This window comes from Methanolobus mangrovi, from assembly GCF_031312535.1.
In the GTDB taxonomy this organism is placed as follows: Archaea; Halobacteriota; Methanosarcinia; order Methanosarcinales; family Methanosarcinaceae; genus Methanolobus; species Methanolobus mangrovi.
Genome location: NZ_CP133594.1, coordinates 345764 through 403434 on the forward strand (window position 1 = coordinate 345764; position 57671 = coordinate 403434).

Genomic DNA, 57671 nt, shown 5'->3' on the forward strand with positions numbered 1-57671 from the left:
TGGTTACAAATGGGCCAAGTGGATAACCTCAATAGAGGTCACTGATGAACCTTACAAAGGATATTGGGAAAGCGTGGGTTACAGCAATAATGCGGATGTTGACGGACCTGCTTTTGAGAGATAATACTTTAATCATCTTTTTCGTTCTCTTTTCAAAGGTCAGTTTTGGACAAAACGTTAATCTATATAAGCCGTAAATATAGCTCCAATGGACAGTATCATATCAATAAATGGTCTTTCAAAAATTTTTGGCCACAGGAGGGCGCTGAACAATATAAACCTTGAAATAGGAAAAGGTGAGTTCGTTGCGATTTTTGGTCCCAATGGAGCCGGGAAGACCACTCTTCTTAAGGTAATGTCCACCATAATCGAGCCAACCAGGGGAACTGTGCTTATCAATAGCATTGAAAGCAAAAAAGATCCTTCTAAAATAAGAGGTATGATAGGTGCCATCTCCCATGAGACGTACCTCTATGATGAGCTTACTGCAAGGGAGAACCTGGTTTTTTTCTCACGCATGTACGGTATTGGAAAGAACGAAATTGATGAAAGGGTGGAAGATATACTGAAAAGTGTCGACCTCTTTCAGCGTGCCGATGACAGGACTGCTTCGTTCTCAAGAGGAATGAAACAGAGACTTTCCATTGCAAGAGCCATGTTGCATCATCCTTCAATTTTGCTGATGGATGAACCCTATACAGGACTTGACCAGCATGCGGCTGAAAATTTTGAACGTGTCCTCATGAATACTGGTAACTCCGGTATGACCCGGATAATGATAACACATAACATTGAGCGGGCTTTTGAGCTATGTGACCGCATGCTCATAATGGACAGGGGAGAGATACGCTTCGATAGATCCAAAAAGGACATTGGCACTGTTGAGAATTTGAAGGAAAAGTATCTTTCTATTATGGCGAAGGATACGGATGCAGAGGGTCTGAGCAATTTGTAGGGTGGTGTGATATCAATGATAAAAAGCCTCTACATTGCAGCAAAGGACCTGAAAGCGGAGTTTCGCACAAAGCAGATGCTCAATTCCATGCTTATATTTTCATTAATAGTCATTGTTATATTCAGCATCTCATTCGGGGATTTGCTCAGCCAGCCCGACATGGTTGCAAAACTTGCCCCGGGTGTGTTATGGATAGCTTTCACTTTTGCAGGAACTCTGGGATTATCCCGTTCCTTTGCAGGAGAGATTGAGAACGGATGTCTTGAAGGATTGAAACTCTCACCAATTGACAGGGGTTCTATCTACACAGGAAAGACAATATCAGGTGCAGTACTGATGTTCACTGTTGAGATTCTTACAATCCCCATCTTCATTGTACTTTTCAATTACAACATAACCGGGATTATCGGACTTGCAATCGTAATTTTCCTCGGAACCGTCGGGTTCATGAGTGTGGGAACATTGCTCTCGGCACTTTCAGCAAGCACAAGAACAAGGGAGATCATGCTTCCGGTACTTTTGCTTCCGCTTATCATCCCTGTCATAATTCCGGCGGTTATGGCAACCGGAAAGATACTCGTGGATGGCAACATTGGAAATATACTTTCGGAACTGCGATTGCTTCTGGTCTATGATATGATATTCTTCATAATCGGACAACTTGTCTTTGAATATACTATCATGGACTGAAAATGTCAGATTGGGAATGGGAATTGGAGACTGGTGGCTGGAACCGCGGGATGTATGAAAAAGATTTAAACCAGGAGCTTTAATTAGGCAGAGGAATCAGCATGCTTATTGACAGGAAAAAAGAGATAATAATTTCAGCTATTACAGTCCCTGTTATGCTAATTGCCATGTGGATGGTCTTTTTTTACCTGCCTCCTATGAAGGGAAATGCAGGTGAGGTACTTGACAGCAGTTTCAATATCTTCTATTTTCATCTGCCAATCGCAATAGTATCTTATCTGGCATTCACAGTGGTCTTCATTGCAAGCATAATGCAGCTTAAGGGGAACAACAGAAAATGGGATATCGTTGCTCACTCTGCTGCTGAAGTAGGGGTTGTATTTGCTTTCCTCGTACTTGTGACAGGGTCTATATGGGCAAAAGCCACATGGGGATGGTACTGGGTATGGGAGCCTCGGCTCACGACTTCTCTTGCACTCTTCCTTGTTTATCTTGCTTACCTGATGCTTCGGCAGGCACTTGAGGAGCCGGAGAAGAGAGCACGTCTTGCGGCTGTTTTCGGAATTGTCGGCTTCATGTCCGTTCCACTTAGTTTCTTTTCAATACGTTTGTGGCGTTCAGCCCATCCTCTGATGTTCGGTGGCTCTTCCTATGGAGGCAGTGGTGGAGGGCTTGAAGGTAGTTCACTTCAGCTGACGCTTATGATCAATATGCTGGCCTTTGCACTGCTATTTGCATCAATGCTTATTTACAGGGTAAACAACGAAGCCTTGAAGGAAGAGATAGAAGAAGCAAAGTATAATTCTGCATGAGGATAAGAAAAACATATAAGCCACTGATATCATTATTCCTGCATGTTGTTTGAACCTATAAGACTTGGAAATATGGAAGTTCCAAACCGTTTTGTGCGCTCAGCCACCCATGAGTGGATGGCAGAGCCTGATGGCACGCCGACTGACAGGTTAGGTGACCTTTATGAAGAGCTTGCACGCAATGACGTGGGACTCATTATCACAGGGTATGCATACGTCAACCCTAAAGGTAAAAGTGACCGCCTACAGCAGGGGATCTATGACGATAAGTTCGTAGAACCTTATAGGAAGATGGTTTCCAGGGTCCATGAACATGGAAGCAAGATCGTTATTCAAATCGTACACGGCGGCAGGCAAACAATGCTGAGTGCTGAGAATCCCATTATGCTTGCTCCTTCTGCTGTGACAAATAAAAGGAACGGTGTCACTCCTGAGGAAATGACTGAAGAGGAAGTTCTTGAGACGATAGAGGACTTTGCCAATGCTGCAAGAAGAGCAAAGGAAGCAGGTTTTGATGGTGTGCAGCTTCACTGTGCCCATGGTTTTTTGCTCAGCAATTTCATTTCTCCCTATACCAACAGGCGCAAGGACAGGTGGGGTGGTTCTACTGAGAAGAGGACACAGGTCATTGTAGATATCATCGAAAGGATACATGAGATGATCGGGGATGACTTCCCTATACTTGTCAAGCTGAATGCTACCGATGGTTTCCCGAAGGGCACGAAGAATGTCCTTGATGCCCCTGAATGCGTTGAGATAGCAAAGATACTTGCTGCAAATGGGGTATGTGCAATAGAGGTCAGCGGTGGCATTGTTGAAGCAGGACAGCAGATGTTCAGAACAAAGATCAATGACGCGGATGATGAAGCATATTACAGGGAATATTCCTGGATGATAAAAGAAGCCGTGAACGTGCCAATCATACTGGTGGGTGGCATACGTTCTAAAGCTGTTATGGAAAAGATGCTTGCTGAAGAGTATGCTGATATGATTTCCCTTTGCAGACCGCTAATATGCGAACCTGACCTTGTTCCGAAAATAAGGAATGGTGAAACAGAGATTGTAAAATGTGTATCGTGCAACCTGTGTTCCGATGAGAGTGGAATAAAGTGCAATTATAATTTTGATTGAAGACAGTTATACGAGGGTTCAAGTTTCCTGAGGAACTCAACCAGGTGGATGTGGTCTTCAATAATCATGTCTGCCTGATGGAATTTTTTCGGATCAAGGTATGTTGGTATTGCTACACAGTACAAACCTGCCTTTTTTGCAGACTCCACCCCCATGGGTGCATTCTCTATCACTATGGCCTCATGACTTGAGATGCCAAGCATTTCCATAGCCTTTAGATATGGGTCTGGCTCAGGTTTTCCATGCTGCACATCGTCAGCTGTGACAATCTCCCTGAATATTCCGGGATATTGGGATTGTACTATGTCGTAGACTATCGGCCTGTCAGAGCCCGATACAACAGCCAGGTCGAATCTCTGCTTCAGGTTGCTCAGGCATTCCTGCATTCCGTCAAAGACCTTAAGTTCTACTATCCTGTTGAACTCGGCAATATATCTCTCAACAATATCCGGGATGTCATAATTTGATGCATCTCCCGTACCTTTTTCAAGCAGGAATGCAACGATGTCCACGGTCCTTTCACCTTCTCTTTCGAAGATGTCCTGTTTATCCATTTCCACGCCTATCTCATCAAAGATGTGCTGGACCGCTTCTGCATGATATGACATCGAATCAACAAGAACGCCATCCATATCGAATATTACTGCCTTTAACAAATCATCACCGTTAGGTGGAAGCATCAGTCAGCATTCTATAAACCTGTTTTGTCTTCATTGGATGACCAGTATGCAGCCAGAGCAGAGCCCATGATGTTGTGCCATATGCTGAACAAAGCACCAGGCAGCGCGGCCAGAGGTGAGAAATACTTTACAGCAAGAGCCACACTCAATCCGGAATTCTGCATTCCTACTTCGATTGCCAGGGTCCTTGCATCCTTTTCATCAAGTCCCAGTGTTTTTGAAATGAGATATCCACTGGCAAATCCGAATCCGTTGTGGAGGATGACTGCTACTATCACCATTTTTCCGGCAATGAGGATGTTATCCTTGTTCAGTGCAATGATTATGGCAATGATGAGAACGATAGTAGCTACGGATAATGCCGGAAATGCGTGCCTGAATCTTTCGATATGAGTGTCGAAAAGTGTGTTTATGATTATTCCAAGTGCTACCGGTACGAGAACTATCTTTACAATGCTTATCATCATGCTGCCGATTTCCACAGGCACTGCCTGTCCGATATATAGCCATGTGAGTGCAGGGGTCAGGATGAAAGCCAGCAATGTGGAAACAGATGTAAGTGTGATCGAAAGGGCTACATCTCCTTTTGCAAGATAGCAGATGACGTTTGAAGCTGTCCCTCCTGGGCAGGAACCCAACAGTACCATTCCTGCCATGATCTCAACGGGAAGGTTGAGAATATATGACAGGATGAAGGCAATAAGTGGCATCAATATGTACTGCATTGCAGTTCCAAGGACTATCACACCCGGTCTTTTGAGGACAAGCAGGAAATCATTTGCTGAAAGGGTGATTCCCATGCCAAACATCACAACTCCAAGTAGCGGGGTAATTGCATCCTTATAAGGGGAAAAGGCAGCAGGATAAGCGAAGGCTATGATCGAGAAAATGATTGCCCAGAGTGGGAACAGGGAGGTGAATTTTCTTATCATGATCTTGTCCTGAAATCGACTTACGTGATGTATGTGATGTTCACAACTATTCCATATAGTTTGGAAGTTATAATATAAATAGTACAGTTCCTTATTAGTTGAATCATGAGACTGGATGCATACCTTGTTGAAATGGGTTATTTTAAATCTAGGGGAAGGGCAAAGACAGCCATACTTAATGGTAATGTCAAGGTTAGCGGTACCATTGTCAAAAAGCCTTCTAAAGATGTCAGTGGGGATGCTGAGGTTGATGTAGAGGAGGGACTTGATATGCCCCGTGGCTACTTCAAACTCAAGAACATACAGGATGCTACCGGCATAATTGCCGAAAATGACAGGGTCCTTGACCTCGGATCAAGCGCTGGTGGATTCATGCTGATGGCATCTGAGATCGCTTCTTCTGTCAGGGGTGTGGAGTACAGCAGGGACTTTAAAGCAGAACTTGGAAAGATAGCTCATGAGAAAGAAAATGTATCTTTCATGTTTGGTGATGTCTTCCAGATACCATTAAAGGAAATGTCCCCGGAACAGGTTGATGTGATACTCAGCGATATGACCGTTGAGCCTATGGCTTCTCTTTCTGCTCTTCAGAGAGTTTTACCACTACTGCGGGATAATGGGAAATTACTTCAGGTAATCAAGATTGAGAAACAAGAGAATCGCAAACCTATACTCGCGAAGGTTGAATCAATGGGTCTGACAATCCTTAATGTTCTTGAATCGGAAAAGCAGGAGATATATATCATTGCACAAAAAGTTGTATCGGATGATTCCAATCAGCAATTCTAAAAATTAAGATTCGTATGTCATATAGGATACTCGGAGAGGGAAAGCCCGTCAGGTTGTTTGTAGCAGGCCTGCATGGCGAGGAATGGAAGGATACGTCTGACATACTTGAGGGCATAGAAGCACCTCAGAAAGGTACCCTTGCAATTATTCCACTTGTGAACAAGGGGAACTATATCTCCACACTTGATGATAATTATTTTACAGATATCGGCACCCCTATAATAGAGGCAGTGGAAGAACTCAGGCCGGATATTTATATAGAAATTCATTCTTATTCTGCGGAAAACCTCATCAAGCTGACAGAACCTGAAAGACTAGATCGCATAGGTGTTCCGGCATTCAGCAGGCTTGATCATGATGTGCTTCTGGGTTCTGTTGCACCATATATTCGCAGGAAGTATTTTCCACAGGATGCACTCTGCCTGACCTTTGAGATACAAAAAGAGAATGCGCTTTCCAAGCAATATGCTGCGAAGATCATAGACCAGATGAAGGAATTCGTATCTAAAGAAGATTTTCTCAAGTGCATGCTTAAAAGATATCCTAAACAGGCAAAAAAGGCTATTGAGGACTACAGGAATTTTTATGGCTTATCGAATGATGATACTCCAACTTTATAAATTAGCTATGAAAGATAACACTAATAAATAGAAAAAGATTGGAGGAAAAAAGGTGCCAGTGTGCCTAATAATAAAAATTAATATTAGGCATACTAGCTGAGAAGGGTATAGTATGCAATGATTGCAACGGTAAGTGTGGTCAGAGTCGTGGCAAATTTTGTGAAATTGATATTGTTGTTGTAGTAGTGTTCTGTCATGATTTATCATGATATACTACAGATTGATAGTATATATACATTGCGCTAATCTATCATGATTAATCATATCTATTTAAAATTTTATTTTAGTTTCCTGCTCAATGGACGAAGCAAGATGTGCAAAGTCAATCCCTAGCGGGGCGGCTTAATTAGAAAAGAATTTAAAAAAAAGTTTGAATGAAAAGAGGTTTTACCCTCTTTACATCATTTATGCCATATCGTAATTATGAGGGTTGTGCTCAGGAGCTACATCCATCATTGACTGTTCTCTTGCACGAAGCATGTCATCGACACGCAGAACTAATATTGCTGATTCTGAGGCTGATTTAATGGCCTGTGTTTTTACTCTAAGTGGGTCTACAATTCCTCTTTCGAGCATATCTACAACATCACCGGTATCAATATCGAGACCTGCATTCTTTACAGTGTTGTGTTTTGCACGCAGGTTGATAAGAGTGTCAATGACATCAAAACCACAGTTCTCGGCAATAACTCTTGGAAGTTCTTCAATAGCTTCTGCGAACGCAATTATTGCGAGTTGTTCACGGCCTTCAATAGATGATGCATAGTTCCTCAGAGCCTGAGCAACTTCTATCTCGGATGCACCGCCACCTGGTACGATCTTTCCATCTTCATAGACTGCTTTTACGACATGCAATGCATCATCGAAAACACGTTCTATATTGTCAGTGACATGTTCAGAACCGCCCTTTATGAGAATGGTCATGGTCCTTGCATCTTTGAATCCCTTAATGTAGGTCTTCTCCTCATGCTCATCTTCCTGTTCTATAAGTTCAGCAAATCCAAGGTCATCAGATGTAATTTCATTGATATTCCTTATAAGGGCTGCACCGGTAGAGTGTGAAAGAACATTCATGTCCTCATCCTTTACACGCCTTGTAGCGTACATGTTTGCTTCCTTAAAGAAATGAAGTGCGTAATCATCCATTTTCTTAGAACAGAATACTGCATTTGCTCCGGTGTCAATGATCTTCTGGATCATCACTCTGAAGTTTGCCTTTTCCTGCTCTTTGAAACTAGCTAACTGGTCAGCACTGTCAACCTGGAGCTTGGAGTTTGTGCTTGTCTGGGAAAATGTGATCTCAGCATCAATAAGGGCTATCTTTGCATTTTCAATGCGGCGTGGCATTTCGTTGTGTAGTGCTTCTTTCCTGATTGATATGCCGTTTATGAGCTTAGTATCATGGATTGTGCCGCCTACTTCCTTTGCTATGACAATGTCATCATCAACGTTGACCTGGCCTTCGTATTCGATAGCGTAGATAGCATCTACACAGATCTTTGCAAGGTGGTCGCCTGCCATCTCTGATGCTTTTCCTGTGATGGAAGTGTTTGCTATCTTCTCAAGCATTTCATTGTCATTTTTATCCACTGTTATAGCGTAATCATTGAGGACACTCAGGGCCTTCTCGGTTGCCATTGCGTAACCTTTTACGAGAACCGTAGGGTGGACACCAGTCTCAATGAGTTTCTGTGCCTTGTCAAGCAGGGCGCCCGCCATGACCACAGCGCTGGTTGTTCCGTCACCTGCCATCTTCTCCTGAGTTTTTGCAATCTCTACTATCATCTTTGCAGTAGGATGCTCGATATCCATTTCATCAAGGATCGTTGCACCATCGTTAGTAAGTGTTATGTCACCCATGATGTTAACAAGCATCTTGTCCATACCTTTTGGACCAAGAGTGGTTTTCACAATACTTGCAACTGCTTTTGCAGAAGCAATATTCATTGACAATGCATCTTTTCCTGTAGTGCGCTGTTTGCTTGGATCAACGATGATTAAGGGTTGATTTCCATATCCTGCCATGACTTTGAACCTCCAATAGTATAGTAATGTAATTTGTCAGTATAATATATGAGTGAAACTAACTGTATGTGGTTCTATAAAAACATTACGAGTCTAATCTTCGCTTTGTATCACTCTGTTATCATTCTCAAAGCATTTAAGCCATAAAGACATATGTGCGGACTATGCTCACTTTCATAGGACTTGGCCTTTTTGATGAGAAAGATATCTCCCTCAAAGGACTTGAAGCTATAAAAAATGCTGATATGGTATTTGCCGAATTCTACACATCCCGATTAATGGGTAGTACTATAGAAGAACTTGAAAAGCTCTATGGCAAGACAGTTCACATACTTTCCAGGGAAGATGTGGAAATATCTCCGGAATGGCTTGCCGAAGCAAAGGAAAAGAATGTAGTCTTCCTTACTGGCGGGGATACTATGGTTTCCACAACCCACGTTGACCTGCGGCTTCGTGCAAAGAACCTGGGCATTGGGACAAAGCTCATACATGGTTCTTCAATTGCTTCAGCCATTTGCGGACTTTCAGGACTGCAGAACTATCGCTTCGGAAAAGCTTCCACCATACCTCATCCATACACAAGTATCCGTGGGAAAACCATAATCTCCGAAACACCTTACGATACTATTAAACTCAACAAGGAACACAATATGCATACTCTGGTCTTCCTGGATATAGACAAGGACAAGGGTTACATGACCGTTAATCAGGCACTCAGTCTGCTCCTTGAGATAGAAGAGAGACGCGGGGAAGGCGTTATGGAAAATGCCATCGTTGTCGGTATCGCCCGGGCAGGCTCTGATGAACCTGTTGTAAAGGCCGGGTATGCACATTATTTGAGGGAGGCAGACTTTGGTGACCCACTGCACATACTTGTAGTTCCTGCATCCCTGCATTTCATAGAAGCAGAGGCTTTGGTCAAACTCCTGGGCGCACCGCAGGAAATACTGGATGAACTTGATGACTAAGGGAAGATATAATATTACATAATAAACATAAAAGCAAAGACCATGAATTTGAGGGATGAAAAATGGTAAGAGGTTCAGTAGGCGTAATTTTTGGAGAAACAGGAACCTTTGAGTTCAAAGTAATGGTTCTTGACAGCTCAAAAGTGTACAGGGGCGCATACATTAAGGTCTGGCATGACGCTTCTTCCAATGAGAAAGATCACACCTGGGTGCTTGGTCAGGTAATGGCCATTAAAAGGTCCAGTGATTCATTTTCCATTGAAGAGGCAATGAAAGGGCAACGCGCGGACAAAAGTGATGACAAGATAGTTGCCGAGATCATGATAATAGGTTCAAGGGACGAAAACGGTATGCTCAGGTCACCTGTCATACCCTTCAGTCCTGGCAGTCCAATATTTGCATCCGATGAAGGATTGACAAGAGCTGTGCTTGGACTCACGGGTAACGAGATGGATATCGGTCTGCTTGAAGGCACGAATATCAAGGTGCAGCTTAGTGTTAATAGTCTTGTGCAGAAACACTGCAGTATACTGGCAAAGACCGGTAGCGGTAAATCCTACACTGCCTCGGTTTTGCTTGAAGAACTACTTGATCAGAATATTCCGCTTCTTATTATAGACCCGCACAGCGAATACTCTTCCTTAAAAGTTCCCGGAGAAGGGAATGAAGAGGATTTTTCACGCTTTGGTGTGGTTCCCAAAGGGTATGGTTCCAAGATAACGGTATACACACCTGCAAGCAAATCATTGAATCCTGATGCAGATGAGCTTTTCAGGCTGAACGGGATGAACCTTACGGTCAAGGACCTTACATCGATCTTCCCTGATAATTTCTCGACCACGCATACCGGGATACTCTATGAGGCTATACAGAAAGTGCGTGCTGAAATGGAAACGTATACCATTGAAGACCTGATATTCGAAGTGGGCAATGATAAGAGCAAGGCCAAGTGGAATGTTATAAGTGTACTTGAGCAAATAAGGGATACAGGCATACTATCGCCTAATCCAACGTCCATAGAGGAGCTGTTCCAGAAAGGAAAAGCATCTGTTATTGACTTTAAGGGAGTTACACCTGACCTGCAGAGTATGATTGTGGCGAGTTTGTGTACCAGCCTCTTTGAGGCACGCAAGCTGAATCATATTCCTCCGGGAATGCTTGTTGTAGAGGAAGCCCACAACTATGCACCCGAAAAAGGGTTCAGTAAGACTACAAGTACTGATATTCTCAGGACCATAGCGTCCGAGGGAAGAAAATTCGGTCTTGGTATGATGGTCATTTCCCAGAGACCTGCAAGGATAGACAAGAACGTACTTTCACAGTGCGGCACTCAGGTCATCATGAAAGTCACAAATCCTAATGATCTCAAGGCGATAAGCAAGGGTCTGGAAGGCGTTACATCCTATGTAGAAGAAGAACTCATGCGTCTGCCACCGGGAGTCGCCATGCTGGTAAGCAACGAGATAGAAAGGCCGGTGCTTGTGGATATCAGGATAAGGAAATCAAAACACGGCGGTGAGTCTGTAAACGTGCTCAAGGCCGCAAGAACGGTCACACCTCCACCTCCATCTGCGATGATTGTTGAGAATCACGAAACATCGAGACCTGCTCCTGTTCGCAGACCGATGCCAGAGCTTCATCCATCAGTGAGCGAACCTGAATCAGATATGATAATCAATATACCGGTTGTAGATATACCTGAAACGGCTTCTGGTATCACTCCTCCTCCGAAGAGGCAGCCTTCAAGAGCACCGAGGGCTGAGAATGGAGCTGAAGGAGGAGGAAAGTTGTTCAAAAAGTTGTTTGGGGCGAACAGGTAATTAACCATGAGCACCGTTGAGGCAAGTGAATATGGCTGCTGACCTGAATGAAAAAGTTAAGAGATATGAACGACTATTAAGGGAAGCACTTGAAAAGGCGAAATTTGCCCCGATACCTCAATCCCACATGTATAAAGCTGCCAGCGACTATCATAACATGGCAAGTTCATACTACAAGGATGGTCTTCACTTTGTTGAGTGTGATGATCCTGTCAATGCGCTTGTTTGTTTCAGTTATGGGCACGCGTGGCTTGATGCAGGGGCAAGGATGGGCCTTTTTGATGTTGATGACGATGTGTTATTTACTATATGAAGGTCATTTTATTTGAAGAAGAAATGAAGTATAAACTGGAGATATCTAATGTCAAATTATCATGTTACACTTGAAGCTGCCTGGTTGGTAAGAGATGTAAAATCAACGGATGACGCAATAGGCGTTGCAATTTCAGAGGCTGGAAAGCGCCTCAATCCTAAACTTGACTACGTTGAAGTAGACGTCGGAACGACATTCTGCCCGGCCTGTGAAGAACCTTTCAGCAGTGTATTTGTAGCTGCAAACACCGCAATTGTCGGTCTTGTTCTTGAAATGAAAGTGTTTGATGCAGAAAGCCCTGAGCATGCCGCAAGAATTGCAAAATCAGTAATTGGAAAAGCATTGAGAGATGTTCCTCTTGATGTAGTGGATGTCGGGGAATTCGAGTAAGGGCGTATCGGACATGGACAGGACGATCACTGTTGTAGGACATGCTGCCATAGACCTGCTCTTTGATGTTGAGAATATCGCGGTTCACAATGAATCGCACCCCATAATCAATTATGATCAGTATTATGGGGGCGGAGCTGCCAATATTGCCATTGCCATTGCTATCCTTGGTGGTAATGCCCAGTTGATCTCGGCAGTTGGCGGGGATTTTGCATCATCAGGCTATGAGGCTGAACTTGAAAAGCACGGTGTTGACCTATCCCTGTTATACAGATTCCCTGATGAGAAGAGCACCCGGGCTTTTGTGTTCACCGACAGGGACCACCACCAGAGTACATATTTTCACTGGGGTGCATCTGTAAAGCTCAAGGAATTAGACCCTCATGAAGTTGATTTTGTACATCTTGCAACTTCTGATTCCGCATATAATGCAAAGATAGCCAAAAAAGCCAGCTTTGTTTCCTTTGATCCTGGACAGGATCTGGTTACGTATTCAAAAGAAAATCTTGAAAGTATTCTTGGCAATACTAACATCCTTTTTACAAACAAGCACGAGATACAGCGTGTCTGTGATATGACTGGGAAATCATTTGAAGAAATTCTCAGTATGATCGAGACTGTGGTTGTGACCTATGATTCCAGTGGTAGTAAGATATACAATAGTGGAAAAGAGATGACTATTCCGGTAGTTCCCGTAAAAGCTCTCGACCCCACCGGCGCAGGTGATGCTTACAGGGCAGGATTCCTGCTTGCATACACACGCAACTATTCACTGGAAGCCTGTGGAAAGATAGGATCAACAGTTGCTTCTTTTGCTGTCCAGAATATTGGTTGCCAGACTGATCTTCCTACGTGGGATATCATGAAAGCTAGATATGAAGATAATTTCGGAAAGTTTCCTGAAAGTAACTGATTTCAGGATATTTTAACTTTTTATTTTTTTAATTTTGATTTTATTTTAGGCTCAGAGTCTCTTCTCTGCATTATATAATTATAATAACAAAAAAACAAAGGGTTTTTATATAGATGTAGTTATATAATAATCGATGATAGGTCCGGAATATGGTATAGAAGATATAGATAAAATCAGCTCTGATATTGTACTCGGAGCAGATACAGAAAAACCTGGTAAAATATCTATCTTTTTAGACAATATCAAATCTGGACTTCACCAGTTAAGATACCCGCGTAAGAAATTTCCGGATTATGATCCTGAGTTACATGGGCCACTTGTCGAGTTTGAAATTCCGGTAGGATTCGAAGAAGTTGAAAGATATTGGGTAAATGAGCCGTATTCTTTCATTTCGATCCTTGTAAAAGGAAATGTATATCTTTATCATGTTGCTGAACCGATGCTGACATTGTATGAAAAAGATATTCTTGAGAGGGTCTATGATGATCTGCAGGATATCCTGAGTGTTGGCGGGGTAAATTCCACAAGAGATAAAGAAACAGTGCTTATGGAACAGGCATTATCACTTTTCAACAGGTACCATGCGCATCTGGAACTGGCATCTGCCTTCCGCATCATCTACTACCTGAAGCGGAATTTCCTGGGACACGATCGTATAAATTCTCTAATGCTTGATCCCTATATAGAAGATATTTCCTGCGATGGAATAAGCGTACCTATTTTTATGTATCATAATAAGTATCGTAACATCAAAACAAATGTTTCCTTTAGTGAAGAGGAGATCAATTCTCTTGTGATAAAACTCTGTCAAAAGGGTGGCAAACATATTTCCGTAAGTGAACCAATGGTCGATGCGACCCTCCCGGATGGTTCCCGATTACAGGCAACACTCGGTAAAGAAATAACCACCCGGGGAAGTTCATTTACAATCAGGAAGTTCAGGGGCGACCCGATTACTCCTATAGACCTCATTAACTACAAAACCTGTAACATTGAAATGATGGCTTATTTCTGGCTTGCCATCGAAAACGGTGATTGTGCCATATTTGCAGGAGGCACAGCCTCTGGAAAAACCTCTCTTCTGAATGCTGTATCTCTCTTTATCCCTCCACTATCTAAGGTCGTATCTATAGAGGATACAAGGGAAGTGACACTCCATCATGATAACTGGATTGCAGGTGTCACGCGTAAACCGCTGAATATTAACAGTGCTGGCGAAGTTTCCATGTATGATTTGCTGCGATCAGCCCTGCGACAGAGGCCAGAGTATATACTTGTAGGGGAAATAAGGGGTGAAGAGGCACTGACTCTTTTCCAGGCCATATCTACCGGTCATGCAACCTATTCAACGATGCATGCAGGTGATGTGCAGACTGTGGTCAACAGGCTTGATAGTCCTCCTCTTAATGTGCCACATGTCATGCTTCAATCATTGGATATACTGAGCGTGCAGATCCAGACCTTTGTGAATAATAAGAGGGTGCGCAGAACGCAGAGTCTTGTAGAGTTTACCGGGATAGATACCAAGACGGGATACATACGCATCAATGAGCTATACAGATGGGACCCTCTAACAGATACTTTCATTCGCAATGGTGATTCATATACTCTTAACAAGGTCATGACTTCAAGGGGCTGGGACCGAAAAAAGTTGTCAGAAGAGTTGGACAGAAGAGAACGTATTCTGAAATACCTCTGCGAGAAAGAAATGAGGGACTATGTCCGCATATCCCTGGTTGTACAGGCATATGATGCAAATCCGGAAAATGTCCTTGATGCAATTGAAAATGATACTCTGGATGAATTGATAGAACAGAGCGTGTAGGTGCCTTAATGAATATCATTGATTCTGCTGCACACCTTATATTTGGTAAATATGTACGAAAGCATATTCACCGATATGAAGGGCAGAGGTCCATGATACGTAAAGCAGGTATGGGGGTCCTAATTGAGCAATATATTGCCCAGGTATACTTCTTTTCTGTTTTGATGGCCTTTTTAGCCGGTTTAACAGGAATATTGATCGGATATTACTTTTTAGCTGATATAAGGCCTTATATGTTGGGGATTGAAAACTTCCCTTTCTGGATCACAACTAACTTTCATGTGTTGGTAAGTTTCGGACTGGGTGCTGTTTTTTTTATAATAGCTGCATACCTTACCTATTACATATTTATGTCACTACCTGAAATACAGGCAAATGTCAGAAGCACCCGTATAAACCAATCACTTCCTCACAGTACGGCATACCTGTATGCAATGAGTCGGGGAGGCGGGCTGAATCTTCTTGATATCATGAAATCACTGGCCGAGAACTATCACATCTATGGTGCATCTGCAGAAGAAATAGGATTTCTGGTCAAAGATATGGAGTACTATGGTACTGACCTCTTAAAAGCAATTGACAGGGCAGGACAGAGAACTCCTTCCAAGAAGTTCAAGGATTTTCTGGATGGACTTACATCTATTGTTACAAGTGGTGGGGATGTTAGTTCTTATCTTAAGGCAAAGAGTGATCAGTATCGTCTGACAGCTACTAAGGAACAGAAGATCTTCTTTGAAACTCTGGGAGTACTGGCAGAAGTATACATTTCTGCTTTTGTCGCAGGTCCGCTTTTTCTCATAACTATTCTTGTAGTTCTGGGACTTATGAATTCCAGCGCAGCCAGTATGCTTGAATTTATAGTATATGTAGTGATTCCGATAGGAACAGTTATCTTTCTGGTACTTCTCAATTCGTTGACCAATGATAATCCTAAAATACCTGATTTTTACGTGATGGAGAAAAAGCTGAATAGCTTCCCATATGTGCCCATAAAAGAAGGGGATGTGACTGAAGAGCAAAAGAGGAAGCGTATCAAATATTACTCCCGTTTCATCAAGGCTATGGACAAGGTCCTGCATCCTTTCAGCCTTTTTACAAGTAAACCTTCATATGTATTACTCATCACTATTCCATTGGCAGTAGCTTATTTCTTTTTCAAGGTAAATAATTACGTAAATATTGCAAACATTGTCTATTTTACCAATTTTAATACTCTGACAATGATTATTATTGATGATCATATCTTTATTGCCTTGCTCATATTGCTGGTACCTTTTATTATATTCGATGAACTGCGTACTTATCGTATAAAGCAGATAGAATCAACGATTCCTGATTTTCTTTACAATCTTGCAAGTATCAATGAGGCTGGCATTCTGCTTGTGGATGCTATCGTCATGAGCATGCAATTGAAGATTGGTGTCCTGCATTCAGAGGTAAAACGTCTTGTTAGTGACATATCCTGGGGAACAAAGCTGGATGATGCATTGCAGAAATTCGAATTCAGGATTCGTACTGATATGACAAGGCGTATAATCAATCTTATAATCAAGGCAAACGAAGCTACAAGTGATATCAAAAGTGTGCTGACAATAGCTGCGAATGATGCGGATATGCAGAGACAGCTTAAGAAAGAGCGTAATGCAGAGATGTTCGTTTATGTCTTTATAATCTACATATCATTCATGGTGTTTTTGTTCATTGTTTACATTCTTGCAGCTTATTTCCTTCCGGCAATGCCTGCATCCACAGCAGGTGGACTTGAAGGCGTTGCTTTCATAGTTGATTTTGATCTTGAAAGGTACACATTGTTATTCTTCCATGCGGCTATGATACAGGGTTTCGGCTCAGGACTTGTTGCAGGAAAAATGGGCAGTGGAAATATTCATGCAGGTTTGAAGCATTCTATAATGATGATGTCTATAGCTTATCTTGTGTTCGTATTTTTGATATGAGGGTGGGATGAGAATGTGGATAAGAATGCGGCGGCATAACATAAATAAGAAAATTCATACAGGAACAAATGCTGGTTCCGGGGTCATAACAGGAGAAGTGATGTAGGTGAAAATTAAAAAGCTGGAGTTTTGTGAAAATGCAATTTCTAGTGTGGTCTCTGCTGTTCTTCTCCTTGGTATACTTGTATCTGTAATCACTGTTATCAATGTACAGTATATCCCGGAGTGGAAAACCGCTGCTGAACAATCTCATATGGATGATGTTTTCTATGACATGGCAGAGATGAAAAATGAAGTTGATATTCTCTCTTCCTATGTCAGAACAGACGCTTCCACAAGTCTTTCTGTAAGCATTCCTATTAAGATGGGAGGTGGTTCTTTACCTATATTCAGTCCAGGTAAGTCTGGTGGGAGATTGGCAATAAATGAAGAGAACTTCAGCCTGAATATTGTGGCAAATACACCTGGTCTTACTTACAACAGTGATTCTGTTCTCCTGGATTTAGGAACTGTAAGTTATATGTCAGACAACAATTATTTTGTTGACCAGAAACTAGTTTATGAGAACGGAGCTCTGCTGATCTCACAAAATGATTATTCTCTGATGCGCCTTGCACCTCAGATTGGTATGAAAATGACAGAGAATGAGACCAATATCACCATGAATATCAATACTATTGATATCAATGGTCCTAAAAGAAGTATTAGCAGTAATTCAGTTGAAGAACTGAACCTCAGGACGAATGGTTCTGATTCCCTGTATTGGGAGGGTATAGTTTTCACTGATATGACGATGATAGTGGAAACATCATATCCTTCTTCGTGGGTAACGTTCTTTGAAACATTGGCAGAGGATGCAGGTATAGATTCGGCGGGTTATTCAATAACTTCAAATGAAACGGCAGTTGTATTTTTCCTGGAAGGAAACACCGGGGAAGACATTAAGCTCAATGTAACAAAGACTATTTTTGATGCCAGGCTGAATCTGCTGATATGAGTACCAGTTTGGCCAATGACTTTTATCTATCATTTAAAGCTTAAGTTCATCAATGATGAGACTACATTTTTAAATGGGGATTTTTGATGATCAAAGAAGCAATGCTTTATGAGAAACTTGATGATGGTAAAGTACAGTGTAAGCTTTGCAGCCACAGGTGCCGGATATCGCCGGGAAAAAGAGGATTTTGTGCTGTGCGGGAGAACAGGGAAGGCACTCTTTACACGCTAAACTATAATGTTGTTTCAAGTGAGGCACTTGACCCTATAGAAAAAAAGCCGCTTTTTCATTTCCATCCAGGTTCCTTGGCATATTCACTTGGAACAATCGGCTGTAATTTCAGGTGCAAGCATTGTCAGAACTGGACTATATCGCAGATAGATATAGACGAGGCTAATGCCATTGAAATGAGTCCGGAGGTGGCTGTTGAAAGGGCTGTGGCTTCAGGAGCAAAAGTTATTGCATGGACCTATAATGAGCCGACCATCTGGTTCGAGTATACTTATGATTGTGCCAGGCTGGCAAAGGAAGCAGGACTGGCAACTGTATATGTGACCAATGGTTACATTACGCGGGAAGGGCTGGAACTGATATCTCCGTACCTGGATGCTTTCAGGGTTGATATCAAGGCTTTTACAGAGGAGTTCTACAGGAATATCACAAGTGCAAAACTGGCACCTGTTCTTGAGTCCTCAAAGCTTGCAAAGGAACTTGGAATGCATGTTGAGGTTGTGAACCTCATTATACCAACGCTCAATGACTCTCCTGAGGAGATACGGGAGATGGTGGTGTGGATACGTGACAATCTCAGTGCCGATACTCCTGTTCATTTTACACGCTTCCATCCCTACTATAAGTTACAGGATATTCCATCCACTCCACTGAAGACTCTTGAGATGGCATATAATGTTGCTAAAGAGGAGGGTTTGAAGTATGTGTATCTGGGGAATGTCGCCGGAACTGAACATGAGAATACGTTCTGTCCTCAATGTGGGGAGTTGCTTATTAAGAGGGGAATGTTTAGTATCGAGCTGAATAAACTGGCCGATAAACAGACTTGCCCGCGCTGCGGCGAAGTTATTAATATCGTGTCCAGGCAGTGAGGCAGGGTGCGGGCATTGCATTGTCTTCCGGATGATATAAAATCTCGATTTATGTAACCAGTGAAAGTTACCATATATAAACGATGTGTATTCTTCATCCCCTCTGCTTCCACTGGAACGTATATATCTTATGATACATTATGCTCATAATTATGATGGGGCGTAAAAAGTGGCGAAAAAAAGAAGATTTCAAGTCATTGCAATCAAAAGGTTTAAAAGCAATAACTACCTTAGAAGGGTTCGCGCGTAAGCGCCATGCCGAGAGCCGCAATAACTCAGTTGGTAGAGTGTCTGGCTGTTAACCAGAATGTCACAGGTTCGAGCCCTGTTTGCGGCGCTTCAAATCTTTTCTCAGATTGGGCCTGTAGCTTAGCCAGGTTAGAGCGCTCGGCTCATAACCGAGCGGTCACCGGTTCGAATCCGGTTAGGCCCACTAAAAACTTTGGCCTGTCAAATTCATGATAACTTATCCTTTTCTAAAGTAAAAACTACTCTCGTTTCAAAAGGTTTAAAAGCAATAACTGCATTAGAAGGATTCGCGCGTAAGCGCCATGCCAAGAGCCGCAATAACTCAGTTGGTAGAGTGTCTGGCTGTTAACCAGAATGTCACAGGTTCGAGCCCTGTTTGCGGCGCTTCAAATCTTTTCTCAGATTGGGCCTGTAGCTTAGCCAGGTTAGAGCGCTCGGCTCATAACCGAGCGGCCACCGGTTCGAATCCGGTTAGGCCCACTTAAAAACTTCATTTTTACATTACTTTCTATCAATGTTGTTACCCACCAACCAACCACTCCCTCTGTTCCTGCATGAGTACTTATAAGGAAGCAATAATAAATTCGATGACAAATGGATAAGTGGACTGAAAGGACCTTTCAGGCAGATACTAACGAACCTGAAACCCTTACAGAGGAAGAACCGCTTCTGGTTATAGAGAACAGGTTCCCTGGAAGGGATTACCACAGGAATTTTCGTAGTGTTCTGAGGAAGAGCAGCTCTTCATATAGAGATGCAGGCTATACGATAATAGATGATGCCAGCTTGCTTCCGGAGACACTTCCGGTTCTGTATAAGAGGATAACTACCTGAAAAGGTATATTTCTAATTTCACTTTTGCTCTTCATCTTGTGAATAAAAATAAGTCTGATCAGTTACATTTGATTATAGAAGATCATAGTATCATTATATCTTATTTATCAGAGTGGATTCGATGGAAAGAATATACAAATATTATCCGGAAGATTTTGGAGAACTAACTGCCAAAGTAGTACATATGGACCTTCTTTTCGATATCTTTGATGATCATACAAAGGTAAGATCAGATCTCAAATTAAGAACACTTGCTGATCCGATTAATGAACTGGAACTGAATTGCAAGAAACTTGAGATACTCTCCGTGACCTGCAAAGAGTATGATATCGATCATGAATACAGGGAAAAGGACGATATCCTCCTGATAAAGTTCGGCCAGACAGTACCCGGGAACACTGATATTCTGATAACGACTGAGACTATATGCAGACCTACAATGAACATACTGGAAGGTCTATATTATGATGAGACCCCGGCAGGTGCCCCGCCACAGCAGATCACACAGTGTCAGCAATGGGGATTCCAGAGGATCGTGCCATGTATCGATGACATGACAGCTAAATGCACCTACACGACTACCATCATTGCCGATGAGCGATATACGAATATGATCACCAACGGTGACATCATAGAGGAAAGACACTCCATCGGGAATGGAAGGGACATGATCGTTTATGATAACTCGATAACTCCAATGGCCACATATCTGTTCTTCCTTGGAGTTGGTACCTATGAGACATTCAGAAAGGAGTTCGAGTATCCTGATGGATACACTTTTGATCTGGAATTGCTGGTGCCACCGGGTTCTGACCCAGTAATAGCTCAGAGATCTCTTGATATTCTTTACGATTCCATAATGTGGATTTATCTTTTTACCGGTCCCAGACAATATGAACAACTGGAAATACGCCAACAGCTCATGGATATGGTCAGGCGAAGAGACCTTCTTAAAAATGAAGGCAAAGCTGCCAATGACAAACTGGACCTGATAAGGGAGGAACTGAATAGTGTTGTAGGGACCATACAGACCGGATACAGGTACACAGGTACCGTTTACAGGGAGATCGGCATGCAGAACTCCAATTTTGGTGGTATGGAGAATGTGGGCAACACCACCATCAGTACCAATCGTATAATGCCATTCCCTCAGATGACCGACAATGCTTTTGAATATTTAATGAGGGTGAAAGTGCATGAGTTCTACCATAATCTGAACGGTTCTGAGGTCACCGGTAAAAGTCCTTTTGAGATATGGCTCAACGAGGCAGTAACTGTCCATATAGAGAGGATGTATCATGCATATCATTTCGGTGAGGATTATAGTCGGCTTCAGGAAGTCCTTGACCTTCTGGCTCCTGGGTCCGGAACTTTTGCACTTGACCGGGGAGCAGCTTCCATGCCGATCATCCCTGATGGGTTCAATGATCCTGATGATCTCATCAGCGCTGTGACCTATGTAAAAGCACCTGAGTTTGTAATGATGATAGAGAAACTCATGGGGAAAAGTACATTTGTTGAAGCACTGGATGTCTATCACTCCCGATATAAACATTCAAATGCTTCAAGCTGGGAATGGATTGAAGCGATGGAAGAGGTTTCAGGACAGAAGTTCAAAGATATGGCAAATATCTGGCTGAAACAGACACAGTTCCCTGTGGTCCATGTCAAAACATCCTATGATGAGAATGAAAGGACCTACACATTGTTATTAGAACAGGAAGTCCCGGAAGGTGCTTCTTTCTGGCATCTTCCTTTCAGTGTAGCTCTTGTTGATGAAGAAGGAAATGACCTTGCTGAAGTTATGGAACTGATGCATGGTAAGGAGAAGACGATAGTTGTCAATGATGTTGATAAACCTGCATTCTTATCCCTGAACCGTGTTTATTCCTTCTTTGGAAAAGTGGTTCATGATGTTGATATAGATGAACTGGTCTTACAGGCAAGAGTGGACTCAGACCTGATAAACAGGTTCATTGCATTCTACAGGATCGTAGATATGGAAAAAATGAAGCTGATCGGTAACAGCGATTCTCTTCCATCAAAAGAGTTCACAGACCTGTATAATGAGTTCGTCATGGACAATGACCTGATGAATGAAGCAGGTGCTCAGTTCCTGACCATCTTTGAGTCCGTGGAGGATGAGGGACTTTCACACAGCTACCAGTTGTTATATGAGGTTAAGAAGAAACTTCTCAAAGCAGTAGCAAGCAGACATGAGGATTCTCTGATAGCACTTTATAAGGTTTACAGCGAAAAGGAATATGATGGTCAGGACTACCTGAACGAAGAAGTGACTGCTATCAAGGATCGTCAGGTAAAGAATACAATTCTCTCTGTCCTTTCCACTCTTGATACTCCCACAGTGCATCAGATGATAAAGGCACAGTTCGAGACAGCTCAGAATGCTACTGATAAATTAAGTGCTTTCAGTTATTATCTTAACAGTTCAGCACCTGACAGAATCCCGCTGATGCAAGCCTTCCAGAAGGAAGCACAGAAGGATCCGGTAAGCTGGGAAGCTTTCCTGAGGGTTGTAGGAAGCAACAGTAGTAATGATGTATTTGATCTAGTAAGGAAAGTTGGAAGTTCCAGTTCTTTCAGGATAGAGCAGGCAAATGATCAGAGAGCACTTTACGGAAGCTTTGCATTTAACCGAAAGAGATCCCTTCAGACCGAAGAGGGAAGGAAGTTGCTTGAAGATATAGTCCTCAGGTTGGCAAAGGTCAATGAGTACAATGCTGTAAGCATACTCAATGTCCTTGCTAATATCGATAGGATGGAGGAAGAGTATCACATTCCTCTGGTGGGAATGATGGCTCGTTTCCTGGAACAGCTCGATAAGGACAGTTCACCAAGTGTCTACAACAGGATAAGGAAGATACTGCTCAATACTCCGAAGGCCGTGGGAAGATATGAAGCGGTCAATGGTAAGGTCAATATCGGTTAAAAGTATGAAATTGACCGATATCAATTTTATTTTTTATAAAGGAGGAGATATGGATAAGCAAATGGTCAAAATGGTGGTGATACGGTCAGACACGTAAAAGCCTGAATATTCATTTCCCTATTCCTGATCGCCGATCTCCCGAAGCATTTTCTCTTTGTCAACAGGGATCGCTAGCTCCTTGAAATGATCTATAATATCAAGTCCCCATTGTCTTGCCTGAGGTCCATAGCTTATGAGTTTCAGATGATCGAGCACAAGGTCCTTGTTAAACAATGTTATCATGAAAATATCGTCGGTGACTGTGATCGATCCTATGGGTATTTCTTCTTTCATGAAGAACAATTCTGACCCTTCTGACTCGAGTATTTTTTGAAGATATTTTGAACCGTCCTTTTTCATTCTGTCGAAAACTGCTTTTGTGAGTATAAGGGTTACATCCACTCCTTTTTTAGCAAGCTGGGCATAATTATGCGGACACTGGGGATGGAAGAATGAAGCAAGGGTCCTGATATTCTTTGACTTTGCAAGGCTCTCATTGAACTCCTCCGGTGGCTCAAAAAGATATATCATGTCCGGTCTTTTAAGTTCACATTTTCCAAGGTTCCACAAGCGACTTCGAAATTCCTCGGGAATGCTGCTGATGTGACGGCTCATCCAGTAATCATAGTTCTCCTCAAAAACATCGATGGTTCCAAGAAGAGGTTCCATTTTTTCAACGAGTATCCTGGCAGCTTCTGTCAGGGAATAAACCCTTTCATTGCACACAATAAGGTTAAGCTTTCTCAACTTCTTGATCTGGGGAAGCATGGCACTGGAAGTAACATCGAGTGCTTCTTTTATTTCTTCGATATCCTTTGGACCTTCCATCAGCAGTAAAAGAAGCTTTTTTCTTTTTTCGGAAAGGAAGATCGCATCTATAAGTGAATCTTTCATTTATGTTTCATCCTGAATTTAAGGAAACTGTGTATATCTCATATATTAAGCATGTTAATTTATTATATTTATTTGGTTTTGACTATTTCAAAGCCCTCACGATTTTTAACGCCTTTGTTTATTTTGATCCCTGTGATGTTTTTTCATTATTTTACGATACAGTAGAGGGTTAGTATATAAACGTTCAGTCTTAACATCTACTTGTTGACGTCATTAATTCACAGTTGATCGCGATTGAAAATGTGTTAGAGTTCAGTATCAGTGAGGCATCATCCATGACCAGTTATACAATCAATGAAGCTTTGAAAAGCAAGCTTGAAGAGATGTTTGAAAATCGTGTATCTTTCAGTGAACTTGAAAGGATCGTCTATTCCCATGATGTGGGAGTCATCCCTGACTCTGTCAAAAAGACCATTGCCACAATGCCGGATGCAGTCGTTCAGCCTGTAAACTCCAATGAGGTATCTTCTCTTGTCAGAATTGCAATTGAGAATAAGATCCCTCTCATCCCAAGAGGTGCAGCATCCAGTGGATTTGGTGGAGCAGTTCCTGTGGCAAATGGTATTGTTATCGATTTTTCAAGAATGAACAATATCATCTCCATTGATCCCGATGATCTCAGTGTGGAAGTTGAGCCCGGTGTAGTATGGTCGGAACTGGATGAGAAACTCAAAAGAAAGGGACTTGCATTGCGTCTGTATCCGAGCAGTGCACCCACATCTACGGTGGCCGGATGGGTCGCTCAGGGAGGTAGTGGCATCGGCAGTTATGAGTACGGCACTTTCCGGGACAACATCGTTTCGGTAGAAATGGTCGATCCCATGGGTGACCTGAAGGTAATGAAAGGAGATGATATAGACCTTGTTTATGCTCTCGGAGGTATCACCGGCATAATCACAAAGGTTACTATCAAAGTGAAAAAGGCCGAAGGAATTACGCCTGTTCTTGCGGCATTCACAGATGAAAAGAAATTACAGGCAACACTTGATGAGATAAGGGGTTCAGGAACTGACCTGTGGTCTGTAAGCATCCAGACACCGGGCTATGTGGGACTGAGCCAGCAGGCAGCAAATGAAACAAAGATGCCACGGGGCAAATACATTGCACAGTTAGTTTATAGCCAGTCCCATGCTGAAGTTGCTTCCCTGATCGAAAATATTGTCAGCAGCAACAAAGGTGAGATTCTCCCTGAAGATGTTGCAGTTCATGAGTGGGACAACAGGTTCCGCACAATGAGGCTCAAGCGTCTTGGTCCTTCACTGGTTGCAAGTGAACTTATTGTACCAACAGATTCACTGGGAGATTTCCTGAAGGCAGTTGACAGGAAATTCAAGGGTGAGTTCGTCTTTGAAGGCATAATGGAAACTCCTGACAGGCTTATCATGATGGGATTCATGCTGGCCGATGAAAGAAAGACCAATTATCCACTGAAATTCTCATCGTCGCTCATAGTTGCCGATATTGCGAAGAAGATGGGGGGAAGACTTACTGCCACAGGCATATTCTTCACCGATGATTCAAAGGAGCTGCTGGGAGAGACACTGTTCAACAGGGTAGTTGCTTTCAAGAAGGAGTTCGACCCTGCACATATAATGAACCCGGGAAAGATCCTGCCACCTTCGGTTGAGAAGAACTCTCCTATAAAACAACTTTCCATTGCCATGAAAGGTGCCAGCAAGGGTAAATCCTTAATGAGCTTTGCAGGGAAGATCATGGATGGGAAAGATGTGGAATACAAGTATGGCGACAAATTACCTGAGGAGATAGGGAAGGATGCATTCATCTGTGCGCAGTGCGGAGCCTGTAAGACCACCTGTACCATGTATGACGCAGACCCATGGGAAAGCAGATCTCCAAGGGGTAAATGGTACCTGCTTTCCGAATATCTGAAAGGTAATATCGAATTCGATGAGGAATTCGCATCCACAATGTTCCTGTGCGCTACCTGCAAGAAATGTGATCTAAAATGCCAGACAGACCTGTCAATAGCTCATAATTTCATAAATATGCGCAGCATCATGGGACAGAAGAACTTTGAGAACACAGGTCTTGGGATCATCAGGGAGAATGTGCTAAATGCAGGAAACTTCTGGGGACTGCCAGGGGAAGCGCTTGAGTGGAAGGCTGATGATATGAAGATGGCTGACACGGGAGCAATCGGATACTGGCCAGGCTGCTGGTCTTCTGCTGTTACAAAGAACATGCCTCAGAACATAGTCCGAATACTGAACAGGGCAGGTGTCGAACTGGTTAACCTCGGAGAACAGGACAATATATGCTGTGGCCTTTACCTTGCACTCGGAGGATATACCGAGGACTTCGTGAAGACTGTTGAGAAAAATATCAACCTGATCAATGAGAAGGGTGTAAAGACACTGCTATTCTCCTGCCCGGGATGCTTTGCCACCTTCACCGAACAATATGCTGCTGTTGCAGAGATGCTTGGTCTTGACTGGGATGTTGAGACAAAGCATGTGGTTGTCCTCCTTGATGAACTTATCAGGGATGGAAAGCTAGATATCGAGAAGCCGGTTGATAAGAAGGTAACATACCACGATGCATGTCATGTATCAAGGTGGTTCGGTGCCTATGAGTATCCAAGGAACGTAATAAATGCCATTCCCGGTGTGAATCTTGTGGAAATGGAACACAACAGAGAAGATGCTCTCTGTTGTGGTATTGTGACATCTTTCGATGACCTGCCTACGGTTGCCCATTGCGGACAGAAACGTATCTTTGAGGCAATGGACACAGGAGCAGATTACGTCATTACCAATTGTGCGGGTTGTGCATCACAACTCAACCTTACCACCAATATGATGGAAGCACCTGTTAAACAGAAGGATATAACGGATATATTGTGTGAATCCATGGGAATAGAGGTCACATATGATCCAACGGAAACGATCGGTCAGTTCATGAAGCAGGCGATAGAACTTCTCGGCACAAGTTGTGTTCGCCATAAGTGAGGTAAATTGTCACAGGGAAAAGGCCGATAAGTCGGTCGTTTTCCTCCTTTTTCTTTTCTCTCCTCAGAAAAATGCAGAAACATTATCATAATTAGCAAGGAACCACAGGCCGAAAACAGCCATGAAAGCTCCGCAGAAGTAGAGTATCCTTTCATGTGTTCTTGGTGAGAACAGTTCTTTTCCTCTTGAGAATGAAGATGAGACTGCTACAAGGAATCCAAGGTCTGCGAGCCAGTGTCCCAGAATGAACACGATAACTGCGGAGATGCCTAACAGGTATTCCTGAAGGATAATAGCACTACCTGCTGTCAGCCACCATATGACAAGGGAAGGATTCAATGCAGAGGTTATGACTCCTGTGGATACAGGGCCTGATGACAGTTCCTTTTTACTGGATGATGAAACAATATCCATTGTTGAAACCTTCTTCGCACTTTTGATGAGCACCATTCCGAAAAGCACCATTACCAGACCGCCTATTATGGATATGCCTGACATGATACTCTCTCCAAGAAAAGCGGTGGCACCAGCAAGGATAAGCAGGAAAATGGCTGTTTCCACAAGTGCATGTCCAATAAATACCCAGGGTCCGGTTCTCCATCCGTTCTTCATGGAAATGCCAATGGTCGCGAACATCATGGGTCCGGGAATAATAGCAGCAGATATGCCTACTGTGATTCCCAGAACAAGAGCTTGTAACAGATCTATAATGTCTATCACCTGATAACCAAATTAAATATACAATAATGGCTATATATTTAACAGGTTTGCTGCATAATATCTGTTGAAGTCTCAGCATTCTGATTTTATAATATTACCAAAACACCTAAGTAATGTCCCCGCCTCCATTGAGCTAAAATGAGTGAGAGCTTGTTTTGTATAAACCGAGTTGATATTTTGGCAATAAAAGACGGAGATACAATAAAGATAGATTATACCGGCACACTTGATGACGGTACTGTTTTCGATAGTTCTGCAAATCATGATGAGCCTCTTGAATTCACAGTAGGTGCCTGTCAGGTAATACCAGGTTTTGAAGAAGCTGTAAGAGGTATGGAAGTAGGGGAAGAGAAGACTTTCAGGATCGAGGCTGCTGAAGCATATGGTGAAGTCAATCCTGCTCTTACCGAGACCGTTCCAAGTTCACTTCTTCAGTCTGATGCAGAGATCCATGCTGGAATGATGATCATGGTAGGAACTGCTGACGGTAATCAGATGCCTGCAAAAATAACAGAAGTGACTGATGAGACTATCACAGTTGACCTGAATCACCCACTTGCTGGCATGGCACTGACTTTTAGTATAAAAGTCGTTGAAGCATAAATTATTATTTTGAACCCATTATTCGGGTTCAACATCCAATTTTTCAAACAGAAGCGGAAATTTACAAATTCTAAAAATAAGTTTATTCATTTCATTTTACTGATAGTTTTCTCTTTTAGCTCCTTTACTTTAGAATCATCTGGCTTTTCCTTTAAAGCTTCATCAAACATCTCAACAGCACCAACATAATCACCAAGCCTGTGAAGGGCTATACCTTTGTGCTTCCAGACAACGCTTTTTCCATAACCCAACCCTATCAATTTATTAAAGCATGAAAGAGCCATCTGGTTCTGGCCAAGTTGAAGGCATGTAATACCTTTATTCATAAGGGCAGTGGCATTAGAAGGCTGCAATTGCAAGGCCGCCTCGAAGCACTCATATGCAAGCTCCTGATCTTTCTGCTCTCTCCCAGCCTTAATTCCTTCCTGTATCCACTCTGCTGTACTTTTTCTGTCACGCTGGCGGAGTTTCCTTCTTGCTCTGTTAAGTGCAGCATTATGGTCGAATGGCCTGTCCTCAGGTTTTCTCTGTACAGGTTCGACGGTCTCTTTCTGACCCGGCCTTTCAGTTTTCCTGATAACTTTCCTCTTCTCAGGGATATATGCAGGCTTATTGAGCATCTTTCGGAGTATCATTATCGCCGCATCCTTATCAAGAGGACTGTTATTGTTACCACATTTTGGTGACTGGATACAGGAAGGACAACCATCTAAGCATGGGCAGCTCTCAATGGACCGCAGGGTCACTTCCAGCATTTCAACTATTTTACCATAGCCACTTTCAGCATAGCCAACTCCACCAGGATGTCCGTCATACACGAATATTCCGCTTTTCCCTGATAGGTCATCGTGCTCCGGTGTGGATACACCACCAACATCGTTCCTGTCGGCCAGCAGGTGAAGTGGGTACATTGCTATCATAGCATGCTCAATGGCATGTATACCGCCTGCAAGATCCCGGTCATACTCGCTCACAAGTAGGGTGAACTCGAAGGGCAGTTCAAGCCACAGGGCTTCTGTCTCAAGTCTGAACTCCGGCATATCCAGAGGCAGGTTTCCAAGTTCTGTATCTGTTCGCTGTTGGAACCTCTTGTAACCGGTCACTTGCTGGGTAACATCAACATCACCAAAACCTACCTTGACATCAGGGTAGGTTCCAAGAGGCTTCGTATCAACAACCTCTCTGACAACGATGTCAGATGATACCAGGGATCTTGTATAATACCCGTCCTGTGCCTTCTCTACGTGTATCTCTTTCTTGTTGTGGTCCAGTTTTGTAACGCAGTAAGGAGTTCCTTTGTTGATGTATACTGCGCCCTCGAATGCTTCCCTGTATGCCCGCAGTCTTTCAATATCCTTTTCCAGAGGTTTTCTGGTAGCTTTGTCTATGATCGTGTAATTATTATCATCTATACTGCGTATGGATAATCTCATGTGCGGGTTCGGATCAAGTGATCTCTTTTCATTTGTTCCTTCCAGCAGCCCCTCTTCCTCAAGTACCTTCATGATAGTATCGAACTCAGGACCGAAATATTCACTGTCCTTTGCTCTTAATGGAAGTTCTTTTGCAGCACATACCAGATGGCCTGCCTGTATGTAACGGTTCGAGACATTGACAACAGCTTCTTCACATTTCCTTCTGAAGAAGTCCTGTGGATTTCTCATGTAATATTGGTCAAGAGCATTGGAATCGGCCACAAGTGCAACTATGCTTTCCCTGCTTCCACGGCCTGCTCTTCCTGCCTGTTGTCTGGCGCTCATGATAGTTCCCGGGAAACCATCCATAATACAGGCATCAAGTCCTCCAATATCGATCCCAAGTTCCAGGGCATTTGTGGAGATCACACCATCGATGTTACCTTTTGCAAGTTCTTTTTCTATGGTTTCACGTTCATCCCCGTGATAACCTCCTCTGTAAGGGCTGATCCTTTCCTCTCCTCCTCTTTCTGCGAGTGTGTTCTTTGCCTGGACGTACATCCTCTCAACTTTCTGTCTGGACCTTGCGAAGGCTATTGTCTGGAGGTCACTCTGGACGAAGGTGGTGAAAAGGTCAACAGTCTCTCCGAAACTTGCTTTTCTTCGGGTGATGTTATTTGAACTTGAATATAGGGGAGGGTTCCAGAATATGAATTTCTGTGGCCCCTGGCCTGAACTGTCATTATCGATCAGGGTGAGATCCTTTCCGGTAAGAGCAGAACTGTGAGCTACCGGATTACCAATGGTTGCAGTACAGCATATGTACTGTGGGTTTGATCCATAGTGTTCGCAGACACGGTTCAGTCTTCTCAGGAGATTTCCCATGTGGCTTCCCATGACACCGCTGTATGAGTGGCTCTCGTCAAGGATAATGAAATTCAGATTGGAAAGGAAATGTTTCCATTGATGTTTCCACTGCAGAAAACTTAAATGAAGCATTTCCGGATTTGTAAAAATTATCTTGGTATTTCCGTATTTCACGCTGTCCTTTTCAGCCTTGCTCATTGAACCTACAAATCTGTCGATGTTAACATTGAGTCCCATTGTATGACTTAGTTTTCTGAAAGTCTCAAGCTGGTCATTAACAAGGGCATTAAGTGGTGATATGTAAAGTGCTGTGGCATGTGGCTCTTCCAGGAGACGCTCAAAAACAGGTAGCATATAGCATAAAGATTTACCACTGGCAGTGCTGGTGGAAAGAACAATATTCTTCTTTTCCCTTGCGGCTTCAACAGCATCGGCCTGATGAATATAGAGTTGCTTAATTCCGTTTTCATTTAAAGCATATCTGATCAGTGAGTTAAGTTCTATATCCCTGTATTCTGCTTCCCTGGCGGGCACGTCCTCAATGTGAGTGATCTGTCCTTCATATTTTCTGGAAGATTTTATGTTACTGATCAACTGGGATATTTCCATTTTTGGCTAGCTCCGCTGACTATTACGTAGTTCATCATTTAAAGATTATATTCTGGTTTCAAATTCAATTGATATCATGGGTTGACAATAGTTTCCAATGGAAATAAGCCCGTAATTACCCTTAAATACCCATGCTGACAACGAGATTCCTTTTTTAAATTTCATTGGACCCGATACGGAATTTGGTCCACGCATAATGTTCTTATATGAGAATGCAATTTCCTGTCATTATCGTGAAATCGAGAGATCAGTTTATGTGTAAATGCACGGAAAACGATAAATTTCTGGAAATCCAGATTATAATATAATAAGTAAAGTGATGATTAAAATGGTTCCAAAAAATTGCTTTTTGACTAAAGGTGTTGGTGTACACAAAGACAGGTTAGCATCTTTTGAATTGGCATTGCGCGAGGCGCAAATTGAAAAATACAACCTCGTTACTGTTTCCAGCATACTTCCGCCCAATTGCAAACTGGTTGCCAGGGAAGAGGGAATCAAGCAACTACCAGCTGGAGAAATTGTGCATTGTGTTCTTGCAAGGAATGATACAAATGAACCACACAGGCTTGTATCAGCAGCTGTTGGAACAGCAGTCCCTGTTAATGAGAACAACTATGGTTATATTTCTGAACATCATACGTTTGGTGAGGATGAATCAACAGCAGGAGAATATGCTGAAGATCTTGCAGCAACTATGCTTGCAACTACCCTTGGGATTGAATTCGATGCTGACTGTGCATGGCATGAGAGGGAACAGGTCTACAAAACAAGCGGACACATAATAGATACAACTCATTACTGCCAGACAGCATATGGCGATAAAGACGGTAAGTGGACAACCGTTATAGCAGCAATGGTCTTTGTTGAGTAAAAAGGGTTAAAAACCTTTTTTCTTTTTTTAGACGAAACTTTAAGTGCAATTATTCCAGCGGCCTTTAATTCTATCAATTAACCTTTCGGACCATTGATATATGTTCGATACCTGCGTCTAAATAGGTATTACCGTATTCCTCAAATCCAAATTTACTATAGAAACCGGTTGCGTAAAGCTGTGAAGACAGATGAACTTCTTTTGCTCTCATTGAGATTGCCTTTTCAATTAGTTTTTCCATCAGCAAAGTTCCAAGATGCATGCTACGGTACTCTTTGAGAACACATATTCTTCCTATAACGAAAGAGTCGCTGTACCCAAACACCCTCCCTGTGGCAACAGGTGTCCTATTGTTGTAAACAACCAGATGAAGGGATATAGCATCATACTCATCGAGTTCAAGACTTTCATCAATGCTCTGTTCCAGCACAAAAACATTCTTTCGAACATCGTAGGCATCACTGAAATCCTCTGATCCTTTAATCCATTTTAAGTGCATATTGATATTTTCCCTCTTTCTTAAAAGAAATAATAATATGGACTTAAATAATTTTTCTAATCCATATGCTGATGTTGTTCTAAAAATAATATGCTATCAAGAAACCTCATAAATCGAAAAACTTAAGTAACTTATAGTTTATCGGTAGACGTCTATAGAATATATAGGCATATAGCAATCGGAGAGTTAATATGAATAAATTTTTAAGCATACTCATGGTTTTCCTGATGGTCGGACTTGTAGCCGTATCAGGTTGTGCAGACACAGCTGAAGAACCAGCTGTTGAAGATGTAGCAGAAGATGTTGTTGAAGAAGCAGATGCAGCAGAAGATGTAGCAGAAAATGCAACAGAAGACATGGCAGAAGATGTTGCTGAAGAAACAGATGTAGCAGAAAACGCAACAGAAGAAGTTGTTGAGGAAGTAGCTGCAACAGAAGATGTTGTTGAAGAAGCAGCAGAAGAAGTTGCTAACGAAACAGCAACAGAATAAATTACTTTAACTATATATCCATACCCTGATAGTCTTTTTGAACAGAGGTTTGAAAGGCTATCAGTATGTATGATTCCTCTCTTATTTTCCATCTGACATTATTTATTTCTCATTTTATTTACTGAATATTCTTTGTCTGATTATCTAATCATTTTTCCAGAAATATAAAAGTCGTCTGTGCCTATTGTTTTTAGTAATACATTTTAAAATTTAAAATAGAAAGACTTAAGTGTATTGCAAATTCACGCATATATGTCTATAATTTATAGAGGACATTTCAGGGAGGCTTAAAAGTGAAAAAATCATTGAGTTTTTTACTTATGGGAATATTGATTATTGGATTTGTTGCTGTTTCGGGGTGTGCTGATCGCACAGATGAAGCTGCAGCAGAAGAAATCGTGGACGCAGTGCCAGTATATATTGTAGGGACAGAACCTTATTTCCCACCTTTTGAATATGCAGATGAGAATAACAGTAATGAGATCATAGGTTTTGATGTGGACCTTATAAATGCAATTGCAGAAGACCAGGGTTTTGAAATTGAATGGAAAGACCTGGAATTTGATGCACTTATACCTGCATTACAGTCCGGTCAGATCGATATGATCGTTTCCGGTATGACAATTACTGAGGAGAGGGAAGAGTCCGTTGACTTCAGTGAACCATATATTAATGCAGGTCTTTCACTTGCTGTAGCTGCTGATAACGAGGAGATCAAGAGTCTGGATGATGTTCGGGGTAAGGTTGCTGTGGTCCAGCAAGGTTCCACAGGAGCTATGAAGGCTGATGAACTCAAATCAGAAGGCATAATCGAAGAAGTGATCTATCTTGCACACGTCAGTGACATTGTTATGAATATCCATAGCGGACGTGCAGATTTCATGATAAATGACCTGCCGGTTACAAAATCCTACATGGTCCAGAATCCGGGTGTAATAAAGATAGTCGATGACGATATACAGAGTGATTCCTATGGTTTTGCAGTAAAGAACGGAAATACTGAGCTTCTTAATATGCTCAACGCAGGTCTTGTCAATGTTCAGGCAGATGGGACATACGACGAGATTATGGGGAAATATTTCTAAATATTCTTATTCTGAATATGCAATTTTCATTTGCATATTCTCTATATTATATTTTGTTCAGCTGAAACTGAAATACTGAGTAGCGATAAATTTATATGTCGTTCATGTGTGCCTACTTTTAGGACATATACAGGTAATTTTCACAAAAAATCGAGGTAATACCCTTGTCCCTTTTATCTTCATATCTGGAACACATAATCAAAGTTTTACCTGACCTGGTAACAGGGTCAATGATAACAATTGAGATAACATCTTTCTCTCTGTTTTTCGGAATGATACTTGGTACGATTTCCGGTCTTGGAAAACTATCCCGAAAAAAAATGTTCAAGTATCCCAGCATTGTTTACATTGATTTTATAAGGGGAACTCCCTTACTGGTTCAGATATTGCTTTTCTACTACGGTATTCCGGGTCTTTATTCCAATGCAACGGGAAATCCATTGCAGATAGACCCGATACTTGCCGGTATAATCGTATGCAGTATAAACAGTGGAGCCTACATTGCAGAGATAGTGCGTGCCGGTATACAATCCATAGATAGGGGACAGATGGAGGCAGCACGCTCACTTGGTATGAATGAAAGACTGGCAATGAAAGAGATTATCCTTCCACAGGCATTCAAGAGAATAATCCCGCCTCTTGGAAACGAGTTCATTGCTCTTTTAAAGGATTCGTCACTTCTCGCTGTAATTGGTGTACATGAACTGCTAAAGACGGGTCAGTTATATATTTCCAGAACCTTTGCAGCTTTTCCGGTATATATTGCTGTAGCATTGATGTACCTGATACTGACAATTGTAATATCACGCATAGTTGCATATTCTGAAAGGAGGCTTGGTGTCAGTGATAGAAGTTAAAGGCCTTTACAAGAGATTCGGTGAACTTGAAGTATTAAAAGGTATCACTGTAGACATAAAGAAAAATGAAGTGGTTTGTGTCATAGGTCCTTCGGGCTCAGGCAAAAGCACTTTCCTCAGGTGCCTTAATCTTCTGGAAATGCCAACATCCGGTGATATCACCATCGACGGTGAAAAGATAACTGATAAAGGTATCAACATTAATAAGATACGTGAGGAAGCTGGCATGGTGTTCCAGCACTTTAACCTGTTTCCCCATAAAACAACACTTCAGAATATTGCCCTTGCTCCCATAAAGGTCAGGAAGCTCACAAATGAGGAAGCTGAAAAACGTGCCCATGACCTGTTGAAAAAAGTGGGACTTGAAGACAAGGCAAATGTTTATCCTTCTGCACTTTCCGGTGGACAGAAACAAAGGGTTGCAATTGCAAGGGCACTTGCCATGCATCCAAAGGTTATGCTCTTTGATGAACCGACATCAGCACTTGATCCTGAAATGGTGGGAGATGTTCTTGATGTTATGAAAGACCTTGCACAGGCGGGTATGACCATGGTAGTTGTCACTCATGAAATGGGATTTGCAAGGGAAGTAGGAGATCGGGTACTTTTCATGGATGATGGTGTCATAGTTGAGCAGGGAACTCCCGAAGAGATATTTTCCAATGCTAAACACGAGAGGACAAAATTGTTCCTCAGTAAAATACTGTGAATGAAGTGGCAAAAACTAAAAGTTGGAAATTAAAAACAGATGGTTTGATGCTGAGATCATCTGTTCACTTCTTTTCTGCAAGGTCTTTTATGCCTTTCTCGTCCAACCTGTATATTACCCATTCTTTCTGGGCTTCACCACCAAAGTGTTCATAGAATTGTTTTGCAGGATTCCAGTCAAGCATACTCCACTCCATTCTCCCACAGTTTCGTTCTTCTGCAATCTGTCCGCAACGGACCATTAGCGCTTTTCCAATACCCATTCCGCGGAATTCCGGATGGACAAATATATCTTCAATATACAAACCGGGCTTACCAACGAAGGAAGAGAAGTTATGAAAGAATATTATAAATCCTGCTGGTTTACCGCCAAGCTCAGCTATTATTGCTTCTGCATACGGTCTTTTTCCAAAGAGTGCTTCTCTAAGACTTTCTTCTGTTGAAAGGACATGGTCGCTAAGACCCTCGAATTCGGCTAATGACCTTACAAAGTCCATAATGAGGGGAATGTCCTGTTCACCTGTTTCCCGGATAATTATTTCATTTTTCCCTGGATCGTTTTCCATTATCTCACCTTTGAGCTGTTGCAAATCAATCAATAAATGCAGGTTTAAAGAGCGTCAACTTCTCATTCTATTAGAATACTAGTATTTTTAATAAACCAGTGAAAACTGCTAATAAGGAATAAAAAGATGCAAATTGCGAAAATCGTGGTAATAAGTCTTGTTGTTTTTATACTGGTAACTGTACTAGTTACTCAGGTCCTGCAGGATAAGATCTTCTTCTCGCTGTTTGTCGGCATCCCTTCCGGAATAGTGGCTTTTGCGATAAGCTTTGTTTACCTGTACATGCAAAAGAATGAATAGGAATTAATGAATAAGGTACTGATATGCCACTGCTGACAATATTATCGTGCAAAATTCTTCAGGATGAGGTTGTTCACATTCTGGAAAATGATCCATCAGTAGATGAAATACTGGTTGTTGCCAATGGGCAGGAGGATGACTTTGCCTCCAAACTTCAAAAAACAGGTCTCAAGTTTCGGTTCTTGTCTCCTGATAGATTGCCTGATGATACTGAAAGCTACAAGAATGATCCCACTCGTTATTCTGTTATGGTGTATATGGTTGAGCTTGCATTACATGAGTTTCCAAAGATCCTCAAAACAGAAGTATACAAACTACTGGAAGAACTAAGCAAGTATTCCAGCGGTATCCTCCTCTTTTATGGGCTTTGCGGAAATGTGTTTGACAAGATAGAAACCGATTTTGAACATCTTGGAACATCATGTCCTGTGAGGATACTAAGGGATGAAACACGAACAGTTGATGATTGTGTAGGTGCTACTCTGGGTGGCTGTAGTGAATATCTTTCGACTCTCAAGAAATTCAGTGACAAGGGGACATTCCTGTTCACACCTATGTATGCACATGCCTGGCGTGAGATCATGAGAGTCGACCCTGAGAAACCTGATAAAACGATTAAGATGCTCAGGAAGGTCAATGAGATCACCGGATACAAACGGGTTGCCAAGATAAAGACCGGATTATCCCATACAGATAACTTTGATGAGAAAGTAGCTGAGTTTGCAGAGATTTTTGATTTTGAGGTTCTGGAAATCGAAGGTTGCCAGAATATATTTGAGGACTGCTATACTTCCATCAAAAAAGAGATAGTCGGTTGCTAGTGTAAACTTTCCGTATTTAATGGTTGTACGCCATAGTAGAAAGATTTATACCGTATGGAATCCCAGTTTTTAACAGGGGAAGGTCTTTATCGCTAATGCAGGATGTAAGAACCAGACATATATTCATATTGTTTTTACTGACCTTTGCTTATGCAGGCATATCATGTGAATCGCCAAAGATAGTGTCAACCAGTTCTATAGGTGATGAAATGAGATCAAGGGAAGAGTTACTTAATGAAGGTTACGAAATAGCAACATTTGCAGCCGGTTGTTTCTGGGGTGTGGAATCAACATTTAGAAAAGTAAAGGGTGTGGAATTCACTCAGGTGGGCTATACCGGTGGATCAAAGGAAGATCCAACGTACAAAGAAGTATGCACAGGAACCACCGGGCATGCAGAAGCTGTAGAGATTGTTTTTAATCCATCGGTTGTGCCTTACGAAAAGTTATTGGAGCTTTTCTGGGAATTGCATGATCCTACCAGTCTCAACAGGCAGGGACCGGATATTGGAACACAATATCGTTCTGCTATATTCTATCATAGTGCTGAACAAAGAAACGCTGCCATAGCCTCAAAGATGAATCGGGAAAAATCAGGGAAATATTCCAGAGAGATCGTAACTCAGATATTACCTGCAGGACCATTCTATCGTGCAGAGGAATACCACCAGCAATATTTCGATAAAATGGGTAATGATGGCGGATGTATTCTAAAATATTAAGGTATTGTGCGGATGTTATGATCAATTTGCGTTTACGATCATAAATATCGGCTTGCCTTTTTTCTTTATCTGCCTTTAGTAATGGTAATTGTGTATCGACAAATTTAATACTCCTCTGTTTGAAACAGTTACCATACCAATTTTGATTTTAAATGTAAAGAAAAGACTATTTATAAAGTTATCAAATAATTTAGATCTGACCTTAAAATAAATGCTAAATCTGGAAAGCATCGAACATTTTTAAGAGGAAACTTTATATTTCCCAAATAATGCATGAAACAAAACCGCATCTTGGGGTGACAACCTGAAAGAAAACAGTTCCGAACAAGAAAAACGTATAAACGAAGAGAGATACCGGTTGTTTTTTGGAAACTTGTCCCATGCTGTTCTTATTCATAGAAAAGGACAGATAATGGATGCCAATATTGAAGCGTGTAAGTTGTTGGGCTACACCAGGGAGCAATTGATAACAAAGAATCTGCTTTCATTTGTTGTAGGTAGGGACAATAATACTGAGAAAAGTATCAATGGTGAATTCGCCCAATTTGAACTGAAACTTAGAAGAACTGATGGAACAGTAATGGATGTGGAAATTACTTCATCTCCAGTAGATGAAGGGGATAATTCAATTCAGGGAATTATAATATGTGACATTACAGAACACAAAAATGCTGATAATAACCTGAAAAACCAGCTTCATTTTGTGGAAACACTATTGGATACCATTCCAAGTCCTATCTTTTATAAAAACAAAAATAACGTCTACATTGGTTGTAATAAGGCATTTTCAAAAGAAATAATCGGTGTACCTAAAACAGAGATAATTGGAAAAACACTGTTTGATTTCCCTTATTCGATACCTTATGAGATGACTTCTGTGTATCACAAGTACGACATGGAACTAATGTTACATGGGGGAACACAGGTATATGAAGGAATTGTCAGGAAGACCGATGGTACATCAGGTAATTTCATTTTCAACAAAGCCTCTTTTACTGATTCAAGCGGGAAGATAATTGGGATAGTTGGAGTGATGCTTGAGATAACTGAATACAAAAAGGCAGCAAATTCTCTTATTGAAAAGACAACATTACTTGAGGGGTTACTCGAGTCTTTACCGGACATGGTATTTTTCAAGGATATGGATGGTGTATATCTTGGTTGTAACCCAATTTTATCAGAATTCATGGGCCGTTCTGTGGAGGATATCGTTGGAAAGAATGATTTTGATCTTTTTGATGAAGATACAGCAAGATTTTTCCGTGAAAAAGATAAAAAAGTAATTGAATCCGATAGCTCTCGTAAAAATGAGGAATGGTTGGATTATCCTGATGGGTATAAAGTACTCTTTGAGACATTTAAAGCTCCTCTTAAAACACCGGATGGGAAACTTATCGGTTCCCTGGGTGTTAGTCGTGATATCACGGCCCGAAAAAATGCAGAGCAACTAATGCTTGAAGCAAAAATAGCGGCAGAGATAGCAAACCGGACAAAGAATGAATTCATAGCGAACATGAGCCATGAACTTCGTACGCCATTGAATTCAATTATAGGCTTCTCTGATGTTCTGCTTGAACAAATGTTCGGGGAATTGAATAATGAACAGGAAAAATACCTTGGGCATATATCGGGTAGTGGTAGGCAGCTATTAGGTATAATCAATAGTATTCTCGATATTTCTAAAATAGAAAATGGGGAAGTTGAGCTTTATTATGAAAATATGAATATTGTTGATCTTATTCATGAAACTATAAAAATACTCAAACCGCTTGCAATTCAGAAGCATATCAGTATAGATGTGCAGGATAGGTCTGTCACAGGAACATGTGAACTTGGTAAAACTCAGATATCACAGGTTCTTTACAATATTATCGGAAATGCGATAAAGTTCACTCCACAAAATGGATCGATATCTATTTCCATCGTGGAAAATGAAGACACTTTTGAGGTATCGGTGAGTGATAGCGGGATTGGTATTCCTGAAGAACGCATGGAAGAAATATTCCTGCCATTCAGGCAACTCGAATCCCATGCAAGCAGACGATATGGGGGGACAGGACTTGGGCTTGCTCTTGTAAAAGAGTTCATCGAGATGCATGGCGGGGATATATATGTGAAAAGTGAATCCGGAAAAGGAAGCAATTTCATATTTACAATACCCAAAAAAGTAAACGGAAAATGAAAGCAAGACCCAAAAACCTATAAACTTAAAATTAAATGTATAAGTGGTGAGGATATGCAGGAATTTACGATGGAAGAAGTTGCAAAGTATAATGGTAGAGATAATGAAAAAGTGTATGTTGTCTACGATGGCAATGTCTATGATGTAAGTGCCAGTGAGTTCTGGGACGGTGGGGAACATATGGGATTACATGAGGCAGGAACAGATCTGACCGAGTCTCTGGATATGGAAGCCCCTCATGAGACTGATGCACTGGAAGGTTACCCTGTAGTGGGTACGATCAAAAAGTAAGCAAACAATGTTTTTTAAACAGTTCAGTTTTAGTATTATAGTAGTTTTACAGGGGTAGCTCGAATATGAATGATGAACCTTTATCAGGTTCACTTTCAACACGAATTTTTCCTCCGTGCATTTCTATATATTTCCTGACAATTGTAAGCCCAAGTCCTGAACCATCATAATTCCGGTTCAATGCCGACTCTATCTGCCTGAAAGGTTCAAACAGCTTTTTCTGATCATCAGGATGTATGCCTATACCTGAATCCTTTACCTCTATTTCGATATTATTCAGAACCCTTTTTGCAGATACATGAATGGAACCGTTTTCCATGGTGAATTTTATTGCGTTTCCTATCAGGTTATAGAGTATCTGTTTTAGCTTAAGCCTGTCAGCAGTTATGGTCCTGATATCATCATCAATATCAAATTCAAGAGAAAGGCCTTTCTTTATTGCAAGGGTTGAAACAGTTTTCTTGACTTCATCAAGTACATCATAAATATCGAACTCTTCTGTAACCAGATCCATTTTTCCTGCTTCTATCTTAGATAGGTCCAGAATGTCATTTATAACTTCCAGAAGGTGCTTGCCACTGTTTGAGATGTTGGTGAGGTACCTTGTTTGTCGTTCATCAAAAACATCATGTTCATTATAGATCAGCATATCTGAAAAGCCTATAATTGAATTCAATGGTGTACGAAGTTCATGACTCATATTGGCAAGGAACTCACTCTTTGCTCTGTCGGAAGCTTCCGCAGCAATTTTTGCTGAAATAAGTGCTTCTTCTACCTTCTTTCTACTGGATATATCATAAAAACTCTCAACTAGATACTCTTTTCCTTTTAGGTTGACAGAAACCACTGATTTTATGATGGGTATTTTCTTTCCATTTTTGTCTAAAAGGAATTTTTCAGACAGGTCAACTTTTTGACCAAGGTCTATTATGGGGCATTGTTCTTCCTGGGCAGGACAAACAAATTTATGACAAATATTTCCGATGATAGAGTCCCTGGGAAGACCTATCATCTCTGATGCAACTGGATTTACATCGGCTATTGTTTTATTTTCTCTGTCAATGAGTAGTATTCCACTGTTTATGTTGTTGATAATAGTTGTCAATCTTTCCAGAAGGTCATGTTCCATATTATCCAGACGTTTACGTTCTGAAATATCACGGATGATGGCAGCGGCATTCCATGTTCCATCGGATAGCTGCATTGAGGATAATGAAAGTTCGATTGGGAATTCAGTTCCATCCTTTCTTTTTCCTTCAAGTTCGATTGTGTTACCAACAACCGGACCTAACCCTGTTTCTGTAAATTTCTTGAAACCAGACTTATATGCTTCAAGATATCTATCAGGTGAAATAAAACTGTGAATATCTTCACCCATTATCTCATTATCAGAATACCCGAACATTCTTGTAGCTGCATCATTCCAGAAGATGGTTTTACTTCCATTGTTGACCATTATTATTGCATCATTGGCAGAGGTGGCTATTTTTGAGAATTTTTCTTCACTAAGAAGTAATTTATCTTCCGCTTCTTCTCTTCTGACAATCTCTTTTCTAAGTTCATTTTCACGAGACAACAATTCTGTAATTTCATTGAAGGTATAAAGTCGCCCGTAAATAGTCTCATTATTTAAAAGAGGCAGTGAATATGCCTCAATGGTCTTTCCATCCTGTAGTTCTATGAAAGATCTGTGTAGAATTGATGAGAAACCTCTGTCTACAACCCCTTTTTCAAATTCTTCCGGATTTTTGGTCTTTAAGCTGATTGCTTTCAAGATCAGTTTTGCATCTTTTTCAGATTCCATTTCAGGCGGTAAATCAAACATCCTGATAAATTCAGGATTAATAAAGAGTATTTCACGATTTGTATCAACTGCAATGAGGCCATAAGTAACAGATTCGATTGTGGACCTGAATATAGAACTTGTTTCCTGCAAAGAATTCAGCATGGAATTGATGTTGTCTGCAAGGTCAGATAATTCATCATCTCCATTCATGTAAAGGCGGGAGTTGATATCAGCTTTAAAATCAATTGTCTCAATTCCATTTCTTAGTGAAGTTATTCGGGATAACAGATTCTTTTTCAACAGGAAAGACAAAAGAAGGGCAAATAATACTGATATCAGGAGGGTCATGTAGAATGTTGCTGATATAGCTGCAAGTCCTTCTTTGTAAATGAGTCTTGACATCTCAGTTTTCGCTATAAATGATGGTTTTCCGTAAATATCTTCAACTAGGAAATAAGCTGAAATAATGTTATTATTATTTGTCTTTATAATGTAATTTTCATTCAACAGTTGCTCTTTGATAGATACAAAATCAGAAGGCAAATCTGAATTTTCAAAGGACTGAACATTAATAGGGAGTAATGTTTGTTCCTCCATTGGTTCTATAAATGAGTCATCAAGAAACCTTCCCATAATAATAGTACCGGCAACAGGACCTGTATAATCGCTTTTTATAATTGGCCTTGAGACAACTATGACAGGCGAATTCTCTAGCGTGATGATGCCTGAAAATGATGAGTTAATTGAAGGATGGTGCAGCAGGATGCTACCTTTATAGAAATGTTCAAGAAAATCAGGGTCTATAGTGATCTCTTTTTCTTCTGTCAGGTCAACAGCTTTTTTGTAAACGAGTTTTCCATCTGTATCGTAGAACATTACTAAATTGATATTCAGGGTTGTAAAAGTTTCAAGAAAATTAAAATTTGATGTGATGTAATCTGAATTATTTTCCAGCATGAATTCATATGTTGCATCCCATGCAGACCAGTCATACAAGGTATCATCCATATGGTATATCTCATTCTGGAATGCTCTCTGGACTCTTTGTGAATTATCTTTCAGCACATCGTTTTCAATTTGTTCCGTATGGCTCATGAAGACGTAATGGGTAACAGCTGCTGTTAGTAAAAAGAGGAATAAAAAAACTATTCCCAGAGTTATTGTTGTTTTGTTATAGATCTTCATACTGTCACCGTGGCCTGAATGCAAAAAGGCGTACAATCTGCTCAATTTTATGTGCTTTACAGAATGAGCTGAAATATCCATCAATTTTAAATAATCAGGTATACGTTTTTGATGTGCAACTTATACTCAAAGTATAATTTATGCAATTAGTATACAATAAGATGTATAAATATTATGTGTATTTATATCAAAAGAAATGTTTGCGACTTATCGTTATTTAGAGAAGGTTATTTTGGAGCTATCTTTATAATGTATGCTTGTTTATAGGATGCAACACACAGGTGATGTTTTGGTAAGAGTACTTGCAACAGGAACATTTGATCTGCTTCATCCGGGACACATACTCTATCTTAGCGAAGCAAAAAAGATGGGTGATGAACTCTATGTGATAGTTGCCAGGGAATCTATGATCAGGCATAAACCAAAACCGATAATTCCGGATGAACAAAGACTGGAAATGGTAAGTTCCCTGAAGATCGTTGATAAGGCCATTCTTGGAAGCGATTCTGATATTTTTCTACCTATAAAGCAAATACAACCTGATATAATTGCGCTTGGATATGATCAGGGTTTTGATATTCAGCAACTTGAAAAAGATTTATGCGATAAAGGTTTTGCCTGTAAGGTGGTACGGGTTGGAGATTCATTATCATGTCCACTTTGCAGTAGCGGGAAGATAATTAAAAAAATACTTGAACGCTACAAGTAAGCAAAAGTTAAAACCGTATTTTAAAAATGTAAAATAAAAAAGGACATATCAGACAAGTGCTGTTTTTATCCTTTCTAATCCTTCCTGTATTCTTTCCAGTGATGTAGCATAAGATATTCTTATGAAATCCTTGCCGCTTTCACCGAAGGCAGAGCCCGGAGTGACTGCAACGTGTGCATCCATAAGTAGTCTTTCTGTAATGGCATCACCATTTCCATACTCGCTCACATCTGCAAAGGCATAGAAGGCACCACCAGGTTTCTGGCATTTTAGACCAATGGCATTAAGGCCGTCTACAAGAAGGTCACGTCTCATCTTGAACCTGTCAACCATTTCGGTTACTGGTTCCTGTGGTCCTTCAAGAGCTGCAACGCCACCGTACTGGACAAAGCTTGTTGCACTGCTGACGGAATGGGATTGTATCTTTAACATACCTTTGATGATATCCGATCTTGCGTGAACATAACCAAGTCTCCACCCGGTCATTGCGTAGGCTTTGGAAAAACCGTTGACTGTGATGGTTCTGTCCTGCATACCTTCAAAGGAACCAATGCTAAGGTGTTCCCTGTCGTAGATTATCTTCTCATATATCTCATCGGAGAGCACGAGTATATCATTATCGATAGCTATATCAGCTATATTTTTTAAGGTCTGCTTATCATAAACAGCTCCAGTTGGATTTCCTGGGCTGTTAACAACTATAAGCTTTGTTTTGTCAGTGACGTACTCTTCAGGATTCTGAGGCTTAAAGCCATCTTCTGCATCAGTTGGTACCCATACAGTGTTGGCACCTGCAAATTTAATGGCAGGATCATATGAGACCCATGCAGGATCAAAAAGTATTGCCTCATCTCCATCGTCAAGTACTGACATCATTATTTCAAAAATGGCCTGCTTTGCACCGGGTGTGATTATTATATCCGAAGCCTTTGCATCCAGTTTGTTCTCTGTACAAAGCTTGTTGGCAATAGCATCCTTAAGTTCCGGAATTCCGGCAGAAGGTGTGTAATGCGTTTCACCCCTGTACATTGCATCTGCTGCTGCATCACATATGTGTTTAGGAGTGTTAAAATCAGGTTCACCCAGAGTGAAGCTGATTATATCTATACCTTCCTGTCTCATTTTGTTGGCAACATTTGCAGCTTTAATCGTTGCCGATTCTTCCACACGCTCGAGTCTTGATGATGCCATGGAACTATCCAACCATTTTTTTAGTATGAACCCTTAAAGACGTTGTACGAGTTTGACTGCTGCTTCCACAGCACGTTTTGCATAGTCCACACGCTGGTGAGCTTCCATTCTGGTCATGCCTGGTCCGGCAATTCCCAGGGTCACAGGTTTGTTATATTCAAGTGAAAGATCGGTAATCTTCCTTGCTGCATGTTGCACAACGATCTCGTCATGTTTTGTTGCACCTTCAATAACAATTCCTATTGTAACCACTGCATCAATGTCATCGCGCTCACAGAGTTTTTTGATAGCAAGGGGCATATCATATACTCCTGGAACCAGGATCTTTTCCACTACCTCTACTCCAAGGAACTTTGCATGCTCCTCACCGAGCAATTCCATCTGGAAAGTAAGGTCTCTGTTAAATTCAGCTATTACAAATCCCAATTTTATGGTCATGATAATCACTTAAGATTTTTATATTAATTTATATTTTCCATCATTTCTTTATACGACATCATATCCTTGCAGGCCCGACATCCTCAAATCCCTGTCTTTGACCGGTGCCTGCTTCCTTTATCAATTTCTCAGGTCTGGATAACATTTTGACAACATTGAGTGCATGTTCTCTTGATCTTTGTTCCATAAGGAAGGCCAGTTCTTTTTCATCCTTTGCCTCATCCTCATGAACAAAAACCTCTATGATATGGGTATTTGTCATAAGCTGCGCCTGGATAATTCCAGTAGATGCTTCATGTGCGCATATCTTATCCTGCTCTTTGCTGCCGGGCATGCCAAGAGCTATAACTATGTCGCATCCTTCCTCATCTATAAGTTTTTTGGCTGCCACCGGGAGATCCTTTATGCCTGGAACTGTTCTGCGCATTATCTTTGCAGACATGTTCTTCTGGATCTCATCGATTGCAGCTTTACCCATGTTAAAGCGTGCAAATGTAGTGTCTACAACGCCTATTGTTGTCATGCTCACCTGATTAATATTAAAGGAGGGTATCCAGCACTTCGCTGGCGGCTCCCACGCCGATTCCCAGTTCGGATATTACTCCTCTCTTTCTGAGGACTACTTCAAGTTCCTGTATCGTCAGTATGATATCTTTTGGCTGTACATTGCCCATGCTTCCAATCCTGAAGATCTTGCCGCTAAGGTGATCCTGTCCTCCCGCGATGGTGATACCTCTTGCCATCATATCTTTCTTTATATCATTGCCTGTAACTCCTTCTGGAGCTTTCATGGCTGTGACTGTGTTGGAATAGTGGCTGAATTCATCATTAAGCTGCGGGAACATTTCAATACCCATTGCATTTGCTGCTGCACGGACGGCTTCAGCACATGTTGCATGGCGCTTTATCCTTGCATCCATACCTTCTTCCTTTACAATATGGAGTGCTTCCTGAAGGCCGAAGAACAGGGGAACTGCCGGAGTATATGGTGTCTGTGACTTGTCGCCGCTCTTCTTGTATGCTTTAAGATCCAGATAATATGGCAGTGATTCCTTTTCGTCCATAGCTTCAAAGGCACGTTTACTGACAGAGGCCATTGAAAGGCCAGGTGGTGCAGCGAGACATTTCTGTGAACCGACAACAGCAATATCGACACCCCATTCATCTACTTTAACGTCATCTCCTCCGAGGGTTGTCACACCGTCCATTATGAAGAGTACGTCGTGTTTCTTTGCAAGCTTACCAATCTCCTTTGCAGGATTCTGAATTCCTGCTGAAGTTTCATTGTGGACAAGGGTGATTGCTTTTGCACCTTCTTCAAGCTTCTTTTCGACTTCGCCCAGATCAAAGGAGGAACCCCATTCATTTTCAAGAGGATTTACTTTTCCGTACCTCAAGGCTATCTTCTTAAATCTTTCACCGAATTTTCCATTTTCAAGGGTAACTACAACATCGTCTTTGCCTGTTGTACATCCAACAGCTGCTTCCATTGCGGCAGTACCTGAACCACTTAAAATAAAAATATCATTTTTTGTCTGGAATACGTCAGCCAGAATTTCACAGCAGTCATCATACATTGCTGAGAACTCTGCTCCCCTATGATTGATCATAGGTTTTGACATTGCCCTGAGAACACGAGGTGCAACAGGAACTGGTCCTGGCATCATAAGAAGTCCATCTTCTAGATCCATATAAATCTCCTGATTATCTTTGACCTGTAAATTATGATTTCATTAATGTTCAATTACGTTAATTAACTGTACTATTATCATGGTATGTTACCTGCATGATATACAATTAAGTTAGCCCGAAAGGGCAACTTTTGCCTGATATGCAACCTTCTTATTTAACTTTAGCCAGACACATTATTCACTCAGCAATTTCAGTATGTCGTACTTGGTCACGACTCCTGTTACCTGTCCTTTTTCCAGTATCAGGACCGCCGGATTTTTCTCCAGCATGTAGGATGCAGTTTTGACATCTGTGTTTGGGGAGAGTGTCGGGAATGAATCACCCATTATATCACCTATTTTCATATGTGATACAACAGAAGTCTTCTTATCCGTCATTGATCTGACTATCATATCTTCTGACAGGCTGCCAACAGAAATTCCATCCTGTATGACCGGTATCTGTGATATGTTGTACTTTTCCATGATGTGGACTGCAGCATCGATGCTTTCATCAGGTGATACGGATATCAGGTCCCGGTTCATTATGTCCCTGACATAGATGTCCTCTCTTTCGATATCATTGAATACATCGATGATCTTTCTGAGGGTCGACAGTCTGGGGTCTACATCCCCCGCTTCTATTCTGGCTATAAGCGGTTGACTGACACCTGCCCTTTTTGCAAGATCACTTTGTGTAAGACCAAGGTCCGTCCTTTTTTGCTTCAATTCATCAGGTGATGGAAGTTGCATAGGTATTACTGAAGGTAATTATCCTATTTAAATCCAATTAGGAAATAACAATTTTTCGCTTATGAATTAAGCCTGAAAAAAGAAAAATAGTGAAAAGATGAATGATCATTCATCATCAGGGATTTCCATCTCCATTACAACGCCTTCACTGTCAGACATTGTAATCTTTCCATCCATAGCTTTCATTTCCGAGACCATATTGCCGTCTTCGTCGTAGGCTGTCCACATGAAGGTTTCCTCATTCTCATTGGACCAGAGATACTCGACTTTGACTATGCCGTTCTCGTCAGCTGTGTCAGTTTCGTAGACTGCCTGACACATCTCTATCCCATTAATAACTTCTTTACCTACTATTTCCATGGAAACGACTTCACCCGTGTTTGGATTAGTTGTAGTCCAGACAGATCCTACGGGACAATTTTCATCATCAGTACCTTCCGTATAGGTGACTTCGTATTCCTGGCCATCTTCATCCTCAATGGTAACGGTTGATGTTTCTTTATCGCTACACCCGGATACTGCAAGTGACAATACCAACAATACAAGAAATACAATCATTTTCTTTTGCATAAATATACCCCTTTTTCTTATAAAGTTAGATTTGTATCACAATTTAAAGGTATCGTTTTATTCAGATGTCGAATTTAATTATACAGCGTGAACAAGCCCACTACATATCCTAAATAGGCGGCTAGTATAACTCCACCTTCCCATCTTTGTAGCTTTCTTCCTGTGATTCCGAATATCACAAGAAGCACCATTATCAGGATCATAAGTGGAAAATCATATGCAAGAGATTGTGGGAGAATGGTCAATGGTCTTATCTGTGAAGACGCACCAAGGATAAGGGCAATATCCATTGTGTTTGCACCAAGTATGTTGCCTATGGAAATATCCTGATGTCCCTTTAGTGTTGACGAAACAGCAGTGATCAGCTCAGGGAGTGAAGTGCCCAGTGCAACCAGTGTGAGGGCAATTATCATCTCAGGAACACCAAGCCATTCTGCAATAGTTATGCCTGCATCAACGAGAATGCGGCTGCCTATGACAACAAGCATAGCACCTGCAATAAAAAGGAGAATATCCTTCTTTAGCTGGCTTAACGGTACTTTTTCTCTAACACCCTCATTTCCGTCAAAAATAGCGCGCTGAAGGCGGAAATTATAATACATGAATCCAAGGAATACCATCAACAACAGAATTCCGTCAAAAGGGGATACTACACCATCGTATGCCACAATTATAAGAAGTATTGCAGAGCTCAGCATGAACCCGCCTTTACGGGTGAAACTGTGAAGTTCTATCGGTATTGGCTTGATGATAATAACGGCACCTAATACAAGGCCTATATTGCATATGGCGGAACCGACAGCATTTCCAACTGTCATTTCTACATGGTTGAGGTAAGCTGCCATTGCAGAAACCGTGAATTCAGGTGCAGTAGTTGCAAAACTTACGATTGTTGCTCCTATAATTATCTTTGGGATACCACTTTTCTCAGAAATGGATACTGCAGATTCTACAAACCAATCAGCACCTTTTGTGATCATCCCCAGGCTTACAAGCAATAATACAACTGTCAAAAGCATGAGAGTCCATTATATTCCCATGAGATTTAAAAGTAAGTGCGAACAGAAAACAGAATAAAATAAAAAGAAGAAAGGGTTCAGAAAGAACCCTCTTAAGAGTTCATTCCAGTCCCAGCATGGTGACAGCTGCAACTATCAGTATGCCAAGACCCACCATTCGTACAGAATGCTTAATCATGCTCTGCTTTGCCAGTTTGCCGGAGTACATTCCAAGAATTGATAGAACTGATATGCTGCAAATGATTGCTGCTTCAAGCATGTGTTCATCAAGAAGTAAGAATGGAAGTATAGGGATAAGTGAACCGAAAAAGCTTGCTCCCCCGTGGAAGAATGAGTCACTCCATATCTTTTTCTTTGTATTGCGTTCTAGTATTGTGCTATTGAGGCTGCGAAGCAGGGGCTTTTCCAGTTCTGCCAGTTTACCGTATTCTACGGCACTTTCAGCAAGATATGAACCGACACCATTGGTAAGTGCCAGAGCAACAGCTCCACCCAGTGCTGCATTCATTACAATAGCGGGATCACTGGAAACATGGGATGTGCCAATTACCACACCTAATATTGCAAGTATGCCATCGATACTGCCAAGGATTATGTATCTGCCATGCTCAGTTTTAAGTTTAAAGCGTTTTGCCTTATAGCGATATGTTCTATCCATAATTATCTTCTATCCTAAAGTCAATTTAAAGATACACACAAAGCTTATTTTGTTTTCGGATATTACCAAGGTTAAACTTATTGCATATAATAAAAATAAAGACCCGTCAATCCACAGAGGAATGATCCTATGAAAGTTCACCCAAGATGTTCATATTGCCTGTTATCCAGGGTTCACCTGGAAGCAGAACTGTCAACTGATGACGAAGAGCTTATGCATAAAGCAATTCTCGGTGGTATAGAAGTATTGAATTCACTCTATCAGCCGGGAATGCCCGCAGCAGAACTGTCTACGCCTATGCACAGGAAAGCCTATGAGATTCTGAATGACAATGATCCATATCTTAAAATGAAAGAACTGAGCAGCAAGACCGCAGCCAGGTTCATGCCTGTCATACGTTCACATGTCTTTAACGGTGATGGTGACGATGTCGCTACATTCAAACGTTCAGTTCTTGCAGCTGTTATAGGTAACTATTTTGATTACGGTGTCATGGGACTTGAAGTACCTATTGATGTGTTTGATGAGACGTTTAAGGAACATTTCAAGCGTGGACTGGACATAGATGATACTGAGAAGATGCTGGATAAGCTCAGTAATGTTGTATATCTTGCTGATAATTGTGGTGAGATATTAATAGATACTCTTGTGTTTGAGATAATCAAAAAAATGGGCGGAAACATAACTCTTGTTGTCAGAGGTGCACCAATACTGAATGATGTGACAATGGAAGAGGTCAAAGAGTTCGGCATTGCTGAAAAGGTCGACCGTGTACTTACAACAGGTTCCAATGCTATAGGAGTTCGTTTTGAGGAAGCGCCACAGGAGCTTAAGGAAGCACTTGAGAATGCTTCACTTATCATAAGTAAGGGAATGGCAAATTACGAGACATTGTCAGAAGAGAATTATAGACCAATAGCATATTTACTTAAGGTGAAGTGTGATCCTGTGGGAGAGGATATCGGTGCACCTAAAGGCTGCTCAGTAGCCCGGTTACTTGAATAGGAGGAACATTTATGTGTGAACTGAAAGTAATTCTTATCAATGGCGAAACCCGTAACATGATAATGGAATCTGTTACGAAGATGGTCGTAGACGGGGAGAATATCGACCTGTATGGTATACTCGGGGAGAAAGAGACTGTAAAGGGGTCGATAAAAGAGATCAATTTTGGAACCGGGGAAGCTATTATACTTCACAAGTGATTTTTTGCGTTACTAAATATTCATTAATAATTTGAAGTCAAGTACAAATAATATAAGATAGGATGGAATCAAGATGTCAAAAGTAAAAGTTGCAATAAACGGATATGGTACGATTGGTAAAAGGGTTGCTGATGCTGTTACCGTTCAGGATGATATGGAGATAATCGGTATCGCTAAGACGAGGCCAAACTACGAAGCTTTCGTTGCGCATGACAAAGGCTATGATGTTTATACCCTTGCTGACAAGGTCGATGCCATGAACAAGGCCGGCATTCCTGCTGCAGGCACAGTTGATGACATGATAGCAAAAGCTGATGTCGTTGTTGACTGTACGCCAGGAGGAATCGGTGAAAAGAACAAGGCACTTTATGAGAAAGCAGGTGTAAAAGCTATCTGGCAGGGTGGCGAAGACCATGAACTTGCAGGCTGCTCCTTTAACGCAGAAGCAAATTATACTGAGGCACTCGGAAAGGACTTCGTAAGGGTCGTGTCCTGTAACACTACAGGCCTGTGCAGAGTGATCTATCCTCTTGACCAGGAATATGGTGTAAAGAAAGTAAGAGTAACACTCATGAGAAGATCAGCTGATCCGAACGATGTCAAGAACGGACCTATCAATGCTATCGTGCCAAACCCGATCAAGCTCCCTTCCCACCATGGACCTGATGTAAAGTCCGTTTTACCACACATTAACATAGCTTCAACCGCCGTGAAGCTTCCTACAACCCTGATGCACCTGCACACCCTTAACATTGAAATGGAAAAGGAATGCACTGCTGATGATGTCAAGGCATTGTTTGCAAAACAGTCACGTGTAAGGATGATAGGTCAGGGAATAGGCTCAACAGCAGAAATTATGGAGCTTGGAAAGGACCTTGGACGTCCAAGGGGCGATATGTGGGAGAACTGCGTCTGGGAAGACTCCGTTACAATGTATGAAGGAGAACTTTACTTCTTCCAGGCTATCCACCAGGAATCCGATGTAATTCCTGAGAACGTCGATGCTATCCGTGCCATGATGGAACTTGAGACCGATGGTGCAAAATCCATAGCAAAGACAAACAAGGCAATGGGACTTTAACATAAATTCAATCCATATGCATTGCACAAGTGATTTCCTGAATCTTTGTGATAGGATAGCCGATGCAGTGCATAAATCAATAAAGGGGCTTGTCGGCACACCTGAAGCCGGCAAGGTCCTTTACATTGGTGCGGATGGAACACCCACCAAACTAATAGATGATGTTTCCGAAAAAGCTATTTTTACATTACTTGAAAAGGAAAAGAACCCTTTCAGGGTTATCAGTGAAGAGGCAGGAGATAAGATTATAGGGAAGTCTCCAAAGTATACTCTTATCATCGATCCCATAGATGGGACATATAATGCATGTTCCGGAATTCCGTTTTACAGCCTGTCAATTGCCATTGCAGGAAATGATCTGAATGACCTTTGCTTTGGGTATGTAAAAAACCTGGCAACAGGGGATACATTCTATGCAGAGGTCGGGGTAGGTGCTTATCTTAATGGGATTAAGCTGAAAACATCAAAGAATTCAGAAGTCAACAGATTTTGCATGAGTATTTATGGCTATAGGCCTAATATTGAAGAAGCTGCAGTTCTATCAAAAAGTGTCCGCAGGGTAAGGGTACTTGGAAGTGTGGCACTTGAATTATGTTATGTGGCTGCTGGAAGAATTGATGCATTTACAGATGTCAGGGGTACAATGCGCACGACTGATGTAGCTGCTGGCAAACTCATTATAGAGGAAGCCGGGGGTATTGTTACCGACGGATGCGGTGAATCTTTAAAGCTGGAAGACAAAGTAATGAGCAGGGTTAGTGTAATTGCATCTAACGGACATGCACATGACATGATCTTAAAGCTTTCAACAGGGATAGTACATGAAAGTAAGTAAAATCGGAATTGTATCGCGTTTTGACCAGCAGGAAGCTCTTGATATGGTCAAAAATATCTATGATACTTTTAGTTCTAAAGTGGAAATAGTGCTTTCTCCCAAGACCGGGGAATACCTTGGTATTACAAAGAACTTGATTCCCGTTGAGAAAATGCGTGATGAAGGTGTGGAACTGATTATCTCTGTTGGGGGGGATGGCACAGTACTCAGGAACATCTCTAAAATGGATGATCCATTACCTCTGCTTGGGATTAACATGGGGACTCTGGGTTTTCTCGTGGATGTACCACCGGAAGATGCTATCAAGGATATTGAAGATGTGCTTAAAGGCTTCTCATATACCGAGCGCTCCCGGCTCAGTATAAACTTAAATGGAAAAAAATTGCCTGATGCGACCAACGAAATAGTGCTTATCACAGCACGACCTGCCAAGATACTCACTTTCAGGATATCGGTTGATGATTCACCGATAGAGGATATGAGGGCAGATGGTGTTGTATTTGCAACTCCTACAGGTTCAACTGCTTATGCAATGAGTGCCGGAGGGCCATTACTTGATCCAAGGGTTGATGCATCTATAATAGTTCCACTGGCTCCATTCAAGCTTTCCGCAAGGCCATGGGTGATACCTGGTGACAGCATCATTAAAGTCGAAATGACGATACCCGAGAAAGAGGCTGCAATTGTAATTGACGGTCAGCATTCTTACAGCATAAAAGAACATGATGTTGTCACACTTACGAAGGCCAAAAACCCGGCAAGGTTTGTAAGCAGCTCTATAAATGGTTTTTATGAGAAGGTTCAGAGCAAACTTACCTGATAAATAATAAAAGCAATAAATATCGCGCAACTGGTTCCATATATTGTCTTTAGTTATCTTTACAGGAAGAATAAATAATGGCTGCATACAACTGCCTTCTATTCACTAGATAAAAGTTACTCTTGGACATCTATATAAAAAATCCAAAATATCTAAAAATACCTAAATGTTATATAATGGAACTGGAATTTGACCAACAATCACAGGAGTCAATATTATGTCAGAAAGTAAAGATTACTCAAGAAACAAGCTTGTAGATTATTTGAATTTGCCACCTCTTGATATTGAGATTTGTGATGTGACACTGCGAGATGGTGAGCAAACGCCGGGAGTGGTCTTTACAAGGGAGGAAAAGATTGCCCTTGCTACAAAACTTGACTCTGTTGGCGTGGAAATAATTGAAACTGGTTTCCCTGTGGTATCTGTTTCAGAAAAGGAAACCGTTAAAGAAATCGCCAATATGGGACTTAATGCACGAACATGTTGCCTTTCAAGATCAAAACTGAGTGATGTTGAAGTCGCTGTTGATTGTGATGTTGATTTTATAAGCATATTCATTGCGATGTCCGATCTGCATCTCAAGTACAAATATCATAAGAGTTGTGAAGAGATGTTTTCCTGTGCTATGGAAGCTGTCGAATATGCAAAGGACCACGGTGTAGGTGTAAGGTTTGCAGCAGAAGATGGTAGCAGGACAGATGTAGAAGTATTGAAAACTGCTTTCAAGGCTGCTGAAGAGTACAAAGTTGATTATGTGAGTATTGCGGATACTATAGGTATTCTTACTCCGAGTACTACTCACTATCTTGTCAGTGAGATCAGAAAGACAGTAAAGACTCCTATTTGCATTCACTGCCATGACGACCTTGGTCTGGCAACAGCAAATACAATTGCTGCAGCAGAGGCAGGTGCCAAACAGCTGCACACCACTGTTAACGGCATAGGTGAGCGCGCAGGTAATGCTTCACTTGAAGAATTGCTTGTTTTGTTGAGGATACAATATGGTATCGACAGGTATGATACCACAAAACTGACTGATCTTTCGGCAATGGTAAATGAATTCTCCGGACTCAAACCTGCAGTCAACAAGGCGATTGTCGGGGAACATGCTTTTTCTCACGAATCGGGTATCCATGTATGTGCGATACTTGAAGAACCGCGTACATATGAATTGTTCAGCCCGGAAATGGTGGGTGGCAAACGTCATCTTATCGTGGGTAAACACACAGGTATGAAAGCTCTGAAAGGAATAGTAGGGAATATGGGCTATGAGCTTTCAAAGGAAGAACTTGGCACACTCCTTGACAGGATAAAGAACTGTACCGAGACTAAACATGGCATATCGCCATCAAAACTTGAATCGATGGTAATTGAAACAAAGAAGCATTAATAATCTATTAATGCATCTTTTTTGTTTCGTGAACTGCGCACGAATTCACCATCTTTAGCACCATTTCCGCTCTCTTCCTGTGGGTGCATATCATCATAGTAATTCATTTCATCGTTGTCGAGTATAATGACATAATCTGCTGAGTTTCTCAGGGCTGTTGAAAAACCAGGCTCGACACCAAAGATAATAGTCTCTTTGCCATGTTCGTTCGCTTTATTTAACAATGGTTTGAAATCTGCATCCCTCGTGACAAGTGCCATTGTATCAATAGTGGGATTGTAAACAAGCTCCATTCCTTCTACAGCAAGTCTGACATCAACATCACTGGAGCATATTATAGGTTCAAATCCATTATTCTCAATGGCTTCTACAAGTTTATCGGATGCATACTGGTTCAGGAATACTCTTCCGATCTTGACATTACCATATTCTTTCAGAACATCCCTGATCTCTTCAAGATTTACATTGAACTCTTTGCGCAATACATTTGGACCATCTACAAGAAGGCCAATGCTTCTTCTTCCTGTTTCTTTTTTAGTACTAAGATATTTGACAATAGAATTAAGTCCGGTTTTCACGTTAGCCATGATGCCTCACTATAATTATAATAATAATAAGATCGACTTTAATAGTCGTGTTCAATAATTTCTATAAGTGCAATATACGTTATAAATATTATTATGCAGGTTTCTAATATAATTTATTACAAAAACCCACTATCTCAATGATAGCTGCATAGCTTCAATTCAGTTCCGGTCACACTTTCCCATGCATTCAGTGTTCCAGAATTTCCGCTAGCGATTTCCTTGTTATGTTCGTTCTTGATATTGGGTTATCATCCAATATGAAATAGTTTACAAACCTCCCACTAATTCTCTTTCTTGTAAAAAGAATTTCTCCGCCATGTTTTATAAACGTATCCATTATTTCTTCAAACTGGATTTTCTCCATATCTGAAAGTTCTATCAGGCTTTCCCCATCAAGTATCCAGTTATAGACTTTAAGAAGTGTCACTTCACGTACCCTTTTGAGTTCCTCTGTATCCTTGAAATCATCAACGTATACTGAGCGTTTAAGTTGTGGTGACCAGCCTGCCAGCTTCTCCTGCATATCAATGAACTGGATCGGGATAACTTCATCTTCTTCCGGTCTTGGAAAAAGTCTTGCAAGATGATTTGCAGCTCCTGCCAGCAAGATCACCTTCTATAATATGTGTCGTTATATGATCCGTATCTTGCCTGCGCCCTTTTGATCCGGGATCCCATAAGCAAACCTATGAGAATTCCACTCAGGTGGGCAGTGTGGGCTATCATGTCATTTGAACCCAGCAGGACAAAATCAAACAATGCAAAGAGAATCAACGCATGAGTGATCTGCATTGGAATGAAGTATACATATACTCTGATATCAGGGGCAATTATTGCAAGGGCTGCAAAGACACCCATAATGGCACCACTGGCACCGACTACGGGAGTAAATGGTGTGCTGCTGGTCATTGAATATGCGATGGCAGCAACAAGACCTGCTGTAAAGTATACATATAGGAATACTTTTTTTCCAGCCCTTCTTTCAAGTTCAGGACCAAAGAAAAAGAGTACAAGCATATTAAAAAATATGTGTGTGAAATCTGCATGGATGAACATATGTGTTACTAATGTCCACGGATGTGACAGTATCAATGCAGGGACCAATTGGAAAGCCTGCTGATAACCGGGTATGATTATTTGCAATATAAAAGAAAATATGCAAAGATAGATGATTGCCATTGAAGGACTATTTTTCATGGAATAACTGATATTTCGGCCAACGCCTTTTACAGCACTTTTTGCTGCATATTTAGCAGTATTTTTCAAGGCATCCTTAAACACATCATCGGTTCCTGTGCTTCCATATCCGGGGCT

Annotated in this window: 57 protein-coding genes and 4 tRNA genes (2 of these 61 running past the window's edge); 41 read left to right on the forward strand and 20 right to left on the reverse strand. The window is 41.4% G+C overall.

What is annotated here, in order from left to right:
• From RE476_RS01820 to RE476_RS01840, 5 genes are all read left to right on the forward strand, one after another.
• On the forward strand, positions 1–124 hold the 3' end of the coding sequence (locus RE476_RS01820) for a molybdopterin-dependent oxidoreductase (RefSeq protein ID WP_309308634.1). 560 nt of this gene lie to the left of the window's left edge; the window shows 124 of its 684 coding nt (coding positions 561–684); the start codon falls outside the window, past its left edge; the stop codon is at positions 122–124.
• Positions 125–208: 84 nt separating this feature from the next.
• Positions 209–955 carry an ABC transporter ATP-binding protein gene (locus RE476_RS01825; protein ID WP_309308636.1) on the forward strand — a complete coding sequence of 249 codons (747 nt, stop codon included), beginning with the start codon at positions 209–211 and terminating at the stop codon, positions 953–955.
• 15 nt (positions 956–970) lie between these two features.
• Positions 971–1645, forward strand: coding sequence for a heme exporter protein CcmB (locus tag RE476_RS01830; protein ID WP_309308638.1), 675 nt, complete (start codon positions 971–973; stop codon positions 1643–1645).
• Between the two features lie 101 nt (positions 1646–1746).
• Positions 1747–2457, forward strand: a complete 711-nt coding sequence (locus RE476_RS01835) for a cytochrome c biogenesis protein (RefSeq protein WP_309308640.1) — start codon at positions 1747–1749, stop codon at positions 2455–2457.
• 42 nt (positions 2458–2499) lie between these two features.
• Complete coding sequence (locus RE476_RS01840) at positions 2500–3588, forward strand: NADH:flavin oxidoreductase (RefSeq protein WP_309308642.1); 1089 nt, start codon at positions 2500–2502, stop codon at positions 3586–3588.
• Here the strand turns inward: RE476_RS01840 and RE476_RS01845 are convergent.
• Positions 3573–4244 carry an HAD family hydrolase gene (locus RE476_RS01845; protein WP_309308644.1) on the reverse strand — a complete coding sequence of 224 codons (672 nt, stop codon included), beginning with the start codon at positions 4242–4244 and terminating at the stop codon, positions 3573–3575. The two genes, RE476_RS01840 and RE476_RS01845, sit on opposite strands and share 16 nt — an antisense overlap.
• Before the next feature lie 35 nt (positions 4245–4279).
• Complete coding sequence (locus RE476_RS01850; RefSeq protein ID WP_309308646.1) at positions 4280–5200, reverse strand: bile acid:sodium symporter family protein; 921 nt, start codon at positions 5198–5200, stop codon at positions 4280–4282.
• Between the two features lie 105 nt (positions 5201–5305).
• On the opposite strand from RE476_RS01850, the gene RE476_RS01855 reads away from it, so the two are divergent.
• Together RE476_RS01855 and RE476_RS01860 are read left to right on the forward strand one after the other, a co-directional pair.
• Positions 5306–5989 (forward strand): SAM-dependent methyltransferase, encoded by a 684-nt coding sequence (locus RE476_RS01855; protein ID WP_309308648.1) that lies wholly within the window; start codon positions 5306–5308, stop codon positions 5987–5989.
• Positions 5990–6003: 14 nt separating this feature from the next.
• Entirely contained in the window at positions 6004–6609 is a 606-nt protein-coding gene (locus RE476_RS01860; protein WP_309308650.1) for a DUF2119 domain-containing protein, read from the forward strand.
• A gap of 405 nt (positions 6610–7014) precedes the next feature.
• Here the strand turns inward: RE476_RS01860 and thsA are convergent, their stop codons facing one another.
• On the reverse strand, positions 7015–8634 hold the full coding sequence (gene thsA, locus RE476_RS01865) for a thermosome subunit alpha (protein ID WP_309308652.1): 1620 nt from the start codon (positions 8632–8634) through the stop codon (positions 7015–7017).
• 164 nt (positions 8635–8798) lie between these two features.
• Between thsA and dph5 the strand changes: the two genes are divergently transcribed.
• The 15 genes from dph5 to RE476_RS01940 all read left to right on the forward strand — a co-directional run bounded on the left by dph5 (position 8799) and on the right by RE476_RS01940 (position 22951).
• Positions 8799–9602 (forward strand): diphthine synthase, encoded by an 804-nt coding sequence (gene dph5 / locus RE476_RS01870; RefSeq protein WP_309308654.1) that lies wholly within the window; start codon positions 8799–8801, stop codon positions 9600–9602.
• Positions 9603–9664: 62 nt separating this feature from the next.
• The gene (locus tag RE476_RS01875) at positions 9665–11422 is read left to right on the forward strand and encodes an ATP-binding protein (protein WP_309308656.1); all 1758 of its coding nucleotides are present in this window, start codon (positions 9665–9667) and stop codon (positions 11420–11422) included.
• Between the two features lie 31 nt (positions 11423–11453).
• Positions 11454–11735, forward strand: a complete 282-nt coding sequence (locus RE476_RS01880; RefSeq protein ID WP_309308658.1) for a DUF357 domain-containing protein — start codon at positions 11454–11456, stop codon at positions 11733–11735.
• A 48-nt stretch (positions 11736–11783) separates the two neighbouring features.
• A complete protein-coding gene (locus RE476_RS01885; protein WP_309308660.1) occupies positions 11784–12125 on the forward strand; it encodes a DUF555 domain-containing protein in 342 nt (113 codons plus the stop codon).
• Between the two features lie 13 nt (positions 12126–12138).
• Positions 12139–13038 (forward strand): carbohydrate kinase family protein, encoded by a 900-nt coding sequence (locus RE476_RS01890; RefSeq protein ID WP_309309543.1) that lies wholly within the window; start codon positions 12139–12141, stop codon positions 13036–13038.
• Positions 13039–13171: 133 nt separating this feature from the next.
• Entirely contained in the window at positions 13172–14863 is a 1692-nt protein-coding gene (locus RE476_RS01895; protein ID WP_309308662.1) for a type II/IV secretion system ATPase subunit, read from the forward strand.
• 8 nt (positions 14864–14871) lie between these two features.
• Positions 14872–16818, forward strand: coding sequence for a type II secretion system F family protein (locus RE476_RS01900; protein WP_309308664.1), 1947 nt, complete (start codon positions 14872–14874; stop codon positions 16816–16818).
• A gap of 106 nt (positions 16819–16924) precedes the next feature.
• Positions 16925–17815: a hypothetical protein gene (locus RE476_RS01905; RefSeq protein ID WP_309308666.1), complete on the forward strand. Its 891-nt coding sequence runs from the start codon at positions 16925–16927 to the stop codon at positions 17813–17815.
• 86 nt (positions 17816–17901) lie between these two features.
• Positions 17902–18918: an AmmeMemoRadiSam system radical SAM enzyme gene (gene amrS / locus RE476_RS01910; RefSeq protein ID WP_309308668.1), complete on the forward strand. Its 1017-nt coding sequence runs from the start codon at positions 17902–17904 to the stop codon at positions 18916–18918.
• 264 nt (positions 18919–19182) lie between these two features.
• A tRNA-Asn gene (locus RE476_RS01915) sits at positions 19183–19255 on the forward strand.
• 21 nt (positions 19256–19276) lie between these two features.
• Positions 19277–19351 (forward strand) — tRNA-Ile (locus RE476_RS01920).
• 127 nt (positions 19352–19478) lie between these two features.
• Positions 19479–19551: transfer RNA gene (locus RE476_RS01925), tRNA-Asn, on the forward strand.
• Positions 19552–19572: 21 nt separating this feature from the next.
• Positions 19573–19647 (forward strand) — tRNA-Ile (locus RE476_RS01930).
• A 114-nt stretch (positions 19648–19761) separates the two neighbouring features.
• Positions 19762–20001, forward strand: a complete 240-nt coding sequence (locus tag RE476_RS01935) for a hypothetical protein (RefSeq protein WP_309308670.1) — start codon at positions 19762–19764, stop codon at positions 19999–20001.
• A gap of 121 nt (positions 20002–20122) precedes the next feature.
• Positions 20123–22951 carry a M1 family metallopeptidase gene (locus RE476_RS01940; RefSeq protein WP_309308672.1) on the forward strand — a complete coding sequence of 943 codons (2829 nt, stop codon included), beginning with the start codon at positions 20123–20125 and terminating at the stop codon, positions 22949–22951.
• Between the two features lie 117 nt (positions 22952–23068).
• Here the strand turns inward: RE476_RS01940 and RE476_RS01945 are convergent, their stop codons facing one another.
• Positions 23069–23884 (reverse strand): helix-turn-helix transcriptional regulator, encoded by an 816-nt coding sequence (locus RE476_RS01945; RefSeq protein WP_309308674.1) that lies wholly within the window; start codon positions 23882–23884, stop codon positions 23069–23071.
• A 275-nt stretch (positions 23885–24159) separates the two neighbouring features.
• Here RE476_RS01945 and RE476_RS01950 point away from each other — a divergent pair, with 275 nt between their 5' ends.
• Positions 24160–26853: an FAD-binding and (Fe-S)-binding domain-containing protein gene (locus RE476_RS01950; RefSeq protein WP_309308676.1), complete on the forward strand. Its 2694-nt coding sequence runs from the start codon at positions 24160–24162 to the stop codon at positions 26851–26853.
• Positions 26854–26916: 63 nt separating this feature from the next.
• Here the strand turns inward: RE476_RS01950 and RE476_RS01955 are convergent, their stop codons facing one another.
• Positions 26917–27573: a LysE family transporter gene (locus RE476_RS01955; RefSeq protein ID WP_309308678.1), complete on the reverse strand. Its 657-nt coding sequence runs from the start codon at positions 27571–27573 to the stop codon at positions 26917–26919.
• A gap of 177 nt (positions 27574–27750) precedes the next feature.
• On the opposite strand from RE476_RS01955, the gene RE476_RS01960 reads away from it, so the two are divergent.
• Complete coding sequence (locus tag RE476_RS01960) at positions 27751–28176, forward strand: FKBP-type peptidyl-prolyl cis-trans isomerase (protein WP_309308680.1); 426 nt, start codon at positions 27751–27753, stop codon at positions 28174–28176.
• 86 nt (positions 28177–28262) lie between these two features.
• Here RE476_RS01960 and RE476_RS01965 read toward each other — a convergent pair whose 3' ends face one another.
• On the reverse strand, positions 28263–31067 hold the full coding sequence (locus RE476_RS01965) for a DEAD/DEAH box helicase (RefSeq protein WP_309308682.1): 2805 nt from the start codon (positions 31065–31067) through the stop codon (positions 28263–28265).
• Between the two features lie 328 nt (positions 31068–31395).
• Between RE476_RS01965 and RE476_RS01970 the strand changes: the two genes are divergently transcribed.
• Positions 31396–31938, forward strand: a complete 543-nt coding sequence (locus tag RE476_RS01970; protein WP_309308684.1) for a pyruvoyl-dependent arginine decarboxylase — start codon at positions 31396–31398, stop codon at positions 31936–31938.
• Between the two features lie 73 nt (positions 31939–32011).
• Here the strand turns inward: RE476_RS01970 and RE476_RS01975 are convergent, their stop codons facing one another.
• Positions 32012–32437 (reverse strand): GNAT family N-acetyltransferase, encoded by a 426-nt coding sequence (locus RE476_RS01975; protein WP_309308685.1) that lies wholly within the window; start codon positions 32435–32437, stop codon positions 32012–32014.
• Between the two features lie 191 nt (positions 32438–32628).
• Between RE476_RS01975 and RE476_RS01980 the strand changes: the two genes are divergently transcribed.
• The 4 genes from RE476_RS01980 to RE476_RS01995 all read left to right on the forward strand — a co-directional run bounded on the left by RE476_RS01980 (position 32629) and on the right by RE476_RS01995 (position 35579).
• Positions 32629–32928, forward strand: a complete 300-nt coding sequence (locus RE476_RS01980) for a hypothetical protein (RefSeq protein ID WP_309308687.1) — start codon at positions 32629–32631, stop codon at positions 32926–32928.
• Positions 32929–33221: 293 nt separating this feature from the next.
• A complete protein-coding gene (locus RE476_RS01985; protein ID WP_309308689.1) occupies positions 33222–34013 on the forward strand; it encodes a basic amino acid ABC transporter substrate-binding protein in 792 nt (263 codons plus the stop codon).
• Positions 34014–34177: 164 nt separating this feature from the next.
• A complete protein-coding gene (locus tag RE476_RS01990; RefSeq protein WP_309308691.1) occupies positions 34178–34870 on the forward strand; it encodes an amino acid ABC transporter permease in 693 nt (230 codons plus the stop codon).
• Positions 34851–35579 carry an amino acid ABC transporter ATP-binding protein gene (locus RE476_RS01995; protein WP_309308693.1) on the forward strand — a complete coding sequence of 243 codons (729 nt, stop codon included), beginning with the start codon at positions 34851–34853 and terminating at the stop codon, positions 35577–35579. Before RE476_RS01990 ends, RE476_RS01995 begins: the two co-directional genes overlap by 20 nt.
• A 64-nt stretch (positions 35580–35643) precedes the next feature.
• On the opposite strand, the gene RE476_RS02000 is transcribed toward RE476_RS01995, so the two are convergent.
• Positions 35644–36144 (reverse strand): GNAT family N-acetyltransferase, encoded by a 501-nt coding sequence (locus tag RE476_RS02000; RefSeq protein ID WP_309308695.1) that lies wholly within the window; start codon positions 36142–36144, stop codon positions 35644–35646.
• A 126-nt stretch (positions 36145–36270) separates the two neighbouring features.
• Here RE476_RS02000 and RE476_RS02005 point away from each other — a divergent pair, with 126 nt between their 5' ends.
• The 5 genes from RE476_RS02005 to RE476_RS02025 all read left to right on the forward strand — a co-directional run bounded on the left by RE476_RS02005 (position 36271) and on the right by RE476_RS02025 (position 40460).
• Positions 36271–36444, forward strand: coding sequence for a hypothetical protein (locus RE476_RS02005; RefSeq protein ID WP_309308697.1), 174 nt, complete (start codon positions 36271–36273; stop codon positions 36442–36444).
• Between the two features lie 23 nt (positions 36445–36467).
• Positions 36468–37265: a DUF1638 domain-containing protein gene (locus tag RE476_RS02010; RefSeq protein ID WP_309308700.1), complete on the forward strand. Its 798-nt coding sequence runs from the start codon at positions 36468–36470 to the stop codon at positions 37263–37265.
• Positions 37266–37474: 209 nt separating this feature from the next.
• Positions 37475–37987, forward strand: coding sequence for a peptide-methionine (S)-S-oxide reductase MsrA (gene msrA / locus RE476_RS02015; RefSeq protein ID WP_309309544.1), 513 nt, complete (start codon positions 37475–37477; stop codon positions 37985–37987).
• A gap of 337 nt (positions 37988–38324) precedes the next feature.
• Positions 38325–40169, forward strand: a complete 1845-nt coding sequence (locus tag RE476_RS02020; RefSeq protein WP_309309545.1) for a PAS domain S-box protein — start codon at positions 38325–38327, stop codon at positions 40167–40169.
• Positions 40170–40223: 54 nt separating this feature from the next.
• Positions 40224–40460, forward strand: a complete 237-nt coding sequence (locus RE476_RS02025) for a cytochrome b5 domain-containing protein (protein ID WP_309308702.1) — start codon at positions 40224–40226, stop codon at positions 40458–40460.
• 46 nt (positions 40461–40506) lie between these two features.
• Here RE476_RS02025 and RE476_RS02030 read toward each other — a convergent pair whose 3' ends face one another.
• Positions 40507–43431: a CHASE4 domain-containing protein gene (locus RE476_RS02030; protein WP_309308704.1), complete on the reverse strand. Its 2925-nt coding sequence runs from the start codon at positions 43429–43431 to the stop codon at positions 40507–40509.
• 253 nt (positions 43432–43684) lie between these two features.
• On the opposite strand from RE476_RS02030, the gene RE476_RS02035 reads away from it, so the two are divergent.
• Positions 43685–44140, forward strand: coding sequence for an adenylyltransferase/cytidyltransferase family protein (locus RE476_RS02035; protein WP_309308706.1), 456 nt, complete (start codon positions 43685–43687; stop codon positions 44138–44140).
• Between the two features lie 48 nt (positions 44141–44188).
• Here the strand turns inward: RE476_RS02035 and RE476_RS02040 are convergent, their stop codons facing one another.
• The 8 genes from RE476_RS02040 to RE476_RS02075 all read right to left on the reverse strand — a co-directional run bounded on the left by RE476_RS02040 (position 44189) and on the right by RE476_RS02075 (position 50439).
• The gene (locus RE476_RS02040; protein WP_309308708.1) at positions 44189–45331 is read right to left on the reverse strand and encodes a pyridoxal phosphate-dependent aminotransferase; all 1143 of its coding nucleotides are present in this window, start codon (positions 45329–45331) and stop codon (positions 44189–44191) included.
• 33 nt (positions 45332–45364) lie between these two features.
• Positions 45365–45769, reverse strand: coding sequence for a 6,7-dimethyl-8-ribityllumazine synthase (gene ribH, locus RE476_RS02045; RefSeq protein WP_292466149.1), 405 nt, complete (start codon positions 45767–45769; stop codon positions 45365–45367).
• A gap of 58 nt (positions 45770–45827) precedes the next feature.
• Positions 45828–46292 carry a riboflavin synthase gene (ribC, locus tag RE476_RS02050; protein WP_309308711.1) on the reverse strand — a complete coding sequence of 155 codons (465 nt, stop codon included), beginning with the start codon at positions 46290–46292 and terminating at the stop codon, positions 45828–45830.
• Positions 46293–46308: 16 nt separating this feature from the next.
• Positions 46309–47460, reverse strand: coding sequence for a pyridoxal-phosphate-dependent aminotransferase family protein (locus tag RE476_RS02055; RefSeq protein WP_309308713.1), 1152 nt, complete (start codon positions 47458–47460; stop codon positions 46309–46311).
• A gap of 174 nt (positions 47461–47634) precedes the next feature.
• On the reverse strand, positions 47635–48192 hold the full coding sequence (locus RE476_RS02060) for a CBS domain-containing protein (RefSeq protein ID WP_309308715.1): 558 nt from the start codon (positions 48190–48192) through the stop codon (positions 47635–47637).
• Positions 48193–48297: 105 nt separating this feature from the next.
• A complete protein-coding gene (locus RE476_RS02065) occupies positions 48298–48762 on the reverse strand; it encodes a membrane-binding protein (protein ID WP_309308717.1) in 465 nt (154 codons plus the stop codon).
• Between the two features lie 74 nt (positions 48763–48836).
• Entirely contained in the window at positions 48837–49781 is a 945-nt protein-coding gene (locus RE476_RS02070) for a calcium/sodium antiporter (RefSeq protein WP_309308719.1), read from the reverse strand.
• Positions 49782–49881: 100 nt separating this feature from the next.
• Positions 49882–50439: a VIT1/CCC1 transporter family protein gene (locus RE476_RS02075; protein ID WP_309308721.1), complete on the reverse strand. Its 558-nt coding sequence runs from the start codon at positions 50437–50439 to the stop codon at positions 49882–49884.
• A gap of 129 nt (positions 50440–50568) precedes the next feature.
• Between RE476_RS02075 and RE476_RS02080 the strand changes: the two genes are divergently transcribed.
• The 6 genes from RE476_RS02080 (at position 50569) to RE476_RS02105 (ending at position 55770) form a co-directional block, all read left to right on the forward strand.
• On the forward strand, positions 50569–51444 hold the full coding sequence (locus RE476_RS02080; RefSeq protein WP_309308723.1) for a damage-control phosphatase ARMT1 family protein: 876 nt from the start codon (positions 50569–50571) through the stop codon (positions 51442–51444).
• 11 nt (positions 51445–51455) lie between these two features.
• On the forward strand, positions 51456–51644 hold the full coding sequence (locus RE476_RS02085; RefSeq protein WP_309308725.1) for a CooT family nickel-binding protein: 189 nt from the start codon (positions 51456–51458) through the stop codon (positions 51642–51644).
• A 73-nt stretch (positions 51645–51717) separates the two neighbouring features.
• Complete coding sequence (locus RE476_RS02090) at positions 51718–52725, forward strand: type II glyceraldehyde-3-phosphate dehydrogenase (protein ID WP_309308727.1); 1008 nt, start codon at positions 51718–51720, stop codon at positions 52723–52725.
• A gap of 16 nt (positions 52726–52741) precedes the next feature.
• Positions 52742–53560, forward strand: a complete 819-nt coding sequence (locus RE476_RS02095; protein WP_309308729.1) for a bifunctional fructose-bisphosphatase/inositol-phosphate phosphatase — start codon at positions 52742–52744, stop codon at positions 53558–53560.
• Positions 53547–54380: an NAD(+)/NADH kinase gene (locus RE476_RS02100; protein WP_309308731.1), complete on the forward strand. Its 834-nt coding sequence runs from the start codon at positions 53547–53549 to the stop codon at positions 54378–54380. Before RE476_RS02095 ends, RE476_RS02100 begins: the two co-directional genes overlap by 14 nt.
• Positions 54381–54597: 217 nt before the next feature.
• A complete protein-coding gene (locus tag RE476_RS02105) occupies positions 54598–55770 on the forward strand; it encodes a homocitrate synthase family protein (RefSeq protein ID WP_309308733.1) in 1173 nt (390 codons plus the stop codon).
• Here RE476_RS02105 and RE476_RS02110 read toward each other — a convergent pair.
• The 3 genes from RE476_RS02110 to RE476_RS02120 form a co-directional block, all read right to left on the reverse strand.
• Positions 55767–56357, reverse strand: a complete 591-nt coding sequence (locus RE476_RS02110) for a TIGR00288 family NYN domain-containing protein (protein ID WP_309308735.1) — start codon at positions 56355–56357, stop codon at positions 55767–55769. The genes RE476_RS02105 and RE476_RS02110 overlap by 4 nt on opposite strands.
• A 187-nt stretch (positions 56358–56544) precedes the next feature.
• Complete coding sequence (locus tag RE476_RS02115; protein WP_309308737.1) at positions 56545–56964, reverse strand: hypothetical protein; 420 nt, start codon at positions 56962–56964, stop codon at positions 56545–56547.
• A gap of 2 nt (positions 56965–56966) precedes the next feature.
• Positions 56967–57671, reverse strand: partial view of a rhomboid family intramembrane serine protease gene (locus RE476_RS02120; RefSeq protein ID WP_309309546.1) — the 3' portion only. It continues 162 nt past the right edge of the window; only the last 705 of its 867 coding nucleotides appear in the window; its start codon lies beyond the right edge, outside the window — the gene reads right to left on this strand; the stop codon is at positions 56967–56969.

Coding starts and splice junctions, on each gene's coding strand:
- RE476_RS01825 (WP_309308636.1), top strand. CDS start 209: ATGGACAGTATCATATCAATAAATGGTCTTTCAAAAATTTTTGGCCAC.
- RE476_RS01830 (WP_309308638.1), top strand. CDS start 971: ATGATAAAAAGCCTCTACATTGCAGCAAAGGACCTGAAAGCGGAGTTT.
- RE476_RS01835 (WP_309308640.1), top strand. CDS start 1,747: ATGCTTATTGACAGGAAAAAAGAGATAATAATTTCAGCTATTACAGTC.
- RE476_RS01840 (WP_309308642.1), top strand. CDS start 2,500: ATGTTGTTTGAACCTATAAGACTTGGAAATATGGAAGTTCCAAACCGT.
- RE476_RS01850 (WP_309308646.1), bottom strand. CDS start 5,200: ATGATAAGAAAATTCACCTCCCTGTTCCCACTCTGGGCAATCATTTTC.
- RE476_RS01855 (WP_309308648.1), top strand. CDS start 5,306: ATGAGACTGGATGCATACCTTGTTGAAATGGGTTATTTTAAATCTAGG.
- RE476_RS01860 (WP_309308650.1), top strand. CDS start 6,004: ATGTCATATAGGATACTCGGAGAGGGAAAGCCCGTCAGGTTGTTTGTA.
- thsA (WP_309308652.1), bottom strand. CDS start 8,634: ATGGCAGGATATGGAAATCAACCCTTAATCATCGTTGATCCAAGCAAA.
- dph5 (WP_309308654.1), top strand. CDS start 8,799: ATGCTCACTTTCATAGGACTTGGCCTTTTTGATGAGAAAGATATCTCC.
- RE476_RS01875 (WP_309308656.1), top strand. CDS start 9,665: ATGGTAAGAGGTTCAGTAGGCGTAATTTTTGGAGAAACAGGAACCTTT.
- RE476_RS01880 (WP_309308658.1), top strand. CDS start 11,454: ATGGCTGCTGACCTGAATGAAAAAGTTAAGAGATATGAACGACTATTA.
- RE476_RS01885 (WP_309308660.1), top strand. CDS start 11,784: ATGTCAAATTATCATGTTACACTTGAAGCTGCCTGGTTGGTAAGAGAT.
- RE476_RS01890 (WP_309309543.1), top strand. CDS start 12,139: ATGGACAGGACGATCACTGTTGTAGGACATGCTGCCATAGACCTGCTC.
- RE476_RS01895 (WP_309308662.1), top strand. CDS start 13,172: ATGATAGGTCCGGAATATGGTATAGAAGATATAGATAAAATCAGCTCT.
- RE476_RS01900 (WP_309308664.1), top strand. CDS start 14,872: ATGAATATCATTGATTCTGCTGCACACCTTATATTTGGTAAATATGTA.
- amrS (WP_309308668.1), top strand. CDS start 17,902: ATGATCAAAGAAGCAATGCTTTATGAGAAACTTGATGATGGTAAAGTA.
- RE476_RS01935 (WP_309308670.1), top strand. CDS start 19,762: ATGGATAAGTGGACTGAAAGGACCTTTCAGGCAGATACTAACGAACCT.
- RE476_RS01940 (WP_309308672.1), top strand. CDS start 20,123: ATGGAAAGAATATACAAATATTATCCGGAAGATTTTGGAGAACTAACT.
- RE476_RS01945 (WP_309308674.1), bottom strand. CDS start 23,884: ATGAAAGATTCACTTATAGATGCGATCTTCCTTTCCGAAAAAAGAAAA.
- RE476_RS01950 (WP_309308676.1), top strand. CDS start 24,160: ATGACCAGTTATACAATCAATGAAGCTTTGAAAAGCAAGCTTGAAGAG.
- RE476_RS01965 (WP_309308682.1), bottom strand. CDS start 31,067: ATGGAAATATCCCAGTTGATCAGTAACATAAAATCTTCCAGAAAATAT.
- RE476_RS01970 (WP_309308684.1), top strand. CDS start 31,396: ATGGTTCCAAAAAATTGCTTTTTGACTAAAGGTGTTGGTGTACACAAA.
- RE476_RS01975 (WP_309308685.1), bottom strand. CDS start 32,437: ATGCACTTAAAATGGATTAAAGGATCAGAGGATTTCAGTGATGCCTAC.
- RE476_RS01980 (WP_309308687.1), top strand. CDS start 32,629: ATGAATAAATTTTTAAGCATACTCATGGTTTTCCTGATGGTCGGACTT.
- RE476_RS02000 (WP_309308695.1), bottom strand. CDS start 36,144: ATGGAAAACGATCCAGGGAAAAATGAAATAATTATCCGGGAAACAGGT.
- RE476_RS02005 (WP_309308697.1), top strand. CDS start 36,271: ATGCAAATTGCGAAAATCGTGGTAATAAGTCTTGTTGTTTTTATACTG.
- RE476_RS02010 (WP_309308700.1), top strand. CDS start 36,468: ATGCCACTGCTGACAATATTATCGTGCAAAATTCTTCAGGATGAGGTT.
- msrA (WP_309309544.1), top strand. CDS start 37,475: ATGAGATCAAGGGAAGAGTTACTTAATGAAGGTTACGAAATAGCAACA.
- RE476_RS02025 (WP_309308702.1), top strand. CDS start 40,224: ATGCAGGAATTTACGATGGAAGAAGTTGCAAAGTATAATGGTAGAGAT.
- RE476_RS02030 (WP_309308704.1), bottom strand. CDS start 43,431: ATGAAGATCTATAACAAAACAACAATAACTCTGGGAATAGTTTTTTTA.
- RE476_RS02035 (WP_309308706.1), top strand. CDS start 43,685: ATGCTTGTTTATAGGATGCAACACACAGGTGATGTTTTGGTAAGAGTA.
- RE476_RS02040 (WP_309308708.1), bottom strand. CDS start 45,331: ATGGCATCATCAAGACTCGAGCGTGTGGAAGAATCGGCAACGATTAAA.
- ribH (WP_292466149.1), bottom strand. CDS start 45,769: ATGACCATAAAATTGGGATTTGTAATAGCTGAATTTAACAGAGACCTT.
- ribC (WP_309308711.1), bottom strand. CDS start 46,292: ATGACAACAATAGGCGTTGTAGACACTACATTTGCACGCTTTAACATG.
- RE476_RS02055 (WP_309308713.1), bottom strand. CDS start 47,460: ATGGATCTAGAAGATGGACTTCTTATGATGCCAGGACCAGTTCCTGTT.
- RE476_RS02060 (WP_309308715.1), bottom strand. CDS start 48,192: ATGCAACTTCCATCACCTGATGAATTGAAGCAAAAAAGGACGGACCTT.
- RE476_RS02065 (WP_309308717.1), bottom strand. CDS start 48,762: ATGCAAAAGAAAATGATTGTATTTCTTGTATTGTTGGTATTGTCACTT.
- RE476_RS02070 (WP_309308719.1), bottom strand. CDS start 49,781: ATGCTTTTGACAGTTGTATTATTGCTTGTAAGCCTGGGGATGATCACA.
- RE476_RS02075 (WP_309308721.1), bottom strand. CDS start 50,439: ATGGATAGAACATATCGCTATAAGGCAAAACGCTTTAAACTTAAAACT.
- RE476_RS02080 (WP_309308723.1), top strand. CDS start 50,569: ATGAAAGTTCACCCAAGATGTTCATATTGCCTGTTATCCAGGGTTCAC.
- RE476_RS02085 (WP_309308725.1), top strand. CDS start 51,456: ATGTGTGAACTGAAAGTAATTCTTATCAATGGCGAAACCCGTAACATG.
- RE476_RS02090 (WP_309308727.1), top strand. CDS start 51,718: ATGTCAAAAGTAAAAGTTGCAATAAACGGATATGGTACGATTGGTAAA.
- RE476_RS02095 (WP_309308729.1), top strand. CDS start 52,742: ATGCATTGCACAAGTGATTTCCTGAATCTTTGTGATAGGATAGCCGAT.
- RE476_RS02100 (WP_309308731.1), top strand. CDS start 53,547: ATGAAAGTAAGTAAAATCGGAATTGTATCGCGTTTTGACCAGCAGGAA.
- RE476_RS02105 (WP_309308733.1), top strand. CDS start 54,598: ATGTCAGAAAGTAAAGATTACTCAAGAAACAAGCTTGTAGATTATTTG.
- RE476_RS02110 (WP_309308735.1), bottom strand. CDS start 56,357: ATGGCTAACGTGAAAACCGGACTTAATTCTATTGTCAAATATCTTAGT.